We start from the raw sequence: 57,671 nt of genomic DNA, 5'->3' as shown, positions 1-57,671 counted from the left end.
AGGGTCGTTGTCTTCATTTTACGGCTCATGGCCCTCGGGCTGAACAACTCATCAAGGAGCTTCATGATGGAGTATGAGTTGTGCATTCGTGAGGCAGAGACTTCAGATGCTACAGCTTTGATTGCATTTTTAGATTGTGTCGGTCAAGAGACAGACCTCACTAGCCTAGATGAAAATGGTATCATGATGACAGCGTCTGAAATGGCTCTTTTTATCGAAAAACAAGCTGCATCGGAGAATCAAATTACTCTTCTCGCCTTACTGAATGATGAGATTGCAGGTATCTTAAATATCACAGCGGATCAACATTTAAGAGTTCGGCATATTGGAGATGTTTTTCTAGCAGTTCGCAAGAAATTTTGGAACCAAGGCTTGGCGACTATACTTCTAGAAGAAGGCATCGAGTGGGCTAAAGCCAGTGGTGTCTTGCGCCGTTTGCAACTTAGTGTACAAAAACGAAATGAGGCTGCTATCCACCTCTATTCAAAAATGGGATTTATCATAGAAGGCTTGCAAGAAAGAGGAGCCTATTTAGCAGAAGGGATATTTTTAGATGTTTGTCTGATGGGCAAATTGATAGATGAATAACAAGATGATTAAAAAATTAATTGGAATGGTTCTAGGTTTCCTAGCAGTAACAGTTTTAGGTGTAGCGGTTTATGGCTATACCATCTACCAACAGGGAACAGAAACCCTAAGTAAAAAGACTTACAAAAAAATCGGGGAAGAAACCAACGTTATCGAAGCGACGGAGCCACTGACTATCCTCTTGATGGGGGTAGATACGGGAAATTCGGAACGTACAGATCCGTGGGCAGGGAATAGTGATTCTATGATACTCCTGACGGTTAATCCCAAAACAAAGAAAACCACTATGATGAGTTTGGAACGGGATATTTTGACTAAGATCGAGAATGAAAATGGCCAAGTTCAGGAAGCCAAACTTAATGCGGCCTATGCCAATGGTGGTGCAGAGCTTGCAATTTCTACTATTCAAAAGATGATGAATATCCACATTGACCGCTATGTAATGGTTAACATGCAGGGACTTCAACAATTGGTGGATGCAGTTGGTGGGATCACCGTCAACAATACACTTGGTTTTCCAATTTCTATCACTGACCAAGAAGAGTTTAATAAGATTTCCATTGGTGTTGGGGAACAAAACTTGAATGGTGAGGAAGCCTTGGTGTATTCACGGATGCGTTACCAAGACCCTGAAGGAGACTACGGCCGTCAAAAGCGTCAACGTGAAGTCATTCAAAAAATCGTTGAGAAGGTTTTGAGCCTAAACAGTGTGAGCCATTATCAAGGTATCCTCAAAGCTTTGAGTGATAACATGCAGACCAATGTGGACTTATCAGCTAAGAGCATTCCACAATTGCTCGGCTATCAAGATTCTTTCAAAAATATTGAGACCCATCAATTACGTGGAGAAGATGCTGAGCTGCAAGGAATCTCCTATCAGATTGTCACTTCAGAACATATGCTCGAAATGCAAAATCTCTTGCGTAGTTCACTAGGTAAAGAGCCAGTGACAGAATTGGAAACCAATGCTGTTCTGTACGAAACAGCCTTTGGCCGGACAGCGCCTTCAGCCAGTACTAGTGTTTCAAACGAAGAGGTAGAATAAAACAAAGAATCAAATCGTGGGAAATCTCCTGCGATTTTTTCAAAAAAATTCGAATAGATAAGTAGGAGGAAACATGAAAGCAGAAATTATTGCTGTCGGAACAGAAATTTTAACAGGGCAGATCGTCAATACCAATGCTCAGTTTTTATCAGAGAAGTTAGCCGAAATCGGGGTAGATGTTTATTTTCAAACAGCTGTCGGAGACAATGAAGCTCGTCTTTTGTCCTTGCTTGAGATTGCGAGTCAACGTAGTAATCTTGTGATTTTGACAGGGGGCTTGGGACCAACCAAGGATGATTTGACCAAACAAACTCTGGCTAAATTTTTGGGAAAAAATCTAGAGTTTAATCCTCAAGCGCAGGAAAAACTAGATATCTTTTTTGCCCAAAGGCCAGACTATGCTCGGACACCGAATAATGAGCGCCAAGCCCAAATTGTAGAAGGGGCAACTCCACTGCCAAATGAGACAGGTTTAGCAGTAGGAGGAGTGTCGGAAGTGAATGGCGTGACCTACGTAGTCCTTCCAGGACCGCCAAGTGAGTTGAAACCCATGGTCTTAAATCAACTTTTACCCAAGCTGATGACTGGCACCAAACTGTATTCCCGAGTGCTTCGTTTCTTTGGGATTGGGGAGAGTCAGTTGGTGACCATTTTGGCGGATTTGATTGACCATCAAACAGATCCGACTTTGGCGCCTTATGCCAAGACGGGAGAAGTGACCTTGCGCTTGTCCACAAAAGCAGTCAGTCAAGAAAAGGCTGATCGAGTGCTAGATATCCTAGAAAATCAAATCTTGGATCGTCAGACTTTTGAGGGAATTTCTCTGCGAGACATCTGTTATGGATATGGGGAAGAAACCAGCCTAGCAAGTGTCGTTGTAGAAGAGCTAAAGAAGAGACAGAAAAGCATTACTGCGGCAGAAAGCTTGACGGCAGGTCTCTTTCAGGCTACTTTAGCAGACTTTTCAGGTGTTTCAGCTATCTTTAATGGCGGTTTTGTCACTTACAGCCTAGAAGAAAAGTCCAAGATGTTGGATATTTCCGAGCAAGAGCTGAAAGAGTACGGAGTCGTTTCTGAGTTTACGGCTCGAAAAATGGCAGAGCAGGCACGACTCAAGACTCAGTCTGACTACGGAGTCAGTTTGACGGGTGTGGCAGGGCCAGATAGCTTAGAGGGGCATCCAGCTGGGACAGTTTTTATCGGCTTGGCGCATGCAAAAGGGACCGAGGTGATCAAGGCTAATATTGCCGGACGGAGCCGTGCAGATGTTCGTCACATCGCGGTTATGCATGCCTTTAACCTAGTTCGCAAGACTTTATTAAGTGACTAACTTTTGATATAATAGTAGATAGGTCTAAGGACCAGTAGAATATAGGAGAATAGAATGGCGAAAAAACCAAAAAAATTAGATGAAATTTCAAAAAAGTTTGGAGCGGATCGTGAAAAAGCCTTGAACGATGCTCTTAAATTGATTGAGAAAGACTTTGGTAAAGGCTCAATCATGCGTTTGGGCGAGCGTGCGGAGCAAAAAGTGCAAGTCATGAGTTCAGGGTCCTTGGCTCTGGACATTGCTCTTGGTTCAGGTGGTTATCCTAAGGGACGCATCATCGAAATCTATGGACCAGAGTCTTCTGGTAAGACAACGGTTGCCCTTCACGCTGTCGCGCAAGCACAGAAAGAAGGTGGTATTGCAGCCTTTATCGATGCGGAACATGCTCTTGACCCAGCCTATGCTGCAGCCCTTGGTGTGAACATTGACGAATTGCTCTTGTCACAACCAGACTCAGGAGAGCAAGGTCTTGAAATTGCTGGAAAATTGATTGACTCAGGTGCAGTTGACCTTGTCGTTATCGACTCAGTTGCGGCCCTTGTACCTCGTGCAGAAATTGATGGGGATATTGGAGATAGCCACGTTGGTTTGCAGGCTCGTATGATGAGCCAGGCCATGCGTAAACTTGGTGCTTCTATCAATAAAACCAAAACAATTGCCATCTTTATCAACCAGTTGCGTGAAAAAGTTGGGGTTATGTTTGGAAATCCAGAAACAACACCTGGTGGACGTGCTCTGAAATTCTATGCTTCAGTCCGTTTGGATGTTCGTGGAAGCACACAAATCAAAGGAACTGGTGACCAAAAAGATACCAATGTTGGTAAGGAAACCAAGATCAAGGTCGTGAAAAATAAGGTAGCTCCACCGTTTAAGGAAGCCTTCGTTGAAATTATGTACGGAGAAGGGATTTCTAAGACTGGTGAGCTCTTGAAGATTGCAAGTGATCTCGATATCATCCAAAAAGCAGGAGCATGGTACTCTTACAAGGGTGAAAAAATCGGGCAAGGATCGGAGAATGCTAAGAAATACTTGGCGGATCACCCAGAGATTTTTGATGAGATCGACCATCAGGTTCGTGTTCAATACGGTTTGATTGAAGATGAAGAAGGAACCACTTCTACTTCTGTCGCTGAAGATTTGGCACCTAACCAAGAAGTGACGCTTGACCTAGGCGATGGACTTGAAATCGAAATTGAAGATTAAAGATAAAACTAGGGAAAGCTTTCAAAATCATAAAAACGCATAATATCAGGTATTCATAACCTTGATATTATGCGTTTTATCGTGAGAAAGTTCATTAGACTTCTCTTCCTTGAAACAACTAATGATCACTAAAGCGTCTGTATTTGATATGAAAGTCAAAATAATGTTCATCTTGTAATTTTTGGAAGATGTCGCGATAGGCTTCCTCGTCGAAATGGTCACCGCGGTAGAGAATTTCAAAACTCAAGCCATCATACTCTAGAAAAGCGTTAGCTGTTTTAAAGCCATTTTGTTGATAGAAGCTCATACGAGCTTTTCTTTGTTCCAAGTTATCGCATTCTTCATCCAATCGCTCCACTTCAAGCAACATGGTCCGCTGGTAAAAATCAGTTAGTTTGTCGATAATTTCCTTCCCGTACCCGTGACTTCTTAAGTGAGGCATGATGGCAAAAAAGCTAATATAGAAGGCATTTTGGTTGGAGATGGCAAAAGCAAAGCCAACAAATTCTTCTTCGTTATAAAAAGCAAAAAAGTGGGCGTCATCTCGGTCCTGATAGCGCAAAAACTCAGAAAGAGGGACTCGTTCCTCCTCGGGGAAAGCTTCGTTATTTAGCTTTTCAACTTTATCAAGATCTGGAAACACATCGGTTATTAATTGACTGGTCAAACTCATAAATGACCTCCTTTTCTTGATTATAGCAAATTGTTTCTCTGTAAGCAATTGATTTCAGGATTCGTTAAAGAATCTTGTCGGTCCTCTGGAAAGCTGATATAATATCTTTATGAATAAAAAACGAACAGTGGACCTGATTCATGGCTCCATTCTTCCCTCACTTTTGAGCTTCGCCCTTCCAATTCTGTTGTCCAATATCTTCCAACAACTATATAATACAGCTGACGTCTTGATTGTAGGGCGGTTCCTTGGACAAGAATCCCTAGCAGCAGTAGGAGCAACGACGGCTATCTTTGATCTGATTATCGGCTTTGCCCTCGGAGTTGGAAATGGGATGGGAGTTGTCATCGCTCGTCTTTACGGTGCTCGTAATTTTGCTAAGATTAAAGAAGCTGTTGCAGCAACTTGGATTCTGGGTGCCATCCTGAGTGCTCTTGTCATGCTGATAGGCTTCTTCGGTCTTTATCCACTCTTGCAATATTTAGAGACACCTGTAGAAATCCTTCCTCAATCCTATGAGTACATCTCCATGATTGTTACCTGTGTAGGGGTTAGTTTTGCTTACAATCTTTTTGCAGGCTTACTGCGCTCGATTGGCGATAGCCTTGCGGCTCTTGCTTTTCTTATCTTTTCAGCTATCGTTAATGTGATCTTGGATTTATATTTTATTACGCAACTGCATCTGGGAGTTCAGTCTGCGGGTCTTGCAACCATTATCTCGCAGGGTTTGTCAGCAATCCTCTGTTATTTTTATATTCGTAAGAGTGTTCCAGAGCTTCTTCCGGGTCTCAAACATTTCAAATGGAATAAGGCTCTCTATGTGGATCTCTTGGAGCAGGGACTAGCCATGGGTCTGATGGGGTCAATCGTCTCTATCGGAAGTGTCATTTTGCAATCCTCTGTCAATAGTTTTGGTGCAGTCATTATCAGTGCTCAAACGGCAGCACGGCGAATCATGGCCTTTGCCTTATTACCAATGACGGCTATTTCAGCATCGATGACGACTTTTATCTCTCAAAACTTTGGTGCAAAACGTCCCGAACGTATTGTCCAAGGCCTTCGTTTAGGGAGCTATTTGAGTATGTCTTGGGCAGCCCTTGCCTGTATTTTCCTATTTTTTTCCAGTCCTAGCCTAGTTTCTTTCCTAGCAAGTTCGACAGACAGCTACTTGGTAGAAAACGGGACCTTGTACTTACGTATCAGTTCTGTATTTTATCCATTTTTAAGTCTTTTATTGATTTATAGAAATAGCTTGCAGGGACTAGGCCAAAAACTTTTGCCCCTCGTATCTAGCTTTATCGAGTTGTTTGGGAAAATTATTTTCGTAGCTTGGATTATTCCTTGGACAGGCTACACAGGTGTTATTCTCTGTGAACCGCTACTCTGGGTTGTGATGACTGTCCAACTTTACTTCTCCCTTTCCCGACACCCTTGGATAAAAGAAGGCAAGAAAATCGTGGCAGTCGGAGGGAAATCCTAGCTTGCTTTGCAAAAGAAAATCCATTTCCTCTAGTGAAAATCAGCTAGACTTGTGTTATAATAAGAAAGATTAAAATGTGAAAAAAGGAGATTCCTAATGGGACGTAAATGGGCCAATATCGTAGCCAAGAAAACGGCTAAAGATGGAGCTAACTCTAAAGTATATGCAAAATTTGGTGTAGAAATCTATGTAGCAGCTAAAAAAGGGGAACCAGATCCAGAATCAAACACTGCTTTGAAATTCGTTATTGATCGTGCTAAACAAGCGCAGGTGCCAAAACACGTTATTGATAAGGCTATCGATAAGGCAAAAGGAAACACAGACGAAACCTTTACAGAAGGACGTTACGAAGGATTTGGACCAAATGGTTCTATGCTGATTGTGGATACCTTGACTTCAAACGTCAACCGTACAGCTGCGAACGTTCGTGCTGCTTTTGGTAAAAATGGCGGTAACATGGGAGCTTCAGGTTCTGTTTCTTACCTCTTTGACAACAAGGGTGTTATCGTATTTGCTGGTGATGATGCGGATGCTATCTTTGAGCTTTTGCTTGAAGCAGACATTGATGTGGATGATGTAGAAGCAGAAGAAGGAACAATCACTGTTTACACAGCTCCAACTGACCTTCACAAGGCCATCGTTGTCCTTCGTGAGTCAGGTGTCGAAGAATTCCAAGTTACTGAACTGGAAATGATTCCTCAGTCAGAAGTTGAGTTGTCAGGTGAAGATTTGGAAACCTTTGAAAAACTTTACAGCGTTCTTGAGGATGATGAGGACGTCCAAAAGATCTACACAAATGTTGATGGATTCTAATAAAAAAGCGAACAGACTTGCTAGCTGTTCGCTTTTTATATTTGAGATTAGATTCTGGTTCCAGAATCTCTTTGCTGCTGGCTTTCTCCTAGGCCTACAGCTATTTTATGAACTAGTAAGAGTTGACCATTATCCTGTTTTACAAAGGTTAGAGTAACCGTCTTAATTTTGTCACCAATGGAGATATAGGTGACTTTTCTCGTATTGTAACCCCCAATAGTGGAGTCAAACTCGGAGTCTGGCAGTCCGTGTTTTTTGATAATATCCTTGTAGTTGGTGCCACCTTTTCCTTTGTTGTCAAGGTCACCTTCGATTAAGGCGTCGAACTGTTCTTGGGTCCAGGTGAAGGTATCGTCTTCATCCTCCTCAGGGATGGAATAGGCGCTATCATCTGTCAAGTCGCTTTCTTCTTCGCGTTCCATTGAGGCACTCGCCTCGCTGTAGGAACGGTTAAACTCCCTGACAAACTCTTTGTAGACATTAGCGTATAGTACCTGAGTCGTAAAGAAAAGTACAACAGAGGCAACTGCCAGGGATGTTCCGATAATGGCTATTGTTTTTCGTTTTTTGAGGTTGACGATAAGGCCGATAATCCCCAAGATAAATGCGACAATGGCGATGAAAAATGATAGATAGTTAATAAACGGGATCCAGGACCCTAAAAGTGCGATGGCTCCAAAAATGGTTGCTAAGATTCCTAAAACTCTTTGTTCTTCTGGTTTCATTTGAAAGTTTTCTCCCTTCATCGAGTGAATGGATTTCTATCCACAGTAGTTAGTGCTTATTATAGAAAAAATATTGCCTAATGTCAATTTAAACTAAGATAGTTCTCATGGAAACTTTTTTCTTGACATCTTTTCTGAAAATGATAAAATAGTTCTCATAGAAACTTATATAGTTCTTGTGAGAACTATATTTATCGTAAGAAAGGAGCAATCATGGACAAGCCGATGTTAATGTTCAAACGTTTTGGACACCAGGTTCATCTGATGGTACAGAAAGAAGCCAAGCGATGTGGCATTGAATTTATGGGTGGACCGCAAGGGCAGGTTCTGCGTTTTTTAGATCATTGTGAACAAAAAGAGGAACTGGTCTTGATTAAGGATATCGAGCAGGAACTCAATATTAGCAAATCTGTGGCGAGTAATCTAGTCAAGCGCATGGTACAAAATGGTTTGGTCGAGTTAGAGGCGAGCCCCAGCGATAAGCGGGCAAAATTTGTTCGCCTGACGGAGAAATCGCGTTCGCAGATGCAAAAAGTTAAAGCTTTTTTTGATCGGATTGATCAAAGTCTGCTAGAGGGGGTTTCAAAGTCAGACTTGGCAATCTTTGAAAAGGTACTCGGGCAATTGCAAGAAAATGTTGAGAAGATAGGAGGAGAGAATGAAGAAACTCGCTAAACGTATTACAGGAAAAGAGTGGGGAATGATCGCCCTTACGATTCTTTTCACTTGTTTCTCGGTCTATCTCGAGTTAGAGGTGCCGACTTATATTTCGCAAATTACAGAATTACTGGGAACGTCTGGAACGCAATTGGGTGAACTCTGGTCACCAGCTGCGAAGATGATTGGTTTGTCTTTGTTGGCTTTCTTTTCATCTGTTATGGTTGGTTTCTTTGCCGCTCGCGTTGCAGCATCCTATACAACCCATCTACGCACTGATGTATTTCATCAGGTTTTGGATTTTTCGCAGACAGAGATCAAACGTTTTTCAATCCCAAGTCTTTTGACTCGGACGACCAATGATATCACTCAGATTCAGATGCTCTTTACTATGGGCTTACAGGTAGTGACTCGTGGGCCTATCATGGCCATCTGGGCCATTGGAAAAATCCTTGGGAAGTCGGAATACTGGCTCTGGGCAGTGGTTGTGGCTGTTATTGTGAATGTCTTGATGACCACTATTCTCATGACTCTGGCCTTTCCAAAACAATCTGTCATCCAAAAATTGACAGATAAACTTAATAGCATCACTCGTGAAAGCTTGACTGGGATTCGAGTTGTTCGTGCATACAATGCGGAAGATTACCAAGATGAAAAATTTGAAGCAGCCAATGATGAAGTGACGCGTCTCAACCTCTTTGTCAATCGATTGATGGCGATTATGAACCCGATTATGATGGCGATTTCAAGTGGATTGAGTTTAGCCATTTACTGGATTGGTACTTATATTATCAACGACGCAAGTTTGACAGAACGCCTGCCACTTTTTAGTGATATGGTGGTCTTTATGTCCTATGCTATGCAGGTCGTGATGGGCTTCCTTCTCATGGGGGCACTCTTTATCGTTCTTCCTCGTACCATAGTTTCGGCAGGACGTATCAATCAAGTATTGGATCTGCATCCTTCTATTGAAAATCCTAGTCATGCACAGACGGTGGATCCTTCAATTCAAGGACAAGTAGAATTCCGTGATGTGACTTTCCGCTACTCTAAAAATTCTGAAGCAGTCGTGGAACATGTCACCTTCAAAGCAGAAGCGGGTCAAACCGTAGCCTTCATTGGATCGACTGGATCAGGTAAGTCCACGCTTGTCAACCTCTTGCCTCGTTTTTACGACGTTTCAGATGGAGAAATCCTAGTGGACGAAGTCAATGTTCAAGACTATGACTTGGAAGATTTGCGCAATAAGGTCGGCTATATTCCGCAAAAAGCAGTCCTCTTCTCAGGAAATGTCAAGGGGAACTTAGACTTTGGTAAGAGCAAAGAAACTCCTCTAAGCGAAGCTGCTATGTGGCAAGCCTTGGAATTGGCCCAGTCTAAAACCTTTATCGAGGATAAGGAAGCAGGACTTGCATCAGAAGTAGCCCAAGGTGGAACCAACTTCTCAGGAGGTCAAAGACAGCGTTTGGCCATTGCGCGTGCCTTGGCTCGTAAACCAGAGATTCTCATTTTTGATGACTCCTTCTCAGCCTTGGACTACAAGACGGATCGTATCTTACGCCAAGAGCTAGCTGAGAAAACACAATCCATGACCAAGCTCATCGTAGCGCAGCGGATTTCTACCATTATGGATGCTGACCTGATCTTAGTCTTGGATCAAGGAAAAGTCGTGGGACAAGGCGCCCATAAGGAACTTCTAGCTACCAACGAAGTCTACCAAGAAATTGCCTACTCACAACTATCGAAGGAGGAATTGGAACATGGAAAATAAGAAAATGTCTTTTTGGAAATATTATAAACCTTTTCTAGCAGGTCTCCAAATTCCCCTACTAGTAGCGGTTGTAGCAGCTGTATGTTCAAGCATCATCACTGTTTATGGACCAACCAAGATTAAGGAAATTACCAACTTGATTTCAGATGGTTTGATGACAGGAATTGATTTAGAGGCTGTTTCAAGTATTGCTAGCTTTTTAGTGATTCTCTATGTACTTGGTGCTATCCTTAACTATACACAGGCCTATATCTTTTCAACAAGTATCCAACATTTTTCAAAACGCTTGCGGACAGCAATCGCTGAAAAGATCAATCGTTTGCCCCTTGGCTATTTTGATCGTCATTCGCAAGGGGACACTCTATCTCGTGTGACCAATGATGTGGATACGGCGGCGCAATCTCTCAACCAAAGTCTCGGAACAGTTATCTCAGCCAGCTTCTTGTTGATTGCTGTTTTGGTGACCATGTTTAGTATGAACTGGATTTTAGCTCTGGTAACGGTTGTTTCTACGTTTGTTGGTTTTGCGGCGGTTTCAGTAATTATGGCCAAGTCACAGGGTTATTTTAAAGCCCAACAAAATAATCTAGCAGCTGTCAATGGTTATGTGGAAGAGATGTACTCTGGCCACAATGTAGTGACCAGCTACAACGCAGTGGACACCTCCAAAGCGAGATTTGCAGGTTTAAACCAAAACTTGCACGACAGCATCTGGAAATCTCAGTTTATCTCTGGTATCATGATGCCAGCCATGTTCTTTGTTGGGAATTTTAGCTATGTTTTGGTCATCATCGTTGGGGCTGCGCTTGCTCTAGAAGGGCATATCACTATAGGGATTATTGTAGCCTTTATGGTTTACGTACGGACCTTCTCCCAACCTCTATCACAGATTGCCCAAGGGATTACGAGCTTACAACAAGCGAGTGCAGCCATGGGACGTGTCTTTGAATTTCTAGGTGAAGCTGAGATGCAGGATGAATCCCATAAGGAAAGACAATTGACTGGCATGAGAGGAGAAGTGGTCTTTGATCGCGTGTCCTTTGGTTATACACCAGAACGCACCATCATCCATGACTTTTCTGCGACAGCTCATGCAGGCCAGAAGGTCGCTATCGTTGGGCCGACTGGAGCTGGTAAGACAACCATTGTCAATCTTTTGATGAAGTTCTATGAGATTGATAAGGGAAGTATCCGTATCGATGGTGTCGATACCAAGGATATGAAGCGCTCAGAAGTACACGATGCCTTTTCAATGGTCTTGCAAGATACTTGGCTCTTTGAAGGAACGATTCGAGAAAATCTCATCTACAATCAAACGGGCATCAGTGATGAACGAATGATGGAAGCAAGCAAGGCTGTGGGAATCCACCACTTTATCATGACTTTGCCAGATGGCTACGATACTGTTTTGGATGACACCGTGACCTTGTCTGTTGGACAAAAACAGCTCTTGACCATTGCTCGTGCCCTTCTCAAGGATGCACCGCTCTTGATTTTGGATGAAGCGACATCCTCAGTCGACACACGTACAGAGGAATTGATCCAAAAAGCCATGGACCGTTTGATGGAAGGCAGAACTTCCTTTGTCATCGCCCACCGCTTGTCAACGATTCGTAATGCAGATTTGATTCTTGTCATGAAAGATGGCAATATCATTGAACAAGGCAACCATGAGGAGCTGATGGCGCAAGGTGGCTTTTATGCGGATCTCTACAATAGTCAATTTACAGAAGACGAAGCAGAAGAATAAATCTAAAGAAGGCTTGACGGCCTTCTTTTTCTGCACTATACTAGAAGACAAACGTCTCACCTGTAGACGAAAACAAGGTAATGAATGAGAAGTATAAATGAAAAATTATCAAGAATGGTATCAAAATATCAGCTCCAGACTCACCAGCCATCCCACTCTTTTATTTCTGTTACGCAGTTTCAATCGTTTGATGACAGTCGCCATGCCTCTGGTCTACCTGGCCTTGCTAGTCACCACTTACCTGCAACTAGGACTTGGTCAGCAAGTTGGGGTTTATTTGCTTGTCCCTGCCTCAGGTTTTGTGATTTTGTCTCTTTTTCGTAAGAAAATCAACCACCCGCGACCTTATGAAACTTGGGATATCTGTCCCCTTCTTGATAAGGATAGTTCGGGACGGTCGATGCCCAGTCGCCATGTCTTTTCGGCAACTATCATCTCCATGGCCTGTCTGCATGCTAGTCTACCTGTTGGCTTAGCATGCTTGATTTTTTCAGCTTTGCTGGGACTGGTGAGGGTTTTAGGGGGTGTTCATTATCCTAAGGATGTCTTGGTTGGCTATGCTTGTGGTCTGGTGTGGGGATTCCTTTTCTTCCTATTCTGACATGTAAGTTAAGCTAGTTCTACAACCACTTACTGCTTCAAATTGACCACTTGCTTTTTTGCCCTTGTATTCCTAACTTAGCTTTGATATAGTAGAGTAAGAAAGGAGATGTGATGAAGTTACGAATTGAGATTGACGGCAATTTAGAGGAGACTGAAATTGTCATCAAGACCCCTGCTTTGACAGATGAAATTGCAGACTTGCAACGGCTCTTGCAAGAGTCAAAGGCTCCGAGGTTGACTTTTTACAAGGGGACAGGTGAATATTATCTAGACCTGTCAGAAATTCTCTTCTTTGAAACAGAAGGGAGCAAGATCTACGCTCATAACCAGAAGGAAGCCTATGAAGTTCGTCTCAAACTTTATGAGTTGGAGTCCATCTTGCCTCGCTATTTTAGTCGAGTTTCCAAGTCAACTATCGCAAACATCCGTCAGATTTACTCAGTGGACAAGTCCTTTTCAGGAACGGGCACCATTTCCTTTTATCAGACGCACAAGGAGGTTCATGTCTCACGGCATTACCAATCCCTCCTAAAAGAAAATCTAAGAAACATGAGGTAAAAAACATGAAAAAGAAAGCATTTGGTATTGTTTTATTGATTTTAGCAGCTTGGATCTTGCTGCAAGGGAATTTTGGAATTCCTTCTTTGGATGGCAAGATATGGCCTTTGCTAGGAATTGTTTTTTTGGCTTATAAGTCCATTGAGTCCATCCTTAGACGCCATCTCACTTCGGCAGTTTTTACAGGATTACTGGCGCTCATCATTGCAAATTACGCTTATGATTTGTTACCATTTACCAATCATTCTCTTATTTGGGCTAGTATCTTAGCAGTGCTAGGAGTTGGCTATCTCACTCACTCAAGTAAGTTTTGGTATGGCAAAAAATGGTGGTACAACGGTGAACGAACAGTCGTCACGGATAAGGAAGTCGCTTTTGGTAGTGGGACCTTCTATAAGCAAGATCAAGATCTCGTAGATGACCAAGTTGAAGTTGCTTTTGGAGATGCAAAAATCTACTATGATAACGCGGAGATGTTAGGTGATTTTGCTACTCTGAATATCGAAGTGGCTTTTGGTAATGCAACTGTCTATGTTCCACAACACTGGCGTGTCGATTTGAAAGTAGAAACATCCTTTGGCGCTGCTAAGGCGGACGCTCCTGTAGCCCCAACAAACAAAACCTTGATTATTCGTGGGGAAGTTGCTTTTGGTAAACTTGGAGTTGTTTACGTTAAATAAAAAAAGTCTCCGCTAAGTGTCTAGAGTTTTGGGAAAATGAAAAATTAAATATCATATATCTTGAGAGAGCGAGAAAATCGCTCTCTTTTTCGTTGCAAAAATTAAAGAAAGGAGAAAATATGTCAGATAATATTGAAATTGTTATGGATATTGATTCGTTAGAAATTTTCGATGTAATAGATCTCGATAAGAATGAAAATATGGTTGATTGTATCCCTGAAGGAAATTCTAATGAAAAAGTATCTGTATACGATGAACTCAATAGAGTTTGGCTTGGAGATGGTTATTACTATAGACCTTCTAGTCTTCTCTGGAGAGTTATGAAAGATGATGTTATTCATGAATTACGTCCTAGAATTAACCTTGGTACATATCCTTACTCAAGAAGAGCGAGAGATGGAACTTGGGGACAAACTAGCCAATTGACTCAGGATGAAGCCTTGTGGTTGACTCTGGAGTTTAATCCAGAATTGATGGGGTATGTGTGAAAGGAAATAAGGAATGTTTGGCAAGAAAGTATTGGTGGCATGCTATATTTATAGCTTTGATTATTCAAAAGAATCACTAGAACTTAATGAACTGATGTTTAGGAGTGTCCCAGTAAAAAAACGATGGGGAAAGTATTTTTTACTTGGTCTTGGCGATCGTGAAGATTTCGGTTTATCTGTATCGAAAAATGATTTTGAAAAAGTCTTGAATAAAGGTTGTTATTATGTCGTATTTTTTGAAAATCATTCTAGACAAAACCCATTTAAAGCTTGGAGGTTATTCAATAAATACTACAGAATGAGGAATCCGGATGTCTAATAGACTTAAAAAACTAAGAAAAGAAAAAGGACTGACTCAAGCTGACTTGGCAAAAGTTTTGAATACTAACCAGTCTCAGTACGGAAAATACGAAAATGGGAAAACGAATCTCACTGTAGAAAATGCTAAGATTCTCGCAAACTATTTTGGAGTAACACTCCCATACTTACTAGGACTAGATGATAATTCTGGTACTGACGGAAGCAAAAAGATGACCCCATTCCAGTCACTTGTTAGAGATAGGGGGATCTCCCTGAAGGAGATAAGTGAGGCAACTGGAATAGGTTACTCTACTGTTGGAAATTATAATCAGGGAAGTCGAATTCCTAATGCCAGAAATGAGCAACTACTATCAGAATATTTCGGAGTATCTATCCCATATCTCCTCGGTTATGAAGAGAACTCTATGGCTAATAAACCAAACGCAACAATATTGATAGAGTTAGTTAAAGAACTTTCTTTTATCAGTGAAAAAAAGTCAAAACTCCTACAGGAATACATAGAACTTGATAAAAAGGAAAGAGATATTATCAAACAGATAAAGGAAATAGTTCGATAATTTATTGATTGTCCCTTTAAAATAGAATTTCTCATTATACATTATGATATAGCTGTGAATTAACACTAGTTTGTGACAAGAAAGGATTACCTATGAAACAACACCAAACAAAGGTCTCAAGGTTGACTAGAGACGTAATGATTTTAGATTTGATGAATACAATGGGATGGACTAAAAGCCGTGCTATTGCAGCTATTGAAGAGTTAGAACAAACTCATCTTGTCTATTTTCCTGAAGCTGGTGGCTTGAGATTACAAGTTGTAGGAGGCTACTAATGGCAGATATCACGATTGACCAACTAGCCACTCTAACTTTTTATCAAATTCCAGAAATCTTTTTCACCCGTATTCAACACAATGAGAACGGCTATGTCAAATTGACTAGTTCTTACACGGGTCTTTCATCTGATGCTAAGTTAGCTTATGGCGCTCTTTATAATCGCTGTAAATTAAGTATCAGTTCATTCCAGAAGGGAAATAGAGATTACGTTGATGAAAATGGAGCGGTCTTTCTAATTTTTACAGTTTCTGACCTGATGCTGCTATTGGATAAGGGAAAGATGAAGGTTACTAAGATCAAGAAAGAACTACAAGAACATGGTCTCTTACGAGAAGTTAGGCAGGGACTCAATAAGCCGAATAGACTTTATCTTCAGCTAGTCGATGCTAATTTAGAAATAGTGGAGCACTATTCAGCTGATGGTGAGTTACTGAAGAGGGTTAATGCCTTTGGTAAAGTTCTATATGAAAAAGTACCCCAAAGCATTGGTAATAGCGAAAGTATCAAAAACGGACGTCCGCAAAATGGACTTCAAAACGTCCACGAATCGGACGGAATAAATACAGAGAAGAGTAAGATTGATACTCTTTACGATACTAATCGATACAAGAGCGAATCATCTCTTTCTGATTTATCAATCTCTGAAGCATTTAAAATGGGGCAACATGGTTTTCTTTCTCCTCAACTAGTTCAGAAACTCAGTTTGTTTGGGAAAGATGCGAAAATTCTTGAAAATAAAATCTATCAAGCAAAACGCCAAGTTGAGAAGAATTACAACAACCTCTTAGCTGATCAGGAAATTTATGGAGAGGTTTGGCTGCAGGATCTTGAACGTGAGCTTGATAAATTGATTTTTAAAATCAAAACCGGAGAGGCTGAAGGAAAACCAATCCAGAATGTCCCAGCCTACTTCTACAAAATGATGATTCACTTCTGGAAAATGGCTCTGCTTATTGAAAAAGAACAGGGCTTTATGGAGCTATCAGGACAAAGTGAGCACGCTAGAAAATTCCCTGATGAGTGCCCTAGTCTGATTGCATACTATTATCCAGATAAACTGTCGGAGACGAAACTCAATAGCTATTTATCAGAATTGTCTAAGGGAGTTGAAACATGTTAAAAGATGAATTTAGACCAATTAATGGTAAATTGCTAACGATAGGTCGTAGCCCGAAGGAGAAAATCTACATGGTTCCTAAAGCTATTTTTGATTTACCGAAAAAAGAAAGAGCTGAGAAACTCAGCCAAATTTTCTTATCATAGCAACAGAAAGAGGATAGTAATGTTTAAACTAGTTACAATGGCTTTCTTATTGGTCTTAGCTTATGGAATAGGGCTTGTCATGTTGGAGATGAAGAATGCTCCTCTAATGGATGATGAAAAACTATCAAGTCCAAATAATGAAGGAGACAAGTAGATGTGAGTAAACAAACACAAAATCGTATTAAAAAATTACGAAAACAGGCTAAGTTATCACAACAGACTTTGGCTGATCAGATAGGAGTGTTTCGCAACACAATATCGAACTGGGAAACAGGATATAGTCAGATAAGTCTTGAAAATGCTAAAAAAGTAGCAGAATACTTCGGGGTAACTATCGAATACCTGTTAGAATCAGATAAAACTTAGTACAGAAAAACCATATTGACCGAGAAGTCGTTAAACTATAGACCTTTGAAAACTGAATACAAGGCTTGCCCTGATGCAGCGTGGCTATGGATAAAAAAGAAACGGGGGCGAGTAGCAAACTAGAAAAGGATATCTAGTCCAGCCACTGAACGAAAAAGCATGACAACTGTCATAAGCTGAAGGAGTAAGGGTTACTAGACTATAAACCCAGCGTATAAAATACCGATGTAAAAATACGTTTTTACACAGCACGGCGTAAATTTCGCCTTTCAACTTCAAGGAGAAATCTATGATAGATGAAATAACGGTCAGCCTAAAGGACTTAAAAGTTTTAGGAAAACAAGGAGGTGCGACGGCTCGTTTAGAGGACGGCACAGACCTTATCCTGAAGCCAGACTATGCAGTCAAACAGGCTAAAGGATACGTAGACGGTCTTTTAAGGGATGTTGAATTTCATTTGCCTTATAAAAAGGTTTATGATCAAATTCGCACTATTAAGAGAGATGCTCAAGTTATAGCTCGAAAAGTTAAGACACCATTAGGAATGGAACTTCGTTTAACTGGAAGAGGTTATAATCGCCAAACTAAATAAAGAAAAGGAAAAATCAAAATGAACAAGAAAAATGTATTAGCTGCACTAGCACTTTCCACTATCGCACTTGCACAAGCTGGTTATGTATCAGCAGACGAGCTTGCACCAATTGATTCTTCTGCTCCAGCAACAGAAGTTGTTACGCCAACAACACCTAGCGTTTCAACAGAAACAGAGGCACCAGCAACTCAGCCAGCAGAGCCTTCAGTTACTCCAGTTGACCCAACAACGCCAAGTGTACAAGACAAAGACAACGCAGGAAGTCTTGACGGAGTGACAACTGATAAACCAGCAACTTCTGATAAGCCACAGGACAAGGATAATGCAGGTAGCCTTGATGGTGTACCAACACCATCAGATAAACCACAAGACAAAGACAACGCAGGAAGTCTTGACGGAGTGACAACAGATAAACCAGCACCTTCAGACAAGCCACAGGACAAGGATAATGCAGGTAGCCTTGATGGAGTCCCAGCTGAAAAGCCAAAAACAACTGATCAAGCGAACCAGCAAGGTAAGTCACAAATTGGAACTACTTCAACTTCAACAGGTCAAGTAGTGCATGACGTGACAAAAGAACCAGTTGAAACGAATACAGGAGCTTCAATTGTTAGCACGCAAAACGGAAATGTAGTCCTTTCAAATGGATCTGTAGTAGCTCCTGAAGAGATCGGTGGTACTGTTAACGAAGATAAGACTATCTCTGTTACTGATAAAGAAGGCAAACTTAAAACACTTCCAAACACTGGAACTGCAGAAAGCATTCTAGGTACTATTGGGGCTATGTTGTTGACGGCAGTAGGTTATTTCTACAAGAAGAAACTATTTTAATTAAGTGAAGGAGAAAGAAAAATGACAGAAAAAACACAAGGACACGGATATTTCCGTAAGAAAAAATGGGCTAAAGGCCTAGTATCAGGAATTGCAGTTGCAGGTATTGTAGCCTTCTCTGCAGGTTCAGCATTTGCAGATGAAACAGTGCAACCTGAAAGCAAAAACGACAATAATATTTATGCTACACAAGCTGGTAAAGCAACAGGAAGCCAGTCTGTAGCGATTGATAATGGAGCAGTTACAAAGGCTGCTGAAAAAGCAAAAGAAGCAGGGGTGAACGTTTCTGAAACTCAGATTGTTGATAAGGGAACAGATACCACTGCTCCAAAACTTGAACAGTCTAAGTCTGAGATTAAACAAGATCAGGACAAGCAAGTCAAGGAACTTGAAGAAGCGACTACAAAACAAGTCGAAAATAACACAGCCTTCAAGGAAGCGCAAAAAGCTATTCAAGCTAACAATCAATTTGTAGCTGATGAAAAAGCCAAGCATGAAGGGGAAACAACTGTCACAGTGACGAATGACAGTTCGACAGCTACTGATGGAACAGTATCTAAAAACAAGGAAGCTGCTACAAAAGCTAAGGAAGTCTTATCAGAGAATAAGAAAGCAGTAGCAGATTACCTAGTTGAAAAAGGGAACTATGATACTACTGTTAAGCAAGCTAATACTTTAAACAAAGCGGTAGATAGCGCATCTGAACAGCTGAAGAAAGAAAAAGTTGATGTTAAAGTCGTTACACGTACCGTTTCTTCAGTCAAAGAAGTAGAGGCGCTACAAAAGAAAAACGAACAGGCTATTGCAGCTGCAAAAGGAAAAGTTGAGCTTAACAAAGCGATTATGGCTGCCTACACAGAGAAGAAGAATGCTAGTGAGCAGGTAAATCAAGATGCTGAACGCAAATCAACCGAACTGAAAAATACTGGAGTGCTTCTAACTTCTAAAACAAAGGAAGTTTCTTCAGCTGATGAAGCGAAGCAAATTGGGAAACAAAACCAAGCAGCTTATGACAAAGCTAAGAAAGCACAAGCAGACTGGCAGAAGAAATACAATGAACTTCAAGCTAAAACAAGTACGGAAGGGTACACAAAAGAGGTTGTCTTACAGGCTCTCAGTCTTGCATCAGCTAATCCTGAAGCAACAGTGAAGTCATCTGCTTCAGGTTCAACAGTAGTAACGACAAGTTATATTGCTTCCTCAAGTGGTTCTTCAGGATATGGTCGTATTCTTGATTCTACCAAAGTCTTAAAATACAAGGATGTTGGCACTGGATGGAAAACAGAAATTGACTACACTAATCTGAAAGGTTTGACTGTTTCAACTGCAGATGGTAAAAAGCATGATATTTCTCGTATCCATCGAAAATTCGAGATTCTTAATCAAGGGAAGACAGGATTGAATGATGTCTATGTCTTGAATGATCCAACAGAAGGATTCGTAGTAGCTCGTAACGATGGAGCAGGTGGATCAGCAGACTACATGAATTTCTTGGTTACGGATACCTACTACTACAATGTGGATGGGAAAGAAGTAACCTTCCAAGCAAGTGAAAAGACTCCTGCAACTTTGACCTATTCTTCACTCAATCACAATCGTATTGGTTGGGAAGGTGCGAAAGCCATTAACGGAACTCACGTTGAAATTAACGGCTCAACTGTTACAGAAAACAAAGATTATGGCTATGTCTATGCTGAAGACTACAACCGCCAAGAAGATGTAGGGCATCTTTGGGATACATCTGACTCACCTTACCAATACAAGGGCGCTGCACTTGGTGTTTTCAAGGAAGGGACAGCCTTCACAACCGAATTTATCCAATGGGATGGACCAGATAGTCCAAGTGGCCAAACATATTGGTTCGCTTTGAATACGAGGTTTGTAACGCCAGTTGTGGAAGTTCCAGCTACGGCAACTATCACAAAAACAACCGTGAAGCCAGTTAAGACTGAACCTGTATCAGCTGAATTGGTCAAAGCGAAGAATCCAGTTAAGCCAACCTTGGCTCTTAAAACTATTTCTGAAACTAAAAATCAGAAGTTATCCGCAAGCTATCACGGCTACAAGTTACAGTATAAGCCAGTTGTCAGCAAATCTGTAGCAGATACAGATAAGACCAACACAGATGGCCAAACAGTTGCTAAAAACTCTACTCAGACCTATACATTGACCCATGATAATGTCTATGCGAACCTGAAAAAAGGTGACAAGATTACTATCATTGATCCACTCGAAGCTGGTGCTGTTCCTGATGTAGCTGTCACAAAGGCAGCTACAGAGAAAGCGGGTTGGGGCGTTGCCTATGAAGCAGGAAAGAACACTTATACCTTTACTGCAACCTACGAAGGGAAACGCTTAGAAGCTCCTGTGATTACTTGGAAGCCAATCTATGATAAAGGATTCTATGACAACACTTATAAAGTGTTAGTGAATAACTATGAAGTATTCTCAAACACTGTGGTAAACTATACATCAAGACCTCCAAAACCAGTAAAATCGGTTCTGGATCGTTCTGGTAAGAATATAAACGGTGCGACAACGTTTGATCGCAACGTGACCTTCCGTTTGACAACAGATTACAGTCCATACACCAAAACTCTTGCTTCAGCGCAGGTACTTGGTAAGAAGTTTGCTATCCTGGATGATGTTCAAGACAAAGCCTTCACAGTTGACCACAGCAAGATCAATATGACTGCTGCAGGTAAAGACGTTAAAGCGCTCTTTACTATGTACCATGTGCTCTCACACAAAGCACGTACAGATGCAATCAATAAAATCCTGAAGGAATTGAACTTGAATCCGAAGGGTGAATTCTATCTCTGGGTAGCAAAAGATTCCAAGAGTTTCTATCAAAACTACGTGAAACCAAATAAGAATGTTACTGTTGATCTTCCAGCTAAGCTCCTGGTTAAAGCAGGGGAGAAAGTTGAGAATAGCTTTAAGCAAATCGACTTTGGCAATGGCTATCAATCAAAACTTGTCACTGTCTCGGTTCCTGATGTGAATCCAGAGAAACATGCCCTGGATCAAAAGGATAATAAAAAAGTCTTGGATGGCCAAGAAGTACAGATTGGCCAATACATCCGCTATCTACTCGATGGCGTAACCGTCCCTAGTAAACACGATAGCCTCTTCCAATATGATGGTATTGATATGCTTGACTTGAAGCATGATCGATATACGGGTAATTGGTCTGGTATTATTCGAGGGACAGAATACCTTGCTCAAAAAGACCTGGTTCTTCCTTATGATGTAGTCTTGTATGACGGTAAAGTGGTTAAGGCAGGAGACAAGATTGCTAAAGGCTCTGTGTATGCCTTCCAATTTGAGTTTGACCAAAGTACAAACTCTGACTTTATCAAGAAGATTGTTAAAGTAACATGGAATGAGAAAGAAGGTAAGTGGGCTTACACTATTGATAAAGAGTTCTTGAACTCTCTTGGCGTTCAAGGAACATTTGACTCTGACTTCTATATTGAAGTGGAGCGAATTGTAGCTGGGAAGGTTGAAAATACCTTTATCAATACAGTCAATTTACAAGAGATGACGGCTAAAGTGACAACCACAACGCCAGAACCTCCAAAACCAGAGCCTAAAGAACCACACAAGCCACAACCACAAGCATCGCTTCCAAATACTGGAACAGCAGCAAGCATGCTTCCAACTTGGGGAATGATTTTGGGATTGTTGAGTCTTGCAGGAGCAGGGCTTCGTAAACATAAAAAATAGAACATCTAGAAATTCCCCCTCGTCTATGGTATAATGAAGCCATAAAAAAGAGGGGGAAGAGAGATGAGAAAGGACACGAAAATGGATGCACATGTGACTAGAAGTGGATATAGATACTATACCCCAACTCAAACAAAATCAGAAATCACCAAACCTGAAGAGAAGAAGTGGAAAAAAGGTCTACGTTGGCTAGGAAAAGCCATCTGGTTAGGAATAAAGAATCTACCGAGTCTGATTGCGAGAGCTGCCGTTTTGATGGTTGCGACTCCACTCATGTTTCTCCTCTTTATCTTTAATCTGATTAAGAGCTTGATTGCGACAGCAATTGGTTGGTTTGTGTTTAAGACTGTATCTTTCTTCGCTATAGGTTTTGGATTACAGGGATATGTTTTGCTAACTAGGCAAAACATTCCTGCTCCAGAATGGTTTAATAATCTGATGACAGATTTTGTTTTCCCTCACGGGGTTCCAATATATTACTGGTGGGAAACGACCATTATCGTTGTCTTGGCTGTGATTACAGCCCTCTCTCTAACCTTTCGTCCAGAGGATGAAAAATAGTATTAAATAAACAAAGTAGGTACTAGGAAACTTTCTTAGTACCTTTTTTATAAATAGAAAGTGAGAAAAAAGAATGGATGCAGTTGTAGATTTTATTAATAAAATTGGAAATATCGGTGGGATTATCGGTATTGGTTGGGCAGCTTGGGGTGCCTGGGACTTAGCGGTAGGAATCAAACGTGAATTGGATGATAAGAAGGATAAAGGAATCCAAAGTTTGATATTAGGTGCACTTCTTGGTGCCGTTTTGAAAGCTCTTTTTACAGCCTTGGCAACAGGTCTCCAATCTCTTGGCTAGTATGAGGAAGAAAAAGGAGGTGGTTTTATGAACCAATCCACACTTGATCAACTAACCATGAGTCTAAAAGACTATAATGCGACAGCCTATGAATTGATGGGAACTGTGTCGGGGTCGATGGAGAAGGTCGCCATTTTGCTTCTTCTCCTTTTTATGGGGATCAACCTCATGAATTGGCACCAGCATCTTAAAAGCAACGGAGGCGAGTTGTCTTTTCAGCTTTGGATTGAGGAGATTCTCAAGTATGCCCTCGCCCTCTTCTTTATTCTCTATGTGGATGCGATTTTTGATGCTTTGTCTTGGTTGTTCAATGTTATTATCAAATCTATTGCTAGCTTGGGAATTAAAGAGATAAAAAATGATGCTGAGTTCAGTTGGACAAATTTGAACTGGATGGCTAAGTCAATGCTACAGTTTATTTATAATGTTGTTGATTTCATTGGTCAAATCTCGACTAAGTTGTTGATCTTGTTGCGCTCCTTTACGCTTTACACGTATAAGGGAATCGCTAAAATTATTGTCGCTTGTTACATGGTGGATAGCTTACGCCCAATCTGCCTCGGTTTCTTTAAGCTCTATGCTGCTGCTGTCCTTCAGGGATTGATTTTAGTAGTTATTATCATGCTTTACCCAGCCATTGTCACGAATGATATCTTAACCGTTGATAAGACTGGAGCCTGGACAAGTGCTTTAGTTGCGATAGCTAAAGGAATTATTTACATTATCGTGCTCTTTGGCAGCCAACGCATGGCTAAGAATATCATGCAGGTGAACTAGGAAGGAATTATTTTTATGATTAGAAAAAATAAATCTCTCGCTTTAAAGCAGAAACGTACATCTAAGCATTCAAGAGGAAACAAAGAGTATTTGTTGTTGGAAACCAGAAAATATGATACAAAAACAGATAGTCTATTTGATACAAATAAAAAGTATAGAATATTTTCTATTTTAGGGGGAATCAGTGCTTCTGTTTTATCAGTTTTAGTACCTATAAATCTTTTTTTAGCTTTTGTTGCATATGTAACCATAAAAATATTTAATTCACACTTTTCTCAAATATTAGGAGTAGGAAACGCTTCCTTTATGTCAGTGTTTAAAATCCTGTACCTCAACAATGTAGAGTTTATGAGGATGGTTTTTGTAGTTATGGCTTTAGCGTTGACTGTAGTTTTCTTTTCTAGTTATAGCATGAGAAAGATAGAAAAAATGGCACAATAGTTAGAAGAGGTGAATTAGGATATGGTATAATGAAGAGAGAATGCTGAAGGAGGGATGGTATGGCTGTTTCAAAGTTTTATGCAGTATGGCGGAAAGAATCCGGAGAAGAAGAGACTGTGAATGCTTTTCAAGCACTCGCTCTAAAGGGGCGAGCACAAATTGTTACGACACCAAAAGAACAGGCGACTCTTTTTGATTTGGAAACGGGTCTCAAGGTTAATCCAAGAAGTAGCCAGAAAAAAGATGGTCGCTATGTAGGTCAACCATACTTTAGTTACTATCCAGGTGAAGAGAGCCCGTTAAAGGGGTTAGAAAGTAGCTTTGAGTATTCCTCTGAGCTGAATGCTTTTATCGAGGCTTTCAAGACTATTGAGAAATTTCAGATTGAATATGACAATCATACGGCTTATATTTTTCCTAAAGCTATTTCTCCGATGCAACGGATTGTATTTGAAGATGAAGACTTTGTTATTCTAAAGCTCTTGATTGATATCGATGAGACCTATCCTTATTCTGAATACTACCGTTTAAATGGTCAACTGGGTATTGAATTTTATAAAACGAGTAGACCAGAACCTGTTAAACGGATAAAATTAGCTAAAGAAGGCATTCCCTTGTTTGAAGCCAAGGCTCATTTCCCTAAGTCTACTAAGATTTATGTACCTGAAGAATTTACTTCACCAGAACAGGTTAAAAGTGTTGCTGATAGAGTGAGGAAAGTTTATCAGGAAACAAACTATAAACTGTATGGGAATTTTGATAAATACCACATAGAAGCATTTGTCTTTTTAGATGATAATGAAAGGAAGTACAAAACTTTGAAAACTTATGAGGAACAGTGTCAGGAATTGCAGGCAAAAATTGAGAAGTTGGAAGAGAACTTCAATCAAAAAACTGAGAAAGTCAACCAGCTGAGAAAAGAAATTAAGCAAGCCGAAACAATCTTGAGAAACTATCACGAAGAGGAGGAGTATTACAAGAAGTTAGAAAAGGATAATCAAAAACTAGAATCAGATAAACAAAGATTGAAGCAGGAAAAAGGAGAAATTATCTCTAAAAATCAACGTCTAACCAATGAATCACAACGTTTACGTAGACTGAAAAATGTAGCAGAAGAGAAGATAGAGTATTTACAAAAACGATCGTTCTGGCAAAGACTTCTCAATAAATAAAAATAGTAGGTAATGAAACAGTTCTAAAGAAGAGCTGTTTTTTTGATGGAAAGGATAAAGTATGAATTTAGAAGAACTCAAGCAACGGCGAGATGAGCTTGTGCAAGACAATGCTTGGATGGATAATTTAATTAAGGAAAAAGAGGAAGAGTTATGGGAATTGAAGGTAAGAGGTATTGCAGCTTCTGAGCTAGCGAGATCGGCATTGGAATCTGCTTTACGCTCTGCAGGAATTGTAGATACCTTTTACGGCCCAGATAATGGAAAGAAAGGAACAGAATGACACGTTTAGGCAGTGAATTTTTAAAGGCTTTAGATAGCTACGAAAGGCCAGTTTTAGGGTATATGACACTGAGACAGTTAGTGCTACTATTTGGTATCGCATTGACAGTAGTTGTCACAACCATCCTCTATTGGCTGAAGGCACCTGATACTATTCTTTATGGCGTTGATATTTTGTTATTAGCGCCTTTTGTTATTTTCGGGTGTTATTTCGATGAGAAAATTAAAGATAATGTTCGTTTCATGTTAACCAAGCAGGAACGCTCTTATCAGACAGATTATGACAGAAAGGAATACACAAGAAATGAATTTATTCGGCCGAAAGAAAACCCCGAAACTCTCTAAGGAGGAACGGGAACGGGCCAAACGTCTAAGACGTACCATGACGGCATCTACACAGAATAGTCTTAATTATCAATGGTTGATGCCTGATGGCCTCATGAAAATTACAAATGATCAATTTTCAAAGACCTATCGCCTAGGTGATACAAGCTATATTACTGCAACAGATGATGAGCGAATTGATATTATTGAAACAAGCGCTGATATTTTTAATTCGCTGGACATTGACAATGATATGCAGCTATTGATCCTGAATCGTAGGGTAGAAAGCAACAGCTTATCTTCTATCCGCTATGATTTGGTTGGAGATGGATATGACGATTATCGTAAAGAATACAATGCGATGATCAATGATCGTTTCTCTCAGGAACAAAATACCTTCAAGGTAGAAAAATATCTGACGATTACAACCCAAACAGATCAGGATCATCAAGCTAGAAGAATCCTTGATGATACAGCCAGCGTTATTGAAAGTCAATACAGTGGCTTAGGAATCTCCTTTAAGGAGTTAGAGGGATTAGATCGTCTTCTTATATTCCGAAAACTCTTGAGGCGAGAAGGCTTTATTGATTTTAACTATGAAGACATCTCTATTTCTGGATTATCCACCAGGGACTTTGTAGCTCCAAACTATCTGAAGTTTGAAAAAGATCATATGAGAATTGATGATTGTTTCGCAAGGGTGATGTATGTTAGACAATATCCTACCTTCTTGAATGACAAACTGATTAAGAATATCCTGGATACAGGAATTGAACTGGCTATCAGTCTGCATGCGAAACCCTATGATACTGCAGACGCCCTGAAGAAGATTAAGACAGTTAAGTCAAGTGTACGTAGGGAAATGATCAAAAGTCAGAAGACTGCCGCAAAAGAAGGTTATGGAAGTGACCTGGCCGTTGGTGGGAAAGCTGTGGAGACATCTCGTGAAACAGAGAAATGGACTGAAGAACTCCAGGACAATGACCAAAAAATGTTTTCAGGTGTGATGACGATTTTCTTCATGGCTGACACTCTGGAAGAGTTGAATATCTACACAGAGCAGGTTCAACGATCTGTTCGTAAGAATACAGTAGACCTGGATAAGTGTTACTTGTACCAGGAAGAATCCTTGAATACGATTCTACCGATTGGGATTCCATTTATCAATGTGAAACGCCGTTTTATGAGAGATATGACTACCAGTAACTTGGCCACACAAGTTCCATTTACCAACGTAGATCTTCGATCTGACAGTCAGCGTGCAATTTATTATGGCCAGAATCAGCTCTCTAAGAACGCTATCACAGTTGACCGTAAAAAAGACTTGAATACAGGTTCAGGTTGTATCTTTGGGATTTCAGGATCAGGAAAGTCAGTTCTTGCCAAAGGAGGAGAGATTATTCCTACCAAACTACGTTACCCTGAAGATAATACCATTATCGTCGATCCTGAAGATGAATACAGTGATATTGGCCGAGAATTAGGTGCTGAAATCATCACAATCGCTCCTGGGTCACAACATCACTTCAACTTGTTGGATCTCCCTGATAAGGATAAACTGCAGGCAGAAGATAGTGACCCGATTGGCCAAAAATCAAACCTCTTATCAACCTTGTTTGAGAATATATTCTCTGAAGTATCAGACGATGAATTTGCGATGATTGACCGTGTAACGAGAAAGACCTATGAGGAATTTGAAAAACCAACATTTAAGGATTGGCAAGCTGTTTTAGAACGTCAACCTGAAGATGTGGCCAAGGAGTTGGCGCTGAAAGCAGAACCTTATACTATCGGTTCAAACGATATCTTTGCACATCCTACAAATGTCAATATGAATAGTCGCTTTATTATCTTTAACCTCAAGCAGTTGAGTGGTAAATTGAAGCCATTTGCCCTTCTGGTGATTCAGGACTTCATCTGGAACCAGGTAGTCAATAACCAAGGTAGAACCATTACATGGTTGTACTTTGATGAGTTGCAGCTATACTTCAAAAATAAACTGCAAGCAACCTTCTTTACCGAACTATACTCACGTATTCGTAAGTACGGGGCTATTCCAACAGGAATTACACAGAACCCAGAGACTGTTTTATCTACAGAAGAAGGTAGAAAGCTAGTCGCAAACTGTGAGTTTTTAGCCCTCCTGAAGCTGAAGCGGACAGACCTAGAAGCCCTGGAGCAGGTCATCCCTCTTACACCTTCACTGGAGCGATTTGTTTTGCGACCAAAAGCAAAAGGTACTGGTTTGATCGTGGCTGGAGATACGATTGTTCCATTTGAAAATCCTATCCCTAAAGATACCAAACTGTATCAATTGGTAGCGACAGATAGTTAAAAAATAGAAAGAGAGGTGATTTCTTTTGTTTGAAAGTGATCCCAAACAATTAAAAGAGGAGCGCAAGAGGAGAATCAAAGAAGGAACATCCCTCAATAATAAAAAAGCTCCTAAAGAAGCACGTTTAGATTCAAAAGTTGCATTTAAAAAAGCTAAGAAGAATTATCGCTTAGCGAACAAAGATTATAAACTACACAAAGGACCTCAAGCAACAGCTAGAGGTCTTTTCTTTAAGCAACAACGTGATCGAGCAAAGTTAGAAAAACAAATTGCAACAACGCTCTATAAACGAGCTAAAAAGGCTGATGACAGTTATATCCCTAATCGCCTAAAGAAACGTGCAAAACAAAGTGCTCGAATGAAAGCGAGACACGACGTTGAGAAGACAGTCAGAGATAATGAGATTCTTGGAGACTGGGTTCAGGCGAGGCAAAACATTCGTCAATTTAAGTACCAGGTAAACGCCTCTAAAAGAGCGTTAAATGCTGTAGGAAAGTTATCCAAGTATTCAATCAAGCACAGCTATGGACAGCTCAATAAAAGCTATAATTTCATCAGAGGGCGAGGGTATACTCGAACACCAAAAGAGTTCTCCTGGGAAGGAAAACTCAGCAAAAAAATGAAACATGCCAAAAAGCGACTGGGACGTTCAAAGTTTGGGAAGGCATCAAAACGTACAGGAAAAGTCTTAAAGTTTTCGTCAAAAATACTACGTTCGATTTTAACAAATCCTTTAGCTGTCAAGTCCTATTTCTTAATGTTTCTCATCTTTGCAGTATTTGGGATATTTATGTCTGTTTTTGGAGGAAGTGGTCCTGTCCAACAAAATGAATTTGACTTGAACAAATCCTGGCTTCAAATCAGTAAACGAGATCGAGAGAAGTCCAATGATAAGGTAGACTATTGGACAAACATCGATGACATGATCTTTTTCATGAACTTTCGCTACGGTAGCGATTGGAAACCAGAAAGTAACTGGAATGAGGGGACTGGTGGTGAATGGGCTGGGGCGTTAGGTTTTAATCACTATTCTGATGCCTTGAATGATCTTTGGAATCATTTGAATGATGACCCTCACAACTTGAAAAAGATGGTTGACTTATATGGTCCCTCATCAGAACTAAAGTGGGCTAAGTTGAGTGATAGCGAGCTGGAAGAGTATAAAGAGCTAGAGGAGTTGACTAAAGAGGTTGGTCGATACCCCTCTTATCAAGAACTAGCTAACCCTTTTTACCAGGAAGACGACCCTTCTTATCAAGCTCCTCTAGTTATCCTGAAGAGATTTGGTTATACCTCTAAGAGTGAAATTTATGAAAAAACACAACTAAAAGCTTCAACAGGACAAGCTCTAAGAGCTCCTATTGACGGTCAAGTCAGTGTGACAGGTGATACTACTGTATCCATCAAAACAGATAAAGCCATCTTTACTTATGAAGAGGTAGGAAATATCCGTGTTTCTGACGGTGATCAGGTCAAAGCTGGAGATGAGGTTGGGAAGGTAACGGCAAATGGTTACCAGATCATTCAGTATCAAAAATTGGAGGAAAAAGAGACAAAGGATAAGAAAGAAAAGTGGACATCAGTTAATCCAGGCTTTTACTTTCAATCTGTCACGTACAATCAGACAACCTCAGTCATTACCACACTTAATGGCGATTTGGGGCAAAAATCACGAGCGATAAAAGATTACTTGAAGCAAAAGGTACCAGGGCTAACAGATAATGGTTTGGCAGCCATGCTTGGGAACTTTGCAACTGAAAGTAATATCAATCCTAAACGTGCTGAAGGAGACTATCTTAGCCCACCAGTAGGGGCTGATTCTTCTTCATGGGATGATGAGTCCTGGTTAGCTATAGGAGGACCAGCGATTTATAACGGGAGATACCCAAATATTCTTCGACGAGGTTTAGGATTGGGACAGTGGACAGATACAGCGGATGGCTCCACGAGACATACTCTATTATTAAACTATGCAAAATCTAAGAATAAGAAGTGGTATGATTTGGAATTGCAACTGGATTTTATGTTGGAGGGGGATACTCCTTACTATATCACAGGACTAACTTCAATTCTAACTAGTACAGAGGATGTAGAGACGCTTACAGAGCGTTTTCTGGTTAATTGGGAAGGAAACTCTGGAGATAAGGTCTTAGAGCGCCAGAATAATGCTAAGCAGATCCACGCTTTTCTTACTCAACAAGTTCGAGGAGGTGGAGCGTTAGCATCTTCCTGGAATTTCCCTGCCGAGTATCAGTCAAAAGTGGAGCACCCTCCTACACAAGCTTCTATGACTACACAACAAGGAAGCGGCTACCCAGTTGGTCAATGTACCTGGTATGCGTATAATCGTTTAGTTGAACTAGGAACGATTACAGACTTATCAGGGTCCTATGGTTACCTTGGAAATGGTCAGGATTGGGTAACAAGCCTAGTCGCAAAAGGATGGAAGTACAGTACGTCACCAACGAGAGGGGCTGTTGTATCAATTCTAGGTGGATTTGGTGGGACACCAGGTGGATACGGTCATGTTGCGATTGTGGAAGCTGTGAACCCAGACGGTTCATTCCTAGTTTCGGAATGTAATGTCCAAGGTGTACAGGATAAGGTCCATTTTCGTGTTCTCTATCCAGCTGACTACTATACATTTGCGACACCGAATTAAAAAAGAAAGAAGGTAAATCATGAAAATGATAGATATGGAGAAATTGAAACTCCTGAAAATAGGAGGAATCTTTATAGGAGTTGTGCTAGTTCTAGGATTCGTATTCTGGATTGGAGCAGCAACCTCATCACAAAAGAAAGCTAAACAGGAAGCTGAAACTACGCAACAAGAAACCAAAGCAGAGGGAAGCGAACTAACGCAAGAATATGTAAAGGAATTTTTGACGGCTTACTTCAATAAGCAGGATCTGGGAGAAAATAGAAATCGCTATTTGCCCTATATGACAGAAGCTGCTTACAATCAGGAAGTGAACTCTGAAGAAGAACCAACGGTACAAACCTATAAGGGCTATGTAGTGGATACACAGATGAAGTCTTCTACCATCTACATCGATCAAGAAAACCATGTTGCCCTAGCTCAAGTGAGATACACTCAGACACAGTTACAGAAGAAGTATGATTATACTAACGCCCAAACAAACGTAGGATCTTCAAGAACCATACGGATTCGCTTCAGCAAGCAAGATGGGAAATACCTGGTAAATCATATTGACCCCATTTTGATTGTGGACAGCTTGAACACCAGCGAAAAGGCGAGTATTCCATCGTTAAACAAACCAATCACTAACCAAACACAAAGTACAGAAGGGAAAAAGGAACAATGACAAAATTAGAAACTTTGGAAAAACAAAAACAGAAAGCGGAAGACCGCTTAGCTGACTATATGGCCAAGGCCAAGAAGGAAGAAGAGAAACTGCAGCAGCTAGAAACTCAAATCATTCTGGCCAAACATGAGGAACGGTCAAACTACTTGGCCGAACATAATTTAACCTGGGCTGATATTGAAACAGCTCTTGCTGAAGGAAAATTGAAAGGAGTTGAAAAAGATGTATCGTTTAATCAATCTGACACAAAACACGACCACAACGTATAAAAATCGGGACCTTGTGTATCAAGCGCTGGAGCGAGAAAATGCTAAGGTTAAACACCAGGAGGCAGAGGCCGTTTTATTGGTAGAGGAACTGGATAAAAAGAATGTAGTGGTGTACCAAGAAGATGTCTATTTGCCGTTTGAGGGGATCGCAGATAGCCTCTTCCTGAAGCCTGGTACGGTTAATAACAAGGAGGCTAAAGTAAAAGAATCAAAAAGCTCACTCTTTAAGCGCCAGCCAAAAACAAAACATCAAGAGAAGACTCCTGAAGAGAAAGCTAAAGCCACTTCCTTGAAACATGAAACTCCCAAACCTCGAACCTCTTCTAAACGCTCTTTTTGGGTGTATTTAGGAAGAGTTCTGGTGTTGTTTGGTCTAGTAGGAAGTCTGACACTTGCTGGCTTATCCCTTACGCTAGTTTACCATCAAGAAAAGCAACTCTCGGCCTTGTCCAAGGAACTTTCAAATCTAAAAACTATTCAGTCAAAAACAGGAGAACTAGATGCCTTTTCACGTTACTTTTTGCCAGCCCTTTACTCTGATAAAGGGAAAATGACTGATTTCGTAGCTCCTCAATTAACGATAGATAGACAAGCAGGTCAACTGCAGTCTGTGATTTTGGAATCTAGCTTGATTGTTGATGAAACAACTTATCAGCTAACCTATGTAGTGGCCGTGAAAGACGGTGAGAACAGAAGTCAGAAACGCTTGGTAGTTACTGTGAAGGAAGAACCTTCAGCGCCTTACGGATTCCAGGTTATTGCTAAGCCAGAACTATCCAATTATCCAAAATAAAGGAGGTATTACATGGATCAAGAAAAAGTCAGTCATTCTCTGGCTTTAAAAGGAAAAGTTACTCTGGAGATGACGATACAAGCTCTGTATGCCCTCGCAAAAGCCCATTATGACAAGAAACAACATAAGGCGGCAAATCGAACTTTTGAAGGGGAGACACGTTTTAATGATTTTATGGCCACCAAATCAAAAAAAGATGTCGAGAAGTTGTTAAATAGTGAAGTTCACTTGGCCAAGTTGAAGCATTACCTGGAGGAGTATAAGATAGGTTTTACTTATCATCAAAAAGATGGTACAACCTATCTCTTCTTTGAAACAAAAAATCGTCCCCTGGTAGAAAAGGCTCTCAAAGATATGTTGGCAGACATCACGAAAAGCCCAGAAAAATTGGAAGAATTTGCGAAAAAGGTGCTGAAGAAACCACATGAAATGACTCCTGAAGATAAAATCAATTACTATAAGACAAATAAGGTCTATAAAGGAACGATGCCAGTAGTTACGAAGGAGATTGGGAAGGAGAAGACACGATGATTAGAAAACCTATATGGCCCTACCTGGTGGTGGGGCTATTTTCATTTGTTATTTTCCAGTCCTTTTACCATTACTACCAACTTTCGACTGCAGCAGTACCTTTCATGGGAATGTTGCGGCTTCGTTGGTTGCTAGAACACTGGGAACGCTTCTCTTTCGGTGTTTTCTTTGATTCAGGAGCCTTATATGCAGGGTTGATCGGATTCGGCCTCCCAATGCTTGTCTATGCTTCTATGGATAAGAATTTATATCGTCAGGGAGAAGAGCAAGGTAGTGCTCGTTTTGCGACTTTGAAGGAAATGAGACGGTTTGAAGACGTTGATTTTGAGAAGAATATGATTTTTTCAAAACAGGTCAAAATGGGCCTATTTAACTTTCGCTTAGCCTACAATGTTCAGCTCAATAAAAATGTGATTGTCATTGGTCTTCCAGGAGATGGTAAAACCTTTACTTTTGTATTGCCAAATTTAATGCAGATGAACTCAAACTTTGTTGTGACGGATCCTAAAGGAAACCTGGTACATGAAGTTGGGAAGATGCTTGAGAAAACTGGCTATGCTGTTAAAATCTTTGATTTGATTCGGCTCAAGAATTCAGATCGGTTTAATCCTTTTCATTACATGAAGTCTGAGCTAGATATTGATCGTATCTCTGAAGCAATTACTGAGGGAACGAAGAATAGTGAGCATACTGGAGAAGACTTCTGGGTTAAAGCAGAGTTGATGCTGCAACGTGCATTGATTGGTTATCTCTATTTTGACTCTAAGGATCCTGAAACTGGAGTCCAGTTATATATGCCAAACCTAGGCCACGTTGCGGATCTATTAAGAAATATGTATCGAGAGGATCCAGATGTACCAAGCCCTGTCGAGCAGATGTTTGAAGAACTGAACGAACATCAACCTAACAACTATGCTTATAAACAGTGGAAATTATTCCAAAACTTCAGAGGCGAGACAAGAAACAGTGTGGTAGCGATTTTGTCTTCTCGCTATTCTATCTTTGATCATGAAGATGTACGAAACTTGATCAGTGAGGATACCATGGAAATGGATACCTGGAATACGAAAAAGACAGCTGTTTTTATTGCTATTCCTGAAACCAATAACGCCTTTAATTTTCTTTCCTCAATCTTGTTTGCGATTGGTTTTGAGGTTCTTACACATAAGGCTGATGATATCTTGCAAGGGAAAGTACCTGGCTACAGTAGAAAAAATCTTCGCCACATTCAGTTTATCTTCGATGAGTTTGCACAAATTGGCCGTATTCCAAACTTCGCCCAGGTCCTCTCTTCTATTCGTAGTCGTGAGATGTCTATTAAGATTATCATCCAAGCTGTCAATCAGCTAGAATCACTTTATAAAAGTGATTGGAAGACCATCTTTAATAACTGTGCTACTCACCTATTTTTAGGGACAAATGACAAGGATACGATGGAATACTATTCTACAAGGTCAGGTAAGCAGACTATACGTACTAGATCCACCTCAAAATCGCATAGTTATCGTAATGGATCATCAAGTGAAAATAAACAAATTCAAGGCCGTCCCCTTCTAACTCCAGATGAAGTCGCAAGAATTGGGGTAGAAGAAGGATTGGTCTTTATTTCTAAACAAAATGTCTTCAGAGATAAAAAAGCAAGTGTCTATGATCATCCTAGAAAAGATGAGATTGCAAGTTCCCCTGAAGGCAAAGAAAACTGGTACGAATACACTCGAAAAGGAACAGACATCGACGGCTTGCTTTTATATGCCAACGATTTGACTCCGCAGCTAAAAGAGTTATTCGTGGCCTAACATACAGAAAGGATAGTAGGATGGAAACACCTAAAACACAATTAGGATACCTGGAGAGTATCTCGCAGGTTCTAGCATTAAAGCTAGAAAATTTAGCCACAGAACGTTATGCTATTTGGCAGCTACTTATACAGGCAGATGAGGAGAGTTTTTATCAATTAGCTCCTCATCTTTTTGTGACAACGAATCAGGAAGATCCATTAGTTGTTAGTGAACTAGATGCAACTCCTGAGGGTTATCTTTTATTCAAGGAATTGGTCGAGGAGGAAACAGGATGGTTTTAACAAAAGCACAGGCAAAATCGCTGGATATTTTAGAAGTAGCTCGTAGTCTCGGAATGGAAATGAAGAGAAAGTCACACCGAGAGTATTACTGGGCCGAGCATGACTCGTTTAAGATTGATACTGTGAAAAATACCTGGCATTGGTATTCTCAAAACCTATTTGGCGATACTATCAATCTCGTGCAACAAATGCAAAATGTCAGCTATAAAGATGCTATGGTATTCTTGGAGACAGGTTCCTTTCCTGAAGCAAAACCAGTAGAGGAAGAGCGAAAACCCTTCAACTATACACTAGCGCCTTACGAACAACCATTTGTGGAGGCGAGAGCCTATCTTAAGGAGATTAGAGGTCTCTCTGATGATACAATCGACTTCTTCCTTGAGAAGGGAGTAATTGCCCAAGCTAAACGTAAGGACAAAGAGGGCGTTATAGAAGACGTATTAGTTTTTAAATACTTGGATAGAAATCAGCAACTGGTAGGTGCGAGCCTTCAGGGACTTGTTCCTGATCAAGAACGTCATCCAGGTAAGGGCTACTTGAAACAAATCATGTATCAATCAGAGGCTATCAGTGGCTTAAACGTTTCTATAGGCTCTCCTGAGCGTTTAATTGTGACAGAGGCACCAATTGACCTTATGAGCTATTATGAGCTTCATAAGGGCGAATTAAACGATGTTCGACTAGTTGCGATGGAAGGATTGAAAGAGGGAGTATTATCCCACTATGTTCTTGAAATGTTACAGGATCGAGGGGAGATTGCGATGGATGAAAGGGATTATACCAAGTCTAGCGAACTAACACGTACCTCGAGATTCCTATCTGTTGCAGCGGAAACCTCCACACTTTTCCAAGATCACAAATACGATGATCTCATCACGTTGGCAGTTGATCGTGATAAAGCAGGTACAGACTTTATCACCAAACTACGGGAGAAGAAAATCCCAGTTATCGATGCAAGACCACCACAACGTGAAGGCCAGGAGAAGACAGACTGGAATGAGATTCTGAGGCAGGAAAAACAAATGGAGAAGACTGAGGAAATTCACTCGTCAAGTTCTTTTCCTGATACCAGCCACCTTTCTCCTGAAGATGCAGCGTGGTTGAAGGAAAACTGGAATAATATAGGTTTTTCAGTAGAGCCTAGAAAACAAATGGTTATTGATTCGGACAAAACAGTGACCTATGAAAAACCTTCCAATCCTCTTGGAGATGGTAGGGAGCCCAAAAAACAAATTCAGAGCACAGAAAAAGCTCCTGAGAGTTCCCAGGAGCAAATGAATGATAGGGCCAGTGGTGGAGAGGGCTATTCACAGCATGATGCTGTAGGCAGTGCCGAACCTGAAGCTGAATTATCAGCAACCTTTGAGCAAACTGTTGCCAGTCACCCGACATCACCCTATCGTTACTTACATTTTAGCACAACTTTTGAGGAAGTGCAACGAAGACAATCGAAATACCATCCAATTACATCTGATGATTTGAAAAGAATGAATCAGTACGCTGGTTCTATTCAGAAATCATCTCAATGGTATTTAGAGGAATTAGCGAATAGTAAAATCTATTATTTCTATTCCAATAATGGAGAGGTGAGTTTGCTAGATGTTAATTTTAAACGAGAAAACTTTTTACACTTAACAGGAATCAGGCCAGTTGTTCCAGGTAGGAATGCTGGAGATTTTGTAGTCGATTTTGCTGAGGGAAGGGGAGACTATAATCAAATACTGGTTAGTAATAGTCTAAAAGAAAAATTACAAGTTATTCCTATGCTAGAGGATATTCTTGATCCTAAATCGTTTGTTTTGGATAACTTAGACGAAGTGAGAATTGCGCAACGACTTAACTTTTCAGAAGCTATCAAGAGTAAAGACGAGGATTTCTTGCTTCTTTTCAAAGATATAGGAGAAGAACGTGTCCCTGCATCTCTCATGAAAATCAAGAGAGATCTAAAAGTTGATGTAGAGAAAACTAAGGAAAAAGTTATACTTGCTGTCTTTCGTGAACGTGATGGTAATATTGAACAGTTGTCTATCAATGAGGATTATGTCAAGGATAGAGGAAATGAGTTGCAAACCATTTTGAAAGATGGCTTGTTTGAAGAAATCAAGCTTGATACAACTAAGGGAATTGAACAAATAACTCCTGAAAACACACTGAATGGCTTACTACTTGATTCAGCTATGTTTACTCAAGTCCTAGATACTGTCTATAATTTAGGTGTGCCAGGTGACATCTCAAAAACTCCAGAAGAATTTCATCAAGCCTGGAATCAGTATCTTGACTATGCGAAACGGTACAATGATAAATTTGACCAGATTGTTGCTGCAGCTGGAGAAGATCATCTTCTAGACACAAATTCAGATTTTTATAAAGAATGGAAACAAGATCATATCTATAAAGAAAACTACCATGTACGCCTTCAATGGGCTGAGGAGCGCCCAGATGGGCCTAAATTGCCCTTTAAAGAAACAGATCTGATATCTTATCAAGATTTTGCTAGAGAGCTTTACAAGGCCAATCAGAGCTTCTATCCGTTACATCAGGAAGGACTAAAACAAGTGACTGATGGTCGCCCAGAAGGTTACATCTCTCCAACTAAGATCCAGTTTAGTATCTACGCTCCCGATGGTGAACTGATCCAGGATGGCATCCGTTACGATATTGGGAATGAGATTAACCCAATCGCTCACAAAGAAAGACTTGGAACACGAGAAATGAGAGAGTACCCAGAATTGATGAAGATAGATGGGGCCATATTCACTCCGTATCATCTGGAGAGATTGGCGAGTGAGTTAGATATTTCTCAGTTCAGTTACGCTTTAGAAGATACTCTTTACGCAGATCAACTTTTATCCCAACTCCCATTTGGAGATTTGGAAAATAGTCCAATTGGATTTACAGATAGTAGTCATGATGGTCGCCTTGGATTTATCTCTTTTGATGGAATGGATAGTGTTGAGGTCGAAAATCTATCTGCTTGGTTTGAGAAGTTGGGAGTCAAAGACTCACCTATGGAACAATTGGCCCTTATTGAAAAATGGCAAAAAGAAATCAAAGGTTTATCAGAAAAAGTTGAACAAACGATCTCCACAGTCCGAGAAGAATTTGAGAAATCACAAGAGGAAGAAATCAAACTAGAAGAACAAGGCTACAACAAGCAGGAGTTGGAACATGATGCGGATGCTGATGGTGTTTCTGATGAGGAGGAGTTGCTTCAGGGAACGAATCCGTATGATTTTAGATCGAAACCAGGTTCTAAACCAGAGGGCGAGGAGAGTCTACAAGCGGACGAAGTTGTGTTAGCAGCTGGCAGTCTTGCAGTCGTAGATTTTATTCAAAATAAAGATATGGCAGGATTAAGTCGTCATTTTAAAGAAGGGATTAAGGAGTTTCTGGATTCAGATAAGTACAAAGACTATCTAACGAAAATGAGCCAACTAAATAATTATTCTAATCGCAACTTACGCTTAATTCTTGCACAAAATCCTGAAGCAAGGCAAGTAGCTTCTTTCAAGCAGTGGAAAGAAAACTTTGGTCGCTATGTGAAAAAAGGTGAGAAGGCTTTACGTATTTTTAAACCTATGACGAAGATCAAAAAGGATGAGAATAACCAACCAATACTGGATAAAAATGGGAAACCAGAAACAGTTACATTCTTTGGTTTGGTACCAGTTTTTGATGTTAGTCAGACAGAAGGAAAGGAGATGCCAAAAGCTGCAGAAGTGAAAGAACAGCTGACTGATTTGGACTATGCAAATCTTTACCGTGCCCTAATGGCTATTGCAAAAGAAAATGATGTATCGGTTCGATTTGAAGAGATGGAAAATAATAAACATGGATATTATTCTGTCCCAGAAAATCAAATTGTTTTACGTAGTAATGAGATGAACAAGGCTCAAATTATTAAAACTTTCTTACATGAAATGGCTCATGCAGAGTTGCATCATGCAGATAATCCTCAAAAGGAAAATCTAACTAGAAGCACCGCTGAACTCCAGGCTGAAAGTGTCGCTTATGTCGTTTCTTCATACTATGGTATTGATACGTCAGAGTATTCCTTTAACTATCTATCTGGGTGGTCTGCAGATAAGGAGACACTTGCTGATTTAGAAGCACAGTTGGATATTGTCCAACAAGAAGCTAAAAGTTTAATGGTTCGGATGGATCAAGCATTGGAACAATTAAGATTGAGTCAGGAGAAACAAACGAAGCGTAGTTTTGAACAAAAACTAGAGAAGTTTCAAGATCAGAGCAAGCAGGCTGTCGAAGATCACAAGCAGGAGTTGAAAGCAGATGCACAATCAAAAAAAGAGAAGGGTTTCTCGAAATGACCGAACGGGACACCCCAAATAAACCCAAGGTCAAATTAAAAACAAACCATCATCAAGGAGGACAACACTCATGACCAATGAACAAGAAGAACAACTTATCATCATCCTCTCAGACTTTATTCCAATCATGGATGGAGACAGAGTTCAAGGAGTATCGCCAAACGCTAAAGACTTGACTCGCCAAAAAGTTCTGGAGCAACTAGAGGAAGAACAGTCTCAACTACCTGAAGGAGATCCAGCTCTTTTGGAGTGGGAAGAAGAAAATATTGAGCTACTCAAGATGATTACAGATGAAGAATTTCAAGCTGTACTCACTGAAAAAATCTTACTGACAGAAATACAAATTGGGCAGTCTATTTTCCAGCCTCTAACTACTCAACAACTTTCTGTCCTAGCTGAAAAGTTGCAAGGTCAGAAAGAAAAAAGTGTAGAAAATAGTGATAAGCAATCATCTATTTTCAAAAACATCTTCAGTTGGTTACGATAAATTGTTAGAAGTTGTACTCCAAAAGATATAAGAAAGGGGCTTGGGGATTTCCCCAAAACTGAGAAAATCAAGAAGGAAAACTGCAGGGTTCTCCTTCTCTGATTTTTTTAAATTTCGCAAATGGATATCCATTTGCTACGCTTGCCACAAGGAAGTCAGGGGCTGATGCCTGGTCAGAAAATGCCAGAGCCTTTGAGAGAAAGAGGATAAAAAAATAATGCAGAAACGAGAAAATAGAAAACGCTATATACAAAAATTGATACGACTAACACCAGAGGAAGATCGTCAAATTAAAACGGCGATGGCCCAAATGGGAGTTCCATCTTTTCAATACTATGCGAAGAATCAACTGGTACAAGGGAAGGTGGTTCAAATTGATTTTTCTGAATTGAAAGACCTTCGAGTTGCTATCAATCGAGTGGGCACGAACATCAACCAAATTGCCAAGCTTGCTAACGAAAATCAAGGGGTTACGACAGAGGAAGTAGCACAAGTTATTGACTATTTATCTGAGTTGAAAGAGATGGTAGCTGCCAAACTTTCTAGCGCAGAGAAGAAAAGTTTACAGGAGCGAAAAGTAAAAACTATAAGGACGTATGACGAATGGTAGTAATCAAAGCACCCAAACAAATTAAAACTCCTTCCAATTTAAAAATAGCTGTACGCTATATTCTGAATGAAGCGAAAACACTTGTGTCAGAAACCGCAGAAAGTGATCTTGATTTTCCTCTTGTCTATCATAATGGTGAACTTCAAATGAAGCTAGTATCTGGCAATGGGATCTCTGATTTTAGCGTAGCAGATGAGGAAATGGTTATGACAAAATTGGCTGCAGCCTTTAAAAAAGGAGATGATGACTTGAAAGAATTATCTTCAGGAAAACAAGTATTGGCCCATCACATTATCCAGTCTTTTTCTCCAGATGATAACTTGACTCCTGAGCAGGTTCATGAAATTGGCCGTCAAACGATGTTAGAATTGACAGGTGGAAATTATGAGTTTGTGATCGCAACCCACACGGATAAAGATCATCTTCATAACCATATCATACTTAATACCACCAATACCTCAACGCTCAAGAAATTTCGTTGGGAAAAGAAAACCTTGAAAAATTTGAGAGCCATTTCGGACAAACATGCGGCACGATACGGCGCTAAAATTATTGAGCCTACTATGAAAAATTCTTATACAAAGTATTCTGCTTGGCGGAGACAAAATAATTATCGGTTTGAAATTAAGGAGCGTCTGGATTTTCTTCTGAAGCACTCTTTGTCGTTAGAAGATTTCAAACAAAAGTCAGCTGCGCTTAATCTTCAGATTGATTTCTCTGGAAAATTTGTGAAGTATAAATTGCTCGATCAGCCCCAACAAAGAAATGTCCGAGATGATACATTATCGAAGAAAGGACTCTATTCTCTTGAAAAAATAAAAGAGAGAATTTCTAAGAATCAGTTAGTTTTTGATGTGGAGGAATTGAAAGAACAATACCAAGAATCAAAAGAAAAAACGGCAAATGATTTTGAATTGAAATTGGAAGTGGAATCCTGGCAGGTCGAGCAAGAAAGCAAGCAAGGCATTTACGTGCAGATGGATATGGGAGCTTTAAATAGTGGTACAATTTTAATACCTTCTCATAAAGTTGATAAAAATGAGGATGGAAATTATACCATCTATATCAAAGAGAAAGACTATTTTTATTTTCTCAATCCTGATCAATCACAAAAAAATCGGTACATGATGGGTTTGACTGTCGCAAGACAATTGGCCAAACAAAATGGTGAGACAGTCGTAACTAAAAATGCTCAAATTTCCTCTATACGTGAGCTGATTAAGGAATATAATTTCTTAGTCGAGCACGGCGTGATAGATGGAGCACAATTTCAACATTTGGAAGATCGTTTTAATGAAAAGATTGAGATTACCCTGGAGGAATTAAGACAACTAGATGAGCGACTTGGACGTTATCATAAAATTGAAGGAGCACTTTTAGCCATCCAGAAATCTCCAGAAAATAGTCTTGTAGCGGTACAACTATTGGATGATTTAGGAGTTCCAAAAGATATGGGACTGGAAGATGTCAGTCAACTGATCAAACAATTCCAAATTGAAAAAGGAGCCTTACAAGAGTTCTTTGATGATACATTAAAACATTACACAGATTATAGAGATGTTAAGGAGCACGTGCGTAGTCGTGAAGAGAAAGTTGACCGACGTTTTGAAGATGAAAAAACCTTGTAAAAGTTTCTGATATTTTCAATCTAGTCATGATTTCAGTACAATAGAGAGTATGTTTAGATTTGATGAAAAAGAATTTGTCGCAGAACTAGATCGCAAACGTGAGCAGCAATTCCTGAAGCGAGTAAGAGATTATGACGAGCAGATTGCTCCCTCCATGAGACTGAGGGGATATAAGCGGATAGATAGTACAGAGAGGACAGTTGTTTTTACATTTGGAGAGGTGACTTTCTCTAGGAATCGCTGGCGAAAGGGAAAGAAAAGTTGTTATCCCGTAGATGAGTGGCTAGGTCTAGAAAAGTATATGCGTTATTCTCCTGAGTTGATTTTTCACATGGCAAAACACGCTTCTGTTTTATCCTACCGTGAAGTTTGTCGAACAGTTAAGATGGCTTATCGCCTGGAGATAACAAAGGACGCTGTTTTGAAGTCTGTAAAAATGGCAGGCAGACTCTTTTCAGAGAGGGAACGCTATCGGCTTTTTAGAGGTGATGAGCAACCGAAAAAAATCCAGGCAGATAAAATCTACCTGGAGGGAGATGGTGTGCTCGTCAAGACAACATCAAGCAATGATGAACGACACAATACAGACTTAGCCCATTTCCTGATTCATACTGGAGTGAAGAAGGTTGGTAATAATCGGTATGTACTAGAGAATAAGCATGAGATTATCCATACAAGCCATGAACAAGCAAAGGAAGAATTGATAGACTATCTCTGCAATCATTTTGAAATCACTGATCGAACTCTTCTTATCACTAACTCGGACAATGGTAAAGGATATTCTCGCAGAATATTTCAAGAAATTAAGAAGGTCCTACGGATTAAACGTCATGAGCATTTCTGGGATGCCTATCATGTTAATGAAGAACTTAAAAGATTTCTGAAGCCGTACCCGTCTACACTACTTGATCTTGCTTTTAAGGCCATCAAAAATCATCAGAAGGGCCTGCTTCAGACCGTACTAGATACAGTTGAATCTCTCATAGAAAGCCAGGAAGCTCTTGATAATTTTTACAATTTTCGTAAGAAATTATTAAGAAATTTCTGTGATACTAGGCCACCTAAACTTAGAGGATTGTCCTCACGGGGTATCGGGGTAATGGAGAGTCAGCACCGAAAGGTCACTTACCGCATGAAACATCGAGGGATGTATTGGTCTATCGAAGGGGCTTGTACTATGGCCAGAATGATACTCCTTGAACGAATCGATCAGCTATACAATCTATTTTTTGGATCTTGGAGACAAGAGTATGAAGAATTTAGGGATACGGGACCAGGTGCAGGATTTCGTATTAACCATAGGCCACACAAAGCAGTTATCAGAAAAAGAGGGCATAAATAATACAAAAAGGCAGACAAAAGCCTCTAAAAAAAAAGATTTTTTAGAGGTGTTTTTGTCATGTTTTCATACAAAACAGTTGCTTTTTTGCCTAATGTGTGTTACAATAATAAAGTAAATAAAAACGAAAAAGGTGTAGAAGCAGCAACTCCTACACCACCGATTAAGACAAAACAACACTTTGCTTAATCAGTCAAACAATATTGTAGCATAAATAGTGCAATATAGTCAAGGGCTGGAGTAAAGTGGAGGAACTTTCTCCAGTTTTTTTGTCTGAAAATCCTCGCTTTTTTATTGAGTTATAAGGATATTTGATTATTCCCAAAAATTTAGACACAAAGAAGTCTCCGAATTTCCTTGCCAAAATAGAGAAAGTGTGATAACATAGTACGGTATGTGGTGCTAGCACATCCGCTATATTAGATCTAATAGGAGGAAAACACAATGGCTAAAGTATGTTACTTTACAGGTCGTAAGACTGTATCGGGAAACAACCGTTCACACGCGATGAACCAAACAAAACGTGCCGTAAAACCAAACCTTCAAAAAGTTACTGTTCTTATCGATGGTAAACCTAAAAAAGTTTGGGCTTCAGCTCGTGCTTTGAAATCAGGTAAAGTTGAACGCGTTTAATAAAAATGAAAAGACCGCTTAGGTCTTTTTCTTTTGCTCTAGAGATAAAACCATTTGAAAAATAGAGTAATACTCTTCGAAAATCAAATTCAAACCACGTCAGCTTCGCCTTGCCGTACTCAAGTACTGTCTGTGGCTAGCTTCCTAGTTTGCTTTTTGATTTTCATTGAGTATAAATATCCGCCGATACAGCATTCTGCTTTTACACTTGGGCTGAAATATGATAAAATAGAGTATCAACTAGTTGAGGTAAAAAAAATGACTGTAAAAATTAATACAAAAGATGGTCAAATCGAACTGACAGATGAAGTGATTGCAACCGTAGTAGGTGGTGCCGCAACTGAGATTTTTGGTGTGGTCGGTATGGCTAGTAAAAATGCCCTCAAAGACAATTTCCAAGCCCTTCTTGGTAAGGAAAATTATTCTAAGGGTGTTGTCGTGAAGGCAGCCGAAGATGGTAGCATTGCAGTTGATGTTTATACCGTATTGAGCTACGGAGTAAAGATAAGCGAAGTGTCAAAAAACATTCAAGAGCGTGTTCGTTTTAGTTTAGAAAATCAACTAGGAATTACTGCTCAGACTGTGAATGTCTACATTCAAAATATCAAAGTTGTAGGAGAATAATCGTGTCAAAAATTACTACCAGTTTATTCCAAGAGATGGTGCAGGCTGCATCAACTCGTTTGAATAAGCAAGCAGAATATGTCAATTCATTGAACGTCTTTCCAGTTCCAGATGGAGATACTGGGACAAACATGGGAATGACCATTGAAAATGGTGCCAAAGAAGTAGCAGACAAGCCTGCTTCTACAGTTGGAGAAGTAGCGAGCATTCTTGCCAAAGGGCTCTTGATGGGTGCCCGTGGGAACTCAGGGGTTATCACATCTCAGCTCTTCCGTGGCTTCTCTCAGGCTATCAAGGAAAAAGATGAATTAACAGGTCAAGACTTGGCTCTTGCCTTCCAATCCGGTGTCGAAGTAGCTTATAAAGCGGTTATGAAACCAGTTGAAGGAACCATTTTGACTGTTTCTCGTGGTGCAGCCATTGGAGCTAAGAAAAAAGCCGAGGAGACAGATGATGCTGTTGAGGTCATGCGTGCAGCCTTGGAAGGCGCGAAAGCAGCTTTGGCTAAGACACCAGAAATGCTTCCAGTCCTTAAGGAAGTTGGTGTGGTAGACTCAGGTGGTCAAGGTTTGGTCTTCATCTACGAAGGCTTCCTTTCAGCTCTTACTGGTGAATACAGTGCTTCTGAAGACTTTGTAGCGACTCCTGCCAACATGAGTGAAATGATCAATGCAGAGCACCACAAGTCTGTAGCAGGGCATGTGGCAACTGAGGATATTACCTTCGGTTACTGTACAGAGATCATGGTAGCCCTCAAACAAGGTCCAACTTATTCTAAGGACTTTGACTACGATGAATTCCGTAACTACTTGAATGACTTAGGTGACTCTCTACTTGTTGTCAATGATGATGAAATCGTCAAAGTTCACGTCCATACAGAAGATCCAGGTCTTGTCATGCAAGAAGGTCTTAAATATGGTAGCTTGATCAAGGTAAAAGTGGACAATATGCGTAATCAACACGAGGCGCAAGTTGAAAAAGAAGCAACTCAAGGAAACAAGCCTGCTGAAACAAAAGAGTATGCCCTTATCGCAGTAGTAGCTGGTCAAGGTTTAGCAGATATCTTCCGTGCCCAAGGTGTGGATTATGTCATCGAAGGTGGGCAGACGATGAACCCTTCAACAGAAGACTTTATCAAGGCTGTTGAACAGGTCAATGCTCGCAACATCATCTTCTTGCCAAACAACAAAAATATCTTTATGGCAGCTCAGTCTGCGGCTGAAGTGCTTGAACAACCTGCTGTTGTTGTAGAAGCACGTACAATTCCTCAAGGGTTGACCAGTCTTCTTGCCTTTGATCCAAGCAAATCAATCGAAGAAAACAAAGAACGTATGACTGCAGCCCTTGGTGATGTCGTAAGTGGTAGTGTAACAACAGCCGTTCGTGACACGACTATCGATGGTTTGGAAATTCATGAAAATGACAATCTTGGTATGGTAGATGGTAAGATCCTCGTATCAAACCCTGACATGCACCAAACTTTGACTAAAACATTGAAACATATGTTGGATGAAGATAGTGAAATCGTGACTTTCTATGTCGGTGAAGATGGAAGCGAAGAACTTGCCAATGAAATTGCCCAAGAAATCGCAGAAGAATTCGAAGATGTTGAAGTAGAGATTCACCAAGGTCAACAACCTGTATATCCATATCTTTTCAGTGTGGAATAAAATTTAATAGATAAAAAAGAAAGTTGATTTTACAGCTTTCTTTTTTTATGACATTTGTCATATTTCCTAGTGACAGAAGCATCTAGCTCCGCCAATTTCAAAAGTCTATAATTGAAGTATGAAATGGAGGAAGAAGAAATGAAAAATAAAATGATTGTCGCAGTGAGTTTAGTAGCAGCAGGAGTTATGACCTATCTCATGTTTTCAGGATTGGACGAGGGTTTCTATCATTTTCCTTGGGAGCTCTTTGCTGGCTTTGGAATGATGTCTTGGCTTGTCAGAGAAGGTTTAAAATTAGTCAGAGATGTAAAAAAGGAGTTTGAGGAATGAAAAAAGCAATCATCTATTTCTTTATCAGCCTGTCACTCTTGGTATGGTTAGTGGAAATGTTTACTGGTTGGTTTGACCAAACCGTGCTTCGCCAATTTATTCGTGGTGCTTGGGGTTTTGGATTTATGATTTTTGTCGTTTTCCCTATGGGAATGAAGTGGTTGAAAGGAGAATCTCATGACTGTGATTAAAGTTGAGAAATTGAGTAAGAAAATAAAAGACAAGGAGATCTTGCGGAACATCTCCTTTGAAATCAACGATGGTGAATGTGTCGCCTTGATTGGACCTAACGGGGCTGGAAAGACAACTTTAATTGATTGTCTCTTGGGGGACAAATTCATGAGCTCAGGTCGAATAGCCATTCAAGGCTTCGCGCTAACAGATCCTCGATTAAAGAAACTTGTTTCTGTCTTGCCTCAAGAAAATGCAGTTGTTCAAAGCTTGAAAGTGAAAGAACTTCTATCATTTTTCAAGTCACTTTATCCCGACAGCCTTTCAGACAAAGAAATTGATGACTTGTTGAGATTCTCAGACAAGCAGAAAAATCAGCTAGCAGGCAAGTTGTCTGGTGGGCAAAAACGTTTGTTCTCTTTCGTGTTAACTTTAATAGGTCGTCCAAAAATTCTATTTTTGGACGAACCAACTGCTGCCATGGATACCTCGACACGTCAGCATTTTTGGGAAATTGTCAATCAGTTAAAGAAAAATGGTGTCACCATTGTTTATTCTTCCCACTATATCGAAGAGGTGGAGCATACGGCTGACCGCATTTTGGTCCTCCACAAGGGAGAATTGATTCGCGATACGACGCCTTATGCCATGCGTGGTGAAGAACAAGAAAAACATTTTACGGTACCTCTAACTTATCAGGAATTTATCAGCACTTTGGACCAAGTTCAAGAGATTGAAATCAAGCAAAATGCTCTTTCCTTCACAACCAAAGAAGCCAGCCAGGTATGGAAAGTCTTGCAAGATCAGGGCTGCACGATTGAAGAAATTGAAGTTCGCAATCGAACTCTCTTAGACAGTATCTTCGAAACGACTCAAGATTAAAGGAGATTGACGATGAAAAATATGATAAGTCTCATGAAAGTGGAAATTATTCAGATGAAACGGCAAGCCGTCTACTACTTGCTATCCATCGGACTTCCAAGTGTGTTTTACCTTATATTTTCTGGTATGATGTCAGGATCAGATGTTCCAGAAATTGTTCTTAAAGCCTATCTTTTTGCCATGACGCTCTTTAGTATCATGTCAAGCGCCTTTTTCAGTATCCCTAGCACACTCGAGTCTGATAAGACAAACAACTGGCAAAAATTGATTCAACATTCTCCGGTATCTATGGTAGAATATTATGTATCAAAACTGTTTAGTACTCTGCTGACTTTCTTGTTATCAATTATAGTTGTCTTTTCGGTTGGTCATTTTGTCCGTGGAGTGACTCTGCCTTGGCTTGATTGGTTGGTGATTGGAGTTATGTTGCTGGTCGGAAGCGTGGTCTTTATCAGCATGGGGGTATTGGTGAGCTTGCTTCCCAGTGCTCAATTGATGACGGTGATTGGAAATATTGCCTATATTGCTTTGGCTGTCCTAGGTGGACTCTGGTTCCCTTTGAGTTCCTTCCCAGAATGGCTCCAATCCATTGGAAAACTGACCCCAACCTATCAACTGATGCAGGTTGTCTCTACTTATTTGGAGCACCACGAGTTTAACGTTCTTGCTGCCTTGGTTGTACTAGGTTATACAGTTTTCTTTGGTGTATTGGTAATCCAACTGAAAAAACGGATCGAGGTAAAATAAATCTATGTTGGAAAAATTAAAAAACACTCATTATATGTTTCATATTTCAACAGTGTTTATCATCTTTCCTATAGCGGGTGTCATCGTTGGAGAGTACCCGCTTTTAACCTTGTTATGGACTCTACTATTTGTCCTAGCTTTCTATTCGGTTTTAGCCAGTCAGAATCGCACTGTGCAGTGGTTAGCTTGGTGGATCTTGCTTGCCTACATTTTTTACAGTTCCGTCTGGCTGAATGGGAGCTTCGCTTGGTTTATCTTTTATTTATCAAACCTCCTCATTTACCAACTGGATGAGATATCTTTTCACTCTTGGCGTTTTGTCAGTTTTATTGTCTTGCAACCGTTGATTTTGACAGGGATTTATATGGTCGATCAAGTTAGTCCCTGGCAACTGCTCTTTTTCTTGGTGACTTTTGTCTTTTCTGATGCCTTGACTTTTGGTCTCTATCGAATTCGGATAGCAGAAGAGTTAAAAGAAGAAAAGATGAAACAAAATGCCAAGCTTAATCTTTTCTTGGCTGAAAATGAACGCAGCCGTATCGGTCAGGATCTTCATGACAGTCTAGGCCATACCTTTGCTATGTTGAGTGTGAAGACGGATCTTGCCCTCCAGCTTCTTCAAATGCAGGCCTATCCTCAAGTGGAAAAAGAATTAAAAGAAATTCATCAAATCAGCAAAGAATCCATGAATGAAGTTCGTACAATTATCGAAAATCTTAAAACCAGAACCCTTGCTTCCGAATTTGCGACTGTTAAAAAAATGCTGGAAATTGCAGGAATTGAAACGGAAGTCGATCACCAACTAGATATAGCTAGCCTAACTCAGGAGTTAGAATCAACGGCCTCCATGATTTTACTTGAGTTAGTGACCAACATCATCAAACATGCCAAAGCATCGAAAGCTTACTTGAAATTAGAACGAACTGAGAAAGAACTCATTCTAACAGTGAGAGACGATGGCTGTGGCTTTGCTTCTCTAAAAGGGGATGAGCTCCATACCGTTCGAGACCGTGTCCTTCCTTTTTCAGGAGAAGTAAAAGTGATCAGTCAGAAACATCCGACTGAAGTGCAGGTTCGGTTACCTTATAAGGAGAGAAACTAAGATGAAACTACTTGTTGCAGAAGATCAAAGTATGTTGCGAGATGCCATGTGCCAGTTGCTTACCTTTCAACCAGATGTAGAGTCTGTCCTACAAGCCAAGAATGGGCAAGAAGCAATTCAACTCCTAGAAAAAGAGTCTGTGGATATCGCCATTCTTGACGTAGAAATGCCTGTTAAGACTGGCCTCGAAGTCTTGGAGTGGATTCGAGCAGAAAAGTTAGAAACAAAGATAGTTGTGGTGACGACCTTCAAGCGCCCCGGCTATTTTGAACGCGCGGTCAAGGCTGGAGTAGATGCTTATGTCTTGAAAGAAAGAAGCATTGCAGACCTCATGCAAACCTTGCACACTGTTCTTGAAGGACGTAAGGAATATTCGCCTGAATTGATGGAAGTGGTGATGGCGCACCCCAATCCGTTAACAGAGCAAGAAATCGCTGTTTTAAAGGGAATCGCTCAGGGCTTGTCTAACCAAGAAATCGCAGACCAACTCTATCTATCAAATGGAACCGTCCGAAACTATGTCACCAATATTCTTTCGAAACTAGAAGCTAGTAATCGAACAGATGCAGCCAACATCGCAAAAGAATCTGGTTGGCTTTGATAAGAAAGATAAAAAACAACTCAAATGATTGCTAAATCGAAGGAAATCCATACTAGAATGTAGGAGGCAGATTGCCTCCTTTTTTGACTCTTTATCAACTGTAGTGGGTTGATTATAACAAAATCCTTGAAACTGTTATCAGAAAACACTTACATAGCGTTAAATAACCTATTTTATGTTAGAATCATATTTAAAAATATCTAAAAAAGAAAGAAGAGGGTTATATGCTAATAAATATCAATAAAATTAAAGATTTTAAAAAAAATGATAACTTGTCATACAAAAGTTTGCTAGAGTCAGAAGACCTATATAAGGAGGAAATTTTCAATGAAGAAACAAGTAAAAGAATTGAAGGATATAGAAAAGCAATAGAAGATGTTATAGATAAAAATAACGATAATCAAGAAGTCCAAAAAATTGATATCGTTTCTATTATTAAGGCGTATAAAAATTTTAATGGTCCTAGGTTTTTTAAGTCTAGCGGGATGACGGTAGATGCTTTTTACGATAGTAAAGGAAAAAAAGTATACATTAATAAGTATTTATCAAATGAAGATAGACATTATGCATGTGCTCATGAGCTGGCTCATTATTTATTTGAAGATTCAAGTGCTTATTTGGATCGTAATCAATCATTCTCACGCCCTTCATATGAAGCCAAAGCTAATCAATTCGCCTATGAAACACTTCTACCAGAAAAACTATTAGAAAATATAATTATTGAATACAAAAATGAAAAATGCGATAGCGACTTAAATAAAATGTTTAATAAAGATGTCAATGAGTTAATTAAATATATTTCTGATAAAACAGATGTTTCGGAATTTGCAGTGTATAAGCGGTTAAAATTTTTATATTATATCTATTGAGGAGATTTAGAAATGCCTGATAAGGGAAGTGATACTATTAAGAATCAAAAAGCTATCAAAATTTTTTATAAATCTATGTACGATTTGTTTAATCATAGTGATAATAAGTTAATTGATAAAATAATTTTTAACGATATCAAACTTGCAATATCTTGTGAAGTAAAAAAAGATGAGGTAAGCAGAATTCCTGAAACTGAGGAGAAGACAAGTGAAAATAGTCGTAGTTACAATTACCCAGACCCTACCAAGGCTTCTAACTCATTTGAAAAAAGTCGTTTTATAGTAAAAGAAATTGACTACAATGACCAACAAAATTTAAAAGGGCACATAGAATTTTTCAGTAATAATTTACAACAGTCTTTTTTTAATATATTTAAAAATAAGCATCAAGACGCTTTTGCTGCATGGGTATATCAACACATTGCAAATCACGAAGAAAAAAAGAAAGCTTCACGAAAAAAAATTATACAAAAAATAAAAAGAATAATACGAAAGTCAGAAAGCTTTGAAGATCTATATTCGCGAGTAAGGAAAGATTATATAGGCGTTAATAAAGGATTAATCTACGATTTTGAGTACTTTTCTAATAGGATGCTCTCATATATTTTGTCTAGTTTAAGCCGTGAACAAGTTAAACTACTGGAAGAGAGAAACCTTCAAATTCCACTTGATGACTTTGAAGGTTATGATTTGTTATTGAAAGAAAACATCAGTAATTTAGAAATAAATAATTTTCTTACGGGTATTTATAAAAATATTAAAAATAATAAGGGCTCAGAGAAAGATTGTAATAAATCTGAAATAGGAGGAGATGATGATGATGAAACAAGTGCAACTACGAAAGATTGCAGTTCTAAACAACAAAATAGGAAGTCAGAGAATGTAGAAAATTACAAAGAAAAAGTTGCAATATTAAATGTAGTAGGGGAAGTATACAAACTTAATAATAAAATAAAATGTGATTACTATCATAGAGAAGGCTATGGTACTATAAAAAGTGGGTGGACTATCTTTTATACGTTAAAAGAATTAATTTCTATTTTTGATGGAAGAAGAACTAAGACAGAAAATATAGTACTTAATAATTCTAGTAGTGATCTTATAGTTAGTAGATTTAAATATAATTATTTTAGAGGTTATTCTAATAACAAGCACGATGCTATTCCAGCTGTTTTTAGAAACAGAACTTATCATGGTGAAAAGCATAGCGACCAATTTTATAGCAAATTTGAAGGATTATATCAAAAAATAGCGAGAGAATATCCTGAAGAACTAGAATATGATAGTAATATTGGGTCAAGTAAGCGGAATGATGCTTTTTCACGTCTTCAGCATTATGGATTTGGGACATGTCTTCTTGATATGTCTAGAAATCCTTATACAGCTTTGCTGTTTATGATTGATGGTGAAGATTTTCATACTCCTAAATTTGAATTATTTGAGATTGAAGAAGAAAAACATAGGGATAACAATATAGTTTATCTACCTGAGAAATTCCAAAAAAATAAACGTCTGATTGCGCAAAATGGAGCATTTCTGCATTATGAAAAGCTATATAATTTAATAGAAAAAGAAAAAGAAAAAGAAAAAGAAAAAGAAAAAGAAAAAGATGCAGATGCAGATCAGACTATTGAATATGTAAAAGATAAACTAGAGGGATTAGAGAAGAAAGTTGAAAGAATTAATCGTATTACAGTTGTTATAGAAGTATCAAAGAAGTCTGACAGGGAAGCTCATAAAGATAATATTAAAGGTATAATTGAAGATGCTGATAACCTTAAATATAATGAAGAACTCGATGTAAACGAGAATACATATATAGGCAATCTTGAGAGATGTTTTGAATCCCTAAAGAATAAGGTTAACTTGGTAGATAAGACACTGCAAGGTACTGATCAATATACTTTGTTAAAAAACTATTTAAAAGCTAAGTTAGATGAGTATGGACATACCAAGAGAAGCCTATTTCCAGATTTTCAAAATTATGTCTCTTATGAAAATGGTCGATATAAACGCCCGGAGGAAGAGAAATCACCGTTTGAAAAGTAATGATTATTCTCTCTTTTGTTTTCTTCAGACAGTGAGGGCAAGTTCATTACCTAAATCCTGTTTAATTTGTGGTTTCTTTAGGGGAACGGTACAGAGTTAGTTGCTATTACGGTCAAGGAAGTTAGGAAGAAAGTTCATTTTTAGCAGATAGAGCTAATAATCCTGGCTCCATAATTTCTGTAGTGGGTAAAACCACTGTAAGAATTATAGAGCCCGTTTTTTTGTTTAAAAAAGCGGTAAGAACTAGTGTCAGAGAGATAAAAGATAAGAATAAAAACGAAAAAAATATTGACAAGGAAAGAAAAAATGTGTTATAATAATAGACGGTACTTTTTACTTTTGGTCTCTCAAAAGTGTACAGGGACGTGCTGACAAATGTTGCAAAAGTACACACAGATGGTAGCTGTCACCAAGTGTATCATCACCAAAAATAAAAAAACACAGGAGAATGTAGATGCCTACAATTAACCAATTGGTTCGCAAACCGCGTAAATCAAAAGTAGAAAAATCTAAATCACCAGCTTTGAACGTTGGTTACAACAGTCATAAAAAAGTTCAAACAAATGTTTCTTCACCACAAAAACGTGGTGTTGCAACTCGTGTTGGAACAATGACACCTAAAAAACCTAACTCTGCCCTTCGTAAATTTGCTCGTGTACGTTTGAGCAACCTTATCGAAGTTACTGCCTACATCCCAGGTATCGGACACAACTTGCAAGAGCACAGCGTGGTGCTTCTTCGTGGTGGACGTGTAAAAGACCTTCCAGGGGTACGTTACCATATCGTCCGTGGTGCACTTGATACTGCAGGTGTTAACGATCGTAAACAAGGCCGTTCTAAATACGGTACTAAACGTCCAAAAGCATAAGGAAAGGGGATAAAGAGAAATGAGTCGTAAAAATAGAGCTCCAAAACGTGACGTATTGCCAGATCCGCTTTACAATTCACAACTAGTTACTCGTCTTATCAACCGCGTTATGCTTGATGGTAAACGTGGTACAGCTGCTTCAATCGTTTACGGTGCTTTTGAGCAAATCAAAGAAGCTACTGGCAACGATGCACTTGAAGTATTTGAAACAGCTATGGAAAACATCATGCCTGTACTTGAAGTACGTGCACGTCGTGTTGGTGGATCTAACTACCAAGTCCCAGTTGAAGTTCGTCCAGAACGTCGTACAACACTTGGACTTCGTTGGTTGGTAACCATCGCTCGCCTTCGTGGTGAACACACAATGCAAGATCGTCTTGCAAAAGAAATCTTGGATGCTGCGAACAACACTGGTGCAGCAGTTAAGAAACGTGAAGACACTCACCGTATGGCTGAAGCTAACCGTGCCTTCGCACACTTCCGTTGGTAATAATAAGATACTAAGGGCGTTAAAAAAGCGACTGAAAATTAGGAAGCTTGACGCAGAATCAAAGATTCTAGGAAAGCTTATCTATTTTCCGAGCTTTTAGCCCGAGTTCAATTATGATGCTAGGAACGGTAAGGATGCAAGGTGAAAATAGGAAACTGACGCAGTATTCGACGAATACAAGGAAGTTTATCTTTTTCACACAGCATCCCGTTCCGGCTCAAATCGGCTAGCTAACTTTAGCCCGAGTTCAATTCAACTTGTCTACAAGTTGAAACCAACAAAAACAAGATAAACATTGAGAACGGGTAGGTCCTGCCTATCCGTTTTTATTAAAATCGTGTTATAATAGAATAGAAATCAAAAATAAATAGGAGAAACAAACCTCATGGCACGCGAATTTTCACTTGAAAAAACTCGTAATATCGGTATCATGGCTCACGTCGATGCCGGTAAAACAACAACTACTGAGCGTATTCTTTACTACACTGGTAAAATCCACAAAATCGGTGAAACTCACGAAGGTGCGTCACAAATGGACTGGATGGAGCAAGAGCAAGAACGTGGTATCACTATCACATCTGCTGCGACAACAGCTCAATGGAACAACCACCGCGTAAACATCATCGACACACCAGGGCACGTGGACTTCACAATTGAAGTACAACGTTCTCTTCGTGTATTGGACGGTGCGGTTACTGTTCTTGACTCACAATCAGGTGTTGAGCCTCAAACTGAAACAGTTTGGCGTCAAGCAACTGAGTACGGAGTTCCACGTATCGTATTTGCCAACAAAATGGACAAAATCGGTGCTGACTTCCTTTACTCAGTAAGCACACTTCACGACCGTCTTCAAGCAAACGCACATCCAATCCAATTGCCAATCGGTGCTGAAGATGATTTCCGTGGTATCATCGACTTGATCAAGATGAAAGCTGAAATCTATACAAACGACCTTGGTACAGATATCCTTGAAGAGGATATTCCAGCTGAATATCTTGAACAAGCACAAGAATACCGTGAAAAATTGATCGAAGCAGTTGCTGAAACTGATGAAGATTTGATGATGAAATACCTCGAAGGTGAAGAAATCACTAACGAAGAATTGAAAGCGGGTATCCGTAAAGCTACTATCAATGTTGAATTCTTCCCAGTATTGTGTGGTTCTGCCTTCAAAAACAAAGGGGTTCAATTGATGCTTGATGCGGTTATCGACTACCTTCCAAGCCCACTTGACATCCCAGCGATCAAAGGTGTTAACCCAGATACAGATGAAGAAGAAACTCGTCCAGCATCTGACGAAGAGCCATTCGCAGCTCTTGCCTTCAAGATCATGACTGACCCATTCGTAGGTCGTTTGACCTTCTTCCGTGTTTACTCAGGTGTTCTTCAATCAGGTTCATACGTATTGAATACTTCTAAAGGTAAACGTGAACGTATCGGACGTATCCTTCAAATGCACGCTAACAGCCGTAAAGAAATCGACAAGGTTTACTCAGGTGATATCGCTGCTGCCGTTGGTTTGAAAGATACGACAACTGGTGACTCATTGACTGATGAAAAAGCTAAAATCATCCTTGAATCAATCGACGTTCCAGAACCAGTTATCCAATTGATGGTTGAGCCAAAATCTAAAGCAGACCAAGACAAGATGGGTATTGCCCTTCAAAAATTGGCTGAAGAAGATCCAACATTCCGTGTTGAAACAAACGTTGAAACTGGTGAAACAGTTATCTCTGGTATGGGTGAGCTTCACCTTGACGTCCTTGTTGACCGTATGCGTCGTGAGTTTAAAGTTGAAGCGAACGTAGGTGCTCCTCAAGTATCTTACCGTGAAACATTCCGCGCTTCCACTCAAGCACGTGGATTCTTCAAACGTCAGTCTGGTGGTAAAGGTCAATTCGGTGATGTATGGATTGAATTTACTCCAAACGAAGAAGGTAAAGGATTCGAATTCGAAAACGCAATCGTCGGTGGTGTTGTTCCTCGTGAATTTATCCCAGCGGTTGAAAAAGGACTTGTAGAAGCAATGGCTAACGGTGTCCTTGCAGGTTACCCAATTGTTGACGTTAAAGCTAAACTTTACGATGGTTCATACCACGATGTCGACTCATCTGAAACTGCCTTCAAGATTGCTGCATCTCTTGCACTTAAAGAAGCTGCTAAGACTGCACAACCAGCTATCCTTGAACCAATGATGCTTGTAACTATCACTGTTCCAGAGGAAAACCTTGGTGATGTTATGGGTCACGTAACTGCTCGTCGTGGACGTGTAGATGGTATGGAAGCACACGGTAACAGCCAAATCGTTCGTGCTTACGTTCCACTTGCTGAAATGTTCGGTTACGCAACAGTTCTTCGTTCTGCATCTCAAGGACGTGGTACATTCATGATGGTATTTGACCACTACGAAGATGTACCTAAGTCAGTACAAGAAGAAATCATTAAGAAAAACAAAGGTGAAGAATAATCTGTCTTCGCAATAGAAGGAAGTCACTTGGTGGCTTCCTTTTTTTGTCTTTAACTATTCATTTTTGCTGAATATAGTATACAAATTTGGTCGCTAAGTGAGAGAGTTATTAATTTTATCCAGAAAGAAAATATTCTAATTTGATAAATTAAAGTAAATAAAGGTTCCTAATTCCGTAGAAAAGTTAATAAAAATGAGAAAAAGATTCATAAATACACTTTTAGATAGAAAATTCAGAAAATTGCTTCTTTTATCTTGAAAATTTTTGAAAAAATGGTATGATAG

Annotated in this window: 61 protein-coding genes (1 of these 61 running past the window's edge); 59 read left to right on the top strand and 2 right to left on the bottom strand. The window is 39.8% G+C overall.

Going from position 1 to position 57,671, the window contains the following annotated elements:
• The 5 genes from tsaE to recA form a co-directional block, all read left to right on the top strand.
• Positions 1-77, top strand: partial view of a tRNA (adenosine(37)-N6)-threonylcarbamoyltransferase complex ATPase subunit type 1 TsaE gene (gene tsaE, locus HMPREF1125_RS05135; protein ID WP_000288252.1) — the 3' portion only. The gene continues 367 nt to the left of window position 1, outside the view; only the last 77 of its 444 coding nucleotides appear in the window; its start codon lies beyond the left edge, outside the window; the stop codon is at positions 75-77.
• Complete coding sequence (locus HMPREF1125_RS05130; protein WP_000455522.1) at positions 67-588, top strand: GNAT family N-acetyltransferase; 522 nt, start codon at positions 67-69, stop codon at positions 586-588. The genes tsaE and HMPREF1125_RS05130 overlap by 11 nt, the downstream gene beginning before the upstream one ends.
• A 4-nt stretch (positions 589-592) precedes the next feature.
• Positions 593-1,633, top strand: coding sequence for a biofilm formation/cell division transcriptional regulator BrpA (brpA, locus tag HMPREF1125_RS05125; RefSeq protein WP_000592172.1), 1,041 nt, complete (start codon positions 593-595; stop codon positions 1,631-1,633).
• Between the two features lie 73 nt (positions 1,634-1,706).
• On the top strand, positions 1,707-2,963 hold the full coding sequence (locus HMPREF1125_RS05120; protein ID WP_000642680.1) for a competence/damage-inducible protein A: 1,257 nt from the start codon (positions 1,707-1,709) through the stop codon (positions 2,961-2,963).
• Positions 2,964-3,017: 54 nt separating this feature from the next.
• Positions 3,018-4,166 (top strand): recombinase RecA, encoded by a 1,149-nt coding sequence (recA, locus tag HMPREF1125_RS05115; RefSeq protein WP_001085447.1) that lies wholly within the window; start codon positions 3,018-3,020, stop codon positions 4,164-4,166.
• A 118-nt stretch (positions 4,167-4,284) separates the two neighbouring features.
• On the opposite strand, the gene HMPREF1125_RS05110 is transcribed toward recA, so the two are convergent.
• The gene (locus HMPREF1125_RS05110) at positions 4,285-4,839 is read right to left on the bottom strand and encodes a GNAT family N-acetyltransferase (RefSeq protein WP_000060288.1); all 555 of its coding nucleotides are present in this window, start codon (positions 4,837-4,839) and stop codon (positions 4,285-4,287) included.
• Positions 4,840-4,948: 109 nt separating this feature from the next.
• Here HMPREF1125_RS05110 and HMPREF1125_RS05105 point away from each other — a divergent pair, with 109 nt between their 5' ends.
• Entirely contained in the window at positions 4,949-6,319 is a 1,371-nt protein-coding gene (locus HMPREF1125_RS05105; RefSeq protein ID WP_001036291.1) for an MATE family efflux transporter, read from the top strand.
• A gap of 96 nt (positions 6,320-6,415) precedes the next feature.
• On the top strand, positions 6,416-7,132 hold the full coding sequence (locus HMPREF1125_RS05100; protein WP_000532900.1) for a YebC/PmpR family DNA-binding transcriptional regulator: 717 nt from the start codon (positions 6,416-6,418) through the stop codon (positions 7,130-7,132).
• 47 nt (positions 7,133-7,179) lie between these two features.
• Here HMPREF1125_RS05100 and HMPREF1125_RS05095 read toward each other — a convergent pair whose 3' ends face one another.
• Positions 7,180-7,878 (bottom strand): CD20-like domain-containing protein, encoded by a 699-nt coding sequence (locus HMPREF1125_RS05095; RefSeq protein ID WP_033630717.1) that lies wholly within the window; start codon positions 7,876-7,878, stop codon positions 7,180-7,182.
• Positions 7,879-8,070: 192 nt separating this feature from the next.
• Here HMPREF1125_RS05095 and HMPREF1125_RS05090 point away from each other — a divergent pair, with 192 nt between their 5' ends.
• From HMPREF1125_RS05090 to fusA, 52 genes are all read left to right on the top strand, one after another.
• Positions 8,071-8,532 (top strand): MarR family winged helix-turn-helix transcriptional regulator, encoded by a 462-nt coding sequence (locus HMPREF1125_RS05090; RefSeq protein ID WP_000360520.1) that lies wholly within the window; start codon positions 8,071-8,073, stop codon positions 8,530-8,532.
• Positions 8,516-10,285: an ABC transporter ATP-binding protein gene (locus tag HMPREF1125_RS05085; RefSeq protein WP_000731792.1), complete on the top strand. Its 1,770-nt coding sequence runs from the start codon at positions 8,516-8,518 to the stop codon at positions 10,283-10,285. The genes HMPREF1125_RS05090 and HMPREF1125_RS05085 overlap by 17 nt, the downstream gene beginning before the upstream one ends.
• Positions 10,275-12,035, top strand: a complete 1,761-nt coding sequence (locus HMPREF1125_RS05080) for an ABC transporter ATP-binding protein (RefSeq protein ID WP_000428268.1) — start codon at positions 10,275-10,277, stop codon at positions 12,033-12,035. Before HMPREF1125_RS05085 ends, HMPREF1125_RS05080 begins: the two co-directional genes overlap by 11 nt.
• 97 nt (positions 12,036-12,132) lie before the next feature.
• On the top strand, positions 12,133-12,636 hold the full coding sequence (locus tag HMPREF1125_RS05075) for a phosphatase PAP2 family protein (protein ID WP_000800922.1): 504 nt from the start codon (positions 12,133-12,135) through the stop codon (positions 12,634-12,636).
• Between the two features lie 113 nt (positions 12,637-12,749).
• Positions 12,750-13,196, top strand: a complete 447-nt coding sequence (locus tag HMPREF1125_RS05070) for a LytTR family DNA-binding domain-containing protein (RefSeq protein ID WP_000776582.1) — start codon at positions 12,750-12,752, stop codon at positions 13,194-13,196.
• Positions 13,197-13,201: 5 nt separating this feature from the next.
• Positions 13,202-13,876, top strand: coding sequence for a LiaF transmembrane domain-containing protein (locus HMPREF1125_RS05065; RefSeq protein WP_000725713.1), 675 nt, complete (start codon positions 13,202-13,204; stop codon positions 13,874-13,876).
• A 119-nt stretch (positions 13,877-13,995) separates the two neighbouring features.
• Positions 13,996-14,364, top strand: coding sequence for a hypothetical protein (locus tag HMPREF1125_RS05060; protein WP_001282478.1), 369 nt, complete (start codon positions 13,996-13,998; stop codon positions 14,362-14,364).
• A 13-nt stretch (positions 14,365-14,377) separates the two neighbouring features.
• A complete protein-coding gene (locus tag HMPREF1125_RS05055) occupies positions 14,378-14,683 on the top strand; it encodes a hypothetical protein (RefSeq protein ID WP_000467128.1) in 306 nt (101 codons plus the stop codon).
• Positions 14,676-15,242, top strand: a complete 567-nt coding sequence (locus tag HMPREF1125_RS05050; RefSeq protein ID WP_000071217.1) for a helix-turn-helix domain-containing protein — start codon at positions 14,676-14,678, stop codon at positions 15,240-15,242. Before HMPREF1125_RS05055 ends, HMPREF1125_RS05050 begins: the two co-directional genes overlap by 8 nt.
• A gap of 92 nt (positions 15,243-15,334) precedes the next feature.
• On the top strand, positions 15,335-15,517 hold the full coding sequence (locus HMPREF1125_RS12725; RefSeq protein WP_009729741.1) for a hypothetical protein: 183 nt from the start codon (positions 15,335-15,337) through the stop codon (positions 15,515-15,517).
• Positions 15,517-16,641, top strand: a complete 1,125-nt coding sequence (locus HMPREF1125_RS05045; RefSeq protein ID WP_000763714.1) for a replication initiator protein A — start codon at positions 15,517-15,519, stop codon at positions 16,639-16,641. Before HMPREF1125_RS12725 ends, HMPREF1125_RS05045 begins: the two co-directional genes overlap by 1 nt.
• Entirely contained in the window at positions 16,635-16,784 is a 150-nt protein-coding gene (locus HMPREF1125_RS12800) for a hypothetical protein (protein WP_000910112.1), read from the top strand. The genes HMPREF1125_RS05045 and HMPREF1125_RS12800 overlap by 7 nt, the downstream gene beginning before the upstream one ends.
• Before the next feature lie 19 nt (positions 16,785-16,803).
• The gene (locus HMPREF1125_RS12925; protein WP_000475615.1) at positions 16,804-16,938 is read left to right on the top strand and encodes a hypothetical protein; all 135 of its coding nucleotides are present in this window, start codon (positions 16,804-16,806) and stop codon (positions 16,936-16,938) included.
• Between the two features lie 2 nt (positions 16,939-16,940).
• Positions 16,941-17,150: a helix-turn-helix transcriptional regulator gene (locus HMPREF1125_RS05040; RefSeq protein ID WP_000043822.1), complete on the top strand. Its 210-nt coding sequence runs from the start codon at positions 16,941-16,943 to the stop codon at positions 17,148-17,150.
• A gap of 289 nt (positions 17,151-17,439) precedes the next feature.
• The gene (locus HMPREF1125_RS05035) at positions 17,440-17,742 is read left to right on the top strand and encodes a hypothetical protein (protein WP_000564613.1); all 303 of its coding nucleotides are present in this window, start codon (positions 17,440-17,442) and stop codon (positions 17,740-17,742) included.
• An 18-nt stretch (positions 17,743-17,760) separates the two neighbouring features.
• Positions 17,761-18,573: an LPXTG cell wall anchor domain-containing protein gene (locus HMPREF1125_RS05030; protein WP_001035907.1), complete on the top strand. Its 813-nt coding sequence runs from the start codon at positions 17,761-17,763 to the stop codon at positions 18,571-18,573.
• A gap of 21 nt (positions 18,574-18,594) precedes the next feature.
• Complete coding sequence (locus HMPREF1125_RS05025; RefSeq protein ID WP_000137073.1) at positions 18,595-22,302, top strand: SspB-related isopeptide-forming adhesin; 3,708 nt, start codon at positions 18,595-18,597, stop codon at positions 22,300-22,302.
• 63 nt (positions 22,303-22,365) lie between these two features.
• Positions 22,366-22,863 (top strand): hypothetical protein, encoded by a 498-nt coding sequence (locus HMPREF1125_RS05020; RefSeq protein ID WP_001224302.1) that lies wholly within the window; start codon positions 22,366-22,368, stop codon positions 22,861-22,863.
• Between the two features lie 73 nt (positions 22,864-22,936).
• Positions 22,937-23,161 carry a hypothetical protein gene (locus tag HMPREF1125_RS05015; RefSeq protein ID WP_000340303.1) on the top strand — a complete coding sequence of 75 codons (225 nt, stop codon included), beginning with the start codon at positions 22,937-22,939 and terminating at the stop codon, positions 23,159-23,161.
• A 27-nt stretch (positions 23,162-23,188) separates the two neighbouring features.
• A complete protein-coding gene (locus tag HMPREF1125_RS05010; RefSeq protein WP_001076659.1) occupies positions 23,189-23,938 on the top strand; it encodes a hypothetical protein in 750 nt (249 codons plus the stop codon).
• 15 nt (positions 23,939-23,953) lie between these two features.
• On the top strand, positions 23,954-24,379 hold the full coding sequence (locus tag HMPREF1125_RS05005; RefSeq protein WP_000619801.1) for a hypothetical protein: 426 nt from the start codon (positions 23,954-23,956) through the stop codon (positions 24,377-24,379).
• Between the two features lie 59 nt (positions 24,380-24,438).
• Positions 24,439-25,551 (top strand): hypothetical protein, encoded by a 1,113-nt coding sequence (locus HMPREF1125_RS05000; protein WP_004181673.1) that lies wholly within the window; start codon positions 24,439-24,441, stop codon positions 25,549-25,551.
• Between the two features lie 61 nt (positions 25,552-25,612).
• Complete coding sequence (locus tag HMPREF1125_RS04995; protein WP_001047223.1) at positions 25,613-25,834, top strand: hypothetical protein; 222 nt, start codon at positions 25,613-25,615, stop codon at positions 25,832-25,834.
• A complete protein-coding gene (locus HMPREF1125_RS04990) occupies positions 25,831-26,178 on the top strand; it encodes a PrgI family mobile element protein (protein ID WP_000197459.1) in 348 nt (115 codons plus the stop codon). The genes HMPREF1125_RS04995 and HMPREF1125_RS04990 overlap by 4 nt, the downstream gene beginning before the upstream one ends.
• Positions 26,138-28,492 carry a VirB4-like conjugal transfer ATPase, CD1110 family gene (locus HMPREF1125_RS04985; protein WP_004181553.1) on the top strand — a complete coding sequence of 785 codons (2,355 nt, stop codon included), beginning with the start codon at positions 26,138-26,140 and terminating at the stop codon, positions 28,490-28,492. The genes HMPREF1125_RS04990 and HMPREF1125_RS04985 overlap by 41 nt, the downstream gene beginning before the upstream one ends.
• Before the next feature lie 25 nt (positions 28,493-28,517).
• Entirely contained in the window at positions 28,518-31,154 is a 2,637-nt protein-coding gene (locus HMPREF1125_RS04980; RefSeq protein WP_000463016.1) for a phage tail tip lysozyme, read from the top strand.
• Between the two features lie 19 nt (positions 31,155-31,173).
• Positions 31,174-31,818, top strand: a complete 645-nt coding sequence (locus HMPREF1125_RS04975; RefSeq protein ID WP_000781848.1) for a hypothetical protein — start codon at positions 31,174-31,176, stop codon at positions 31,816-31,818.
• Positions 31,815-32,087 carry a hypothetical protein gene (locus tag HMPREF1125_RS04970; protein ID WP_000163600.1) on the top strand — a complete coding sequence of 91 codons (273 nt, stop codon included), beginning with the start codon at positions 31,815-31,817 and terminating at the stop codon, positions 32,085-32,087. Before HMPREF1125_RS04975 ends, HMPREF1125_RS04970 begins: the two co-directional genes overlap by 4 nt.
• Entirely contained in the window at positions 32,041-32,880 is an 840-nt protein-coding gene (locus tag HMPREF1125_RS04965) for a hypothetical protein (RefSeq protein ID WP_000286064.1), read from the top strand. Before HMPREF1125_RS04970 ends, HMPREF1125_RS04965 begins: the two co-directional genes overlap by 47 nt.
• Positions 32,881-32,892: 12 nt before the next feature.
• Positions 32,893-33,411, top strand: coding sequence for a hypothetical protein (locus HMPREF1125_RS04960; RefSeq protein WP_000371854.1), 519 nt, complete (start codon positions 32,893-32,895; stop codon positions 33,409-33,411).
• A complete protein-coding gene (locus tag HMPREF1125_RS04955) occupies positions 33,408-35,207 on the top strand; it encodes a VirD4-like conjugal transfer protein, CD1115 family (protein ID WP_000619817.1) in 1,800 nt (599 codons plus the stop codon). Before HMPREF1125_RS04960 ends, HMPREF1125_RS04955 begins: the two co-directional genes overlap by 4 nt.
• Before the next feature lie 20 nt (positions 35,208-35,227).
• Complete coding sequence (locus HMPREF1125_RS04950; RefSeq protein WP_000449753.1) at positions 35,228-35,491, top strand: hypothetical protein; 264 nt, start codon at positions 35,228-35,230, stop codon at positions 35,489-35,491.
• A complete protein-coding gene (locus HMPREF1125_RS04945; RefSeq protein WP_000244579.1) occupies positions 35,482-39,819 on the top strand; it encodes a PBECR4 domain-containing protein in 4,338 nt (1,445 codons plus the stop codon). Before HMPREF1125_RS04950 ends, HMPREF1125_RS04945 begins: the two co-directional genes overlap by 10 nt.
• A gap of 70 nt (positions 39,820-39,889) precedes the next feature.
• Entirely contained in the window at positions 39,890-40,306 is a 417-nt protein-coding gene (locus HMPREF1125_RS04940; protein ID WP_000180613.1) for a hypothetical protein, read from the top strand.
• Positions 40,307-40,523: 217 nt separating this feature from the next.
• A complete protein-coding gene (gene mobC / locus HMPREF1125_RS04935; protein ID WP_001171917.1) occupies positions 40,524-40,916 on the top strand; it encodes a plasmid mobilization relaxosome protein MobC in 393 nt (130 codons plus the stop codon).
• Positions 40,910-42,544, top strand: coding sequence for a relaxase/mobilization nuclease domain-containing protein (locus tag HMPREF1125_RS04930; RefSeq protein ID WP_000260294.1), 1,635 nt, complete (start codon positions 40,910-40,912; stop codon positions 42,542-42,544). Before mobC ends, HMPREF1125_RS04930 begins: the two co-directional genes overlap by 7 nt.
• Before the next feature lie 49 nt (positions 42,545-42,593).
• The gene (locus tag HMPREF1125_RS04925) at positions 42,594-43,886 is read left to right on the top strand and encodes an ISLre2 family transposase (protein WP_000488182.1); all 1,293 of its coding nucleotides are present in this window, start codon (positions 42,594-42,596) and stop codon (positions 43,884-43,886) included.
• Between the two features lie 57 nt (positions 43,887-43,943).
• Positions 43,944-44,072, top strand: a complete 129-nt coding sequence (locus HMPREF1125_RS04920; protein ID WP_000493327.1) for a hypothetical protein — start codon at positions 43,944-43,946, stop codon at positions 44,070-44,072.
• A gap of 255 nt (positions 44,073-44,327) precedes the next feature.
• Positions 44,328-44,516: a 50S ribosomal protein L28 gene (rpmB, locus tag HMPREF1125_RS04915; protein WP_001140948.1), complete on the top strand. Its 189-nt coding sequence runs from the start codon at positions 44,328-44,330 to the stop codon at positions 44,514-44,516.
• Positions 44,517-44,774: 258 nt separating this feature from the next.
• Positions 44,775-45,140, top strand: coding sequence for an Asp23/Gls24 family envelope stress response protein (locus tag HMPREF1125_RS04910; RefSeq protein WP_000216438.1), 366 nt, complete (start codon positions 44,775-44,777; stop codon positions 45,138-45,140).
• A gap of 2 nt (positions 45,141-45,142) precedes the next feature.
• Positions 45,143-46,810, top strand: coding sequence for a DAK2 domain-containing protein (locus tag HMPREF1125_RS04905; protein WP_000036682.1), 1,668 nt, complete (start codon positions 45,143-45,145; stop codon positions 46,808-46,810).
• Positions 46,811-46,933: 123 nt separating this feature from the next.
• Positions 46,934-47,140 (top strand): hypothetical protein, encoded by a 207-nt coding sequence (locus HMPREF1125_RS04900; protein WP_000390701.1) that lies wholly within the window; start codon positions 46,934-46,936, stop codon positions 47,138-47,140.
• Positions 47,137-47,331, top strand: a complete 195-nt coding sequence (locus tag HMPREF1125_RS04895; RefSeq protein WP_000709170.1) for a hypothetical protein — start codon at positions 47,137-47,139, stop codon at positions 47,329-47,331. Before HMPREF1125_RS04900 ends, HMPREF1125_RS04895 begins: the two co-directional genes overlap by 4 nt.
• Entirely contained in the window at positions 47,318-48,193 is an 876-nt protein-coding gene (locus tag HMPREF1125_RS04890) for an ABC transporter ATP-binding protein (protein WP_000216042.1), read from the top strand. Before HMPREF1125_RS04895 ends, HMPREF1125_RS04890 begins: the two co-directional genes overlap by 14 nt.
• 12 nt (positions 48,194-48,205) lie before the next feature.
• Positions 48,206-48,940, top strand: coding sequence for an ABC transporter permease (locus HMPREF1125_RS04885; RefSeq protein WP_000794129.1), 735 nt, complete (start codon positions 48,206-48,208; stop codon positions 48,938-48,940).
• A gap of 4 nt (positions 48,941-48,944) precedes the next feature.
• On the top strand, positions 48,945-50,042 hold the full coding sequence (locus HMPREF1125_RS04880; RefSeq protein ID WP_000890468.1) for a sensor histidine kinase: 1,098 nt from the start codon (positions 48,945-48,947) through the stop codon (positions 50,040-50,042).
• Position 50,043: 1 nt separating this feature from the next.
• Positions 50,044-50,643, top strand: a complete 600-nt coding sequence (locus HMPREF1125_RS04875) for a response regulator transcription factor (RefSeq protein WP_000772067.1) — start codon at positions 50,044-50,046, stop codon at positions 50,641-50,643.
• Between the two features lie 224 nt (positions 50,644-50,867).
• Positions 50,868-51,512 carry an ImmA/IrrE family metallo-endopeptidase gene (locus tag HMPREF1125_RS04870; RefSeq protein ID WP_000906723.1) on the top strand — a complete coding sequence of 215 codons (645 nt, stop codon included), beginning with the start codon at positions 50,868-50,870 and terminating at the stop codon, positions 51,510-51,512.
• A gap of 12 nt (positions 51,513-51,524) precedes the next feature.
• Positions 51,525-53,561: an FRG domain-containing protein gene (locus tag HMPREF1125_RS04865; RefSeq protein ID WP_001112984.1), complete on the top strand. Its 2,037-nt coding sequence runs from the start codon at positions 51,525-51,527 to the stop codon at positions 53,559-53,561.
• A 454-nt stretch (positions 53,562-54,015) separates the two neighbouring features.
• Positions 54,016-54,429: a 30S ribosomal protein S12 gene (gene rpsL / locus HMPREF1125_RS04860; RefSeq protein ID WP_001142332.1), complete on the top strand. Its 414-nt coding sequence runs from the start codon at positions 54,016-54,018 to the stop codon at positions 54,427-54,429.
• A gap of 19 nt (positions 54,430-54,448) precedes the next feature.
• Positions 54,449-54,919, top strand: coding sequence for a 30S ribosomal protein S7 (gene rpsG, locus HMPREF1125_RS04855; protein ID WP_000087873.1), 471 nt, complete (start codon positions 54,449-54,451; stop codon positions 54,917-54,919).
• Positions 54,920-55,304: 385 nt separating this feature from the next.
• A complete protein-coding gene (fusA, locus tag HMPREF1125_RS04850; protein WP_000090341.1) occupies positions 55,305-57,386 on the top strand; it encodes an elongation factor G in 2,082 nt (693 codons plus the stop codon).
• Positions 57,387-57,671 lie beyond the last annotated feature (285 nt).

This window comes from Streptococcus oralis SK304 (genome assembly GCF_000287715.1).
Classification (GTDB): Bacteria; Bacillota; Bacilli; order Lactobacillales; family Streptococcaceae; genus Streptococcus; species Streptococcus oralis_Y.
This window is presented reverse-complemented; position numbering and strand designations above follow the sequence as displayed.

Excerpts from the sequence above, each read along its gene's own strand:
- HMPREF1125_RS05130 (WP_000455522.1), top strand. The coding sequence starts at position 67 with ATGGAGTATGAGTTGTGCATTCGTGAGGCAGAGACTTCAGATGCTACA.
- brpA (WP_000592172.1), top strand. The coding sequence starts at position 593 with ATGATTAAAAAATTAATTGGAATGGTTCTAGGTTTCCTAGCAGTAACA.
- HMPREF1125_RS05120 (WP_000642680.1), top strand. The coding sequence starts at position 1,707 with ATGAAAGCAGAAATTATTGCTGTCGGAACAGAAATTTTAACAGGGCAG.
- recA (WP_001085447.1), top strand. The coding sequence starts at position 3,018 with ATGGCGAAAAAACCAAAAAAATTAGATGAAATTTCAAAAAAGTTTGGA.
- HMPREF1125_RS05110 (WP_000060288.1), bottom strand. The coding sequence starts at position 4,839 with ATGAGTTTGACCAGTCAATTAATAACCGATGTGTTTCCAGATCTTGAT.
- HMPREF1125_RS05105 (WP_001036291.1), top strand. The coding sequence starts at position 4,949 with ATGAATAAAAAACGAACAGTGGACCTGATTCATGGCTCCATTCTTCCC.
- HMPREF1125_RS05100 (WP_000532900.1), top strand. The coding sequence starts at position 6,416 with ATGGGACGTAAATGGGCCAATATCGTAGCCAAGAAAACGGCTAAAGAT.
- HMPREF1125_RS05095 (WP_033630717.1), bottom strand. The coding sequence starts at position 7,878 with ATGAAGGGAGAAAACTTTCAAATGAAACCAGAAGAACAAAGAGTTTTA.
- HMPREF1125_RS05090 (WP_000360520.1), top strand. The coding sequence starts at position 8,071 with ATGGACAAGCCGATGTTAATGTTCAAACGTTTTGGACACCAGGTTCAT.
- HMPREF1125_RS05085 (WP_000731792.1), top strand. The coding sequence starts at position 8,516 with ATGAAGAAACTCGCTAAACGTATTACAGGAAAAGAGTGGGGAATGATC.
- HMPREF1125_RS05080 (WP_000428268.1), top strand. The coding sequence starts at position 10,275 with ATGGAAAATAAGAAAATGTCTTTTTGGAAATATTATAAACCTTTTCTA.
- HMPREF1125_RS05075 (WP_000800922.1), top strand. The coding sequence starts at position 12,133 with ATGAAAAATTATCAAGAATGGTATCAAAATATCAGCTCCAGACTCACC.
- HMPREF1125_RS05070 (WP_000776582.1), top strand. The coding sequence starts at position 12,750 with ATGAAGTTACGAATTGAGATTGACGGCAATTTAGAGGAGACTGAAATT.
- HMPREF1125_RS05065 (WP_000725713.1), top strand. The coding sequence starts at position 13,202 with ATGAAAAAGAAAGCATTTGGTATTGTTTTATTGATTTTAGCAGCTTGG.
- HMPREF1125_RS05060 (WP_001282478.1), top strand. The coding sequence starts at position 13,996 with ATGTCAGATAATATTGAAATTGTTATGGATATTGATTCGTTAGAAATT.
- HMPREF1125_RS05055 (WP_000467128.1), top strand. The coding sequence starts at position 14,378 with ATGTTTGGCAAGAAAGTATTGGTGGCATGCTATATTTATAGCTTTGAT.
- HMPREF1125_RS05050 (WP_000071217.1), top strand. The coding sequence starts at position 14,676 with ATGTCTAATAGACTTAAAAAACTAAGAAAAGAAAAAGGACTGACTCAA.
- HMPREF1125_RS12725 (WP_009729741.1), top strand. The coding sequence starts at position 15,335 with ATGAAACAACACCAAACAAAGGTCTCAAGGTTGACTAGAGACGTAATG.
- HMPREF1125_RS05045 (WP_000763714.1), top strand. The coding sequence starts at position 15,517 with ATGGCAGATATCACGATTGACCAACTAGCCACTCTAACTTTTTATCAA.
- HMPREF1125_RS12800 (WP_000910112.1), top strand. The coding sequence starts at position 16,635 with ATGTTAAAAGATGAATTTAGACCAATTAATGGTAAATTGCTAACGATA.
- HMPREF1125_RS12925 (WP_000475615.1), top strand. The coding sequence starts at position 16,804 with ATGTTTAAACTAGTTACAATGGCTTTCTTATTGGTCTTAGCTTATGGA.
- HMPREF1125_RS05035 (WP_000564613.1), top strand. The coding sequence starts at position 17,440 with ATGATAGATGAAATAACGGTCAGCCTAAAGGACTTAAAAGTTTTAGGA.
- HMPREF1125_RS05030 (WP_001035907.1), top strand. The coding sequence starts at position 17,761 with ATGAACAAGAAAAATGTATTAGCTGCACTAGCACTTTCCACTATCGCA.
- HMPREF1125_RS05025 (WP_000137073.1), top strand. The coding sequence starts at position 18,595 with ATGACAGAAAAAACACAAGGACACGGATATTTCCGTAAGAAAAAATGG.
- HMPREF1125_RS05020 (WP_001224302.1), top strand. The coding sequence starts at position 22,366 with ATGAGAAAGGACACGAAAATGGATGCACATGTGACTAGAAGTGGATAT.
- HMPREF1125_RS05015 (WP_000340303.1), top strand. The coding sequence starts at position 22,937 with ATGGATGCAGTTGTAGATTTTATTAATAAAATTGGAAATATCGGTGGG.
- HMPREF1125_RS05010 (WP_001076659.1), top strand. The coding sequence starts at position 23,189 with ATGAACCAATCCACACTTGATCAACTAACCATGAGTCTAAAAGACTAT.
- HMPREF1125_RS05005 (WP_000619801.1), top strand. The coding sequence starts at position 23,954 with ATGATTAGAAAAAATAAATCTCTCGCTTTAAAGCAGAAACGTACATCT.
- HMPREF1125_RS05000 (WP_004181673.1), top strand. The coding sequence starts at position 24,439 with ATGGCTGTTTCAAAGTTTTATGCAGTATGGCGGAAAGAATCCGGAGAA.
- HMPREF1125_RS04995 (WP_001047223.1), top strand. The coding sequence starts at position 25,613 with ATGAATTTAGAAGAACTCAAGCAACGGCGAGATGAGCTTGTGCAAGAC.
- HMPREF1125_RS04990 (WP_000197459.1), top strand. The coding sequence starts at position 25,831 with ATGACACGTTTAGGCAGTGAATTTTTAAAGGCTTTAGATAGCTACGAA.
- HMPREF1125_RS04985 (WP_004181553.1), top strand. The coding sequence starts at position 26,138 with ATGAATTTATTCGGCCGAAAGAAAACCCCGAAACTCTCTAAGGAGGAA.
- HMPREF1125_RS04975 (WP_000781848.1), top strand. The coding sequence starts at position 31,174 with ATGAAAATGATAGATATGGAGAAATTGAAACTCCTGAAAATAGGAGGA.
- HMPREF1125_RS04970 (WP_000163600.1), top strand. The coding sequence starts at position 31,815 with ATGACAAAATTAGAAACTTTGGAAAAACAAAAACAGAAAGCGGAAGAC.
- HMPREF1125_RS04965 (WP_000286064.1), top strand. The coding sequence starts at position 32,041 with ATGTATCGTTTAATCAATCTGACACAAAACACGACCACAACGTATAAA.
- HMPREF1125_RS04960 (WP_000371854.1), top strand. The coding sequence starts at position 32,893 with ATGGATCAAGAAAAAGTCAGTCATTCTCTGGCTTTAAAAGGAAAAGTT.
- HMPREF1125_RS04955 (WP_000619817.1), top strand. The coding sequence starts at position 33,408 with ATGATTAGAAAACCTATATGGCCCTACCTGGTGGTGGGGCTATTTTCA.
- HMPREF1125_RS04950 (WP_000449753.1), top strand. The coding sequence starts at position 35,228 with ATGGAAACACCTAAAACACAATTAGGATACCTGGAGAGTATCTCGCAG.
- HMPREF1125_RS04945 (WP_000244579.1), top strand. The coding sequence starts at position 35,482 with ATGGTTTTAACAAAAGCACAGGCAAAATCGCTGGATATTTTAGAAGTA.
- HMPREF1125_RS04940 (WP_000180613.1), top strand. The coding sequence starts at position 39,890 with ATGACCAATGAACAAGAAGAACAACTTATCATCATCCTCTCAGACTTT.
- mobC (WP_001171917.1), top strand. The coding sequence starts at position 40,524 with ATGCAGAAACGAGAAAATAGAAAACGCTATATACAAAAATTGATACGA.
- HMPREF1125_RS04930 (WP_000260294.1), top strand. The coding sequence starts at position 40,910 with ATGGTAGTAATCAAAGCACCCAAACAAATTAAAACTCCTTCCAATTTA.
- HMPREF1125_RS04925 (WP_000488182.1), top strand. The coding sequence starts at position 42,594 with ATGTTTAGATTTGATGAAAAAGAATTTGTCGCAGAACTAGATCGCAAA.
- HMPREF1125_RS04920 (WP_000493327.1), top strand. The coding sequence starts at position 43,944 with ATGTTTTCATACAAAACAGTTGCTTTTTTGCCTAATGTGTGTTACAAT.
- rpmB (WP_001140948.1), top strand. The coding sequence starts at position 44,328 with ATGGCTAAAGTATGTTACTTTACAGGTCGTAAGACTGTATCGGGAAAC.
- HMPREF1125_RS04910 (WP_000216438.1), top strand. The coding sequence starts at position 44,775 with ATGACTGTAAAAATTAATACAAAAGATGGTCAAATCGAACTGACAGAT.
- HMPREF1125_RS04900 (WP_000390701.1), top strand. The coding sequence starts at position 46,934 with ATGGAGGAAGAAGAAATGAAAAATAAAATGATTGTCGCAGTGAGTTTA.
- HMPREF1125_RS04895 (WP_000709170.1), top strand. The coding sequence starts at position 47,137 with ATGAAAAAAGCAATCATCTATTTCTTTATCAGCCTGTCACTCTTGGTA.
- HMPREF1125_RS04890 (WP_000216042.1), top strand. The coding sequence starts at position 47,318 with ATGACTGTGATTAAAGTTGAGAAATTGAGTAAGAAAATAAAAGACAAG.
- HMPREF1125_RS04885 (WP_000794129.1), top strand. The coding sequence starts at position 48,206 with ATGAAAAATATGATAAGTCTCATGAAAGTGGAAATTATTCAGATGAAA.
- HMPREF1125_RS04880 (WP_000890468.1), top strand. The coding sequence starts at position 48,945 with ATGTTGGAAAAATTAAAAAACACTCATTATATGTTTCATATTTCAACA.
- HMPREF1125_RS04875 (WP_000772067.1), top strand. The coding sequence starts at position 50,044 with ATGAAACTACTTGTTGCAGAAGATCAAAGTATGTTGCGAGATGCCATG.
- HMPREF1125_RS04870 (WP_000906723.1), top strand. The coding sequence starts at position 50,868 with ATGCTAATAAATATCAATAAAATTAAAGATTTTAAAAAAAATGATAAC.
- HMPREF1125_RS04865 (WP_001112984.1), top strand. The coding sequence starts at position 51,525 with ATGCCTGATAAGGGAAGTGATACTATTAAGAATCAAAAAGCTATCAAA.
- rpsL (WP_001142332.1), top strand. The coding sequence starts at position 54,016 with ATGCCTACAATTAACCAATTGGTTCGCAAACCGCGTAAATCAAAAGTA.
- rpsG (WP_000087873.1), top strand. The coding sequence starts at position 54,449 with ATGAGTCGTAAAAATAGAGCTCCAAAACGTGACGTATTGCCAGATCCG.
- fusA (WP_000090341.1), top strand. The coding sequence starts at position 55,305 with ATGGCACGCGAATTTTCACTTGAAAAAACTCGTAATATCGGTATCATG.